Source organism: Actinoplanes sp. ATCC 53533 (assembly GCF_003947245.1).
Genome location: NZ_QHHV01000006.1, coordinates 1 through 57671, shown reverse-complemented (window position 1 = coordinate 57671; position 57671 = coordinate 1). Strand labels below are relative to the sequence as shown.

The following is a 57671-nucleotide window of genomic DNA, read 5'->3' as shown; positions in this document are numbered from 1 at the left end:
CCACCCGGACCGCGTTCGTGGTGGCCGGCGACGTGGCCGACACCGCCGGGGCGGTAGCCGTGCCGGCCGGGACCGACACCGGGCTACCGGCGTCGGACCAGGCACCCTGTGCGTCGCGGGCCTGGATCTGCACGGTCTGTGCCCAGCTGCTGTCCGGGCCGTCCTTGTAGAAGTACGTGACGACTCGGGTGACAGCCTGCTGCTCGCCGAGCTCCACTGTGAGCGTGTCGCCGGTGTTCTTGGTGCCGGGCACCCAGTTCGACCAGGCCTTGTCGATCAGGATGCCGTTGCGCAGACCGGCGGCGGAGTAGCCGGACTCGGTGAAGGTCGCGGTGACCTCGGTGGTCGGCGCCTTCTGCTCGCCCCGCGGGGTCACCTGCACCCGGACGGTCGCCGGGAGGGTGCGACCGTCGCCGGCGTCGGCGCGCCCGGCGACGGTGACGACACCGAGCTTGTCGAACGCTCCGGCGGCGGGCACGTTCCACGTGACCGGACGCTGGGTGGTCACGCCGCGCTTGCCCACCGCGGTGACGGTGGCCGGCAGCTTCGCCTGACCGCCCACGAAGGTCTTGGCGCGGCCCGGCTTGGTGTAGACCAGGGTGTCCACCTCGACCGTGGCCTTGGCGGGGTGGGTGACGCCGAGCGTGTCGGTGGCGGTGCCGAGCACGGGCACGCTGCCCGGCCGCTTCCAGGCCGACGCGGCCGGGAGCTTCCAGACGACCGGCAGGGCTCCCCGCGCACCGTCGCGGCGGGTCGGTACGACGGTCGTCGGCATCGTCGGTACGACACCGGGCACGGTGAACACCGCGGTGGGCTGGATGCCCAGCACCGACTCGTCGATGATCTCCCAGCGCTGGTTGAAGCCCGAGTTCGGCAGCCAGGTGGAGACGCTCGAACCGTCCTGGGTGGCCTGGCCGCCGACCTCCACGACGCGCTTGGTGGCGACGTTGAGCAGCGTGTACGTCCCGTCACCGGTGGTCGACATGATCCACTGAGCGTTGCTGGCTGGGGTCTTGACGGTGGGCACCAGGGTCAGCGCTCCGTCGACGACGGCGAGCTGGCTGGTGCCCGTGGCGGTGCTGACGGCGTACCGGGACTGGTTGCTGGTGGCGGTGGTCAGCGGGGTGAAGCTCCACAGCTGCGCGGCGGCGCTGGGGTCCTCGGTACGGAGCACGGTGCCGGTGCCGGCGGCGTTCGGGGTGAGCGACTTGCCGCTCTGCACGCCCTTCAACCGGTAGACGTGGCCGCTCTGCACGAGGGCGGCGCCGGGCGCGACCCCCGAGACGCCGGTGACCAGCAACGACGTCACGGACTCGGCCGGGACCAGCACCGACGCGGCGCCGTTGCGGACGGCGATCGGGGCGCCCTTCTTCAGCGCTCCGCTCACGTCGGTGAAGACCGGCGTCACGGTGGCGTTCTTGGCGATCGTGCCGAAGGCCGAGAGGTCGAGCCGCACCGTGCGCGCCAGCTTGGTGTCGTTGATGTGCACGACGGTGGCCCGCTTGCCGGCGGAGACGGCGGCGGTGCTGGAGGTGTCGCCGACCTTGATGAGCCGGTCGCCGGGGCGGATGTAGTGGGTGAAGTTACGCACCGTGTTGAACTTGGTGTTGGTGTAGATCGGGCAGGTCTTCAGCGTGTCCGTGGCCTTGCAGTCGAACGGGAGCTGGATGCTGCCCCAGTTGCCACCCGTGGGGAACTCGCCGCCGGGCTTCATGTTGTTGTAGTCCTCGACCGGCTGCCAGAAGGCCCAGGCCGTCGGCTCCAGCTCGCGCAGGTCGTCGACCATCTGCCGGGCCATGCCCAGGCCGGGCGTCATGCTGGTGAAGCTCTGCCCGCCGCCCGGCCCGCCGCCCCAGCCGCCCTCGACCTCGCTCTGCCAGAGCGGCTTCTGCTCGCCCTTGGCGATGTCGCGGACGGTGGTGCGCTGGCCGGTGCCGTACGTGTGCACGTTGAGCTGAGAGACCAGGGCGCGGACACTCTCGGGGTAGGCGTTCCAGTTCTTCTCGAACGTGCCGGGGTTGGTCTCGTCCATGGCCGAGACCTTGGTGTGGCTGCCCAGCGCGGTCAGCTTCGCCGCGAGCGCCTGGATCACCTGCTGCTGCAGGGCGGGGCCGGCGTGCGCGCCCTCCTGCCCACCGCCGACCGGGTTGCCGTCGGCGCCCAGCCGGGTGCCCCAGTAGTTCGTGTTCGGCTCGTTGAGCGGGTCGGTCGTCTTGATCTTGATGCCGTGTGCCTTCTCCAGCTCCTGGTTGACCCGGGTCAGGTAGGCGGCGAAGTCGTTCACCGTGCTGCTGCGGATCTGGTCCTGGCTGGAGTCGAGGCCGCCGGAGACGTAGCCGCTGTTGGTCTGGAAGTACGGCGGCGAGTTGCTGAACGTCTCCCAGTGGGTGATGTCCTTCTTGATCCGGTCGACCCACCAGCGCTGGGTCTTGTCGGCGTCGAGGTTCCAGTGCGCCGGGTCGGCCGGGTTCCACCAGTCGACGTTCGTCCGGGTGGTGCCCGCGGGGGCCTTCCACCAGCCCTGGACGGCGCCGCCGGGACGCAGGTAGTCGGGCACGTCGGGGGCGTTGCCGCCGCCGATGTTGTAGCGGGCGATGTTGAGGTTCAGCCCCTGCTTGCCGAAGACCAGGTCGGCGAGCTTGTTGCGGACCTCGGCGGGGTAGCCGCCGGTGGCGTTGGCGAACCAGACCAGGCTGGTGCCCCAGCCCTCGAACTCCTGGCCCTGGTACGACGGGTCGGGGCGCACGGTCACCGTCGGGACGGCTCCGGGAGCGGCCGCGATGGGTACGGCCGAGCTGGGCGCGGCCGCCTGGGGTGCCGCGGTCCGGGCGCTGCCCGGTGCCGGCAGGCCCAGCGTGAGCGCGGTCGCGGTGAAAGTGGCCGCCAGACTCCGGGCGGTGAGTCGTCTTCTCATCGTGGAGGGTTCTCCTTGGCTACGCGGGCCTGTTTCGGGACTGTGACATGCGACCCGGAGCGGCAATGTTTACGCAAACATGCGGGATGGTGTGGTGATGCTCTCAGTCGTCCCAGGAGGCGTCAAGACGTTGATCTGGTAACGGTGGCCCCAGCGGTTGCGAGGTGGACGGCTCCTTGGTGTGATGCGTCGGTAACCAAATGACATCGATACGTCACCGAGAGGACATCTCGTGAAAATCGATCATGGACGTTCCTGGCGCCTCCCGGCGGCCGGCCTGCTCGCCGCCGCCCTGGCCGGCTCAGCCCTCACCGGTTGCGGTGACGACGGCGGCGACAGCGGCGGCGGCACCCTCACCGTGTGGAGCCTGGAGAATCAGACCGACCGGGTGCGGGCGACCCAGGCCGTCGCCGATCGGTTCGGCGCCGCGAACGGCGTCAAAGTCAAGATCGTCGCGACCGACGAGAACCAGTTCAGCAGCCTGATCACCTCGGCGGCGGCGGCCGGGACGCTGCCCGACGTGGTCGGTGCGCTCCCGCTGGGCGCGGTCGCCCAGATGGCCACCAACGACCTGCTCGACACCGACGCCGCCAAGGCCGTCGTCGAGGGCCTCGGCCCGGGCACGTTCTCGCCGCGCGCGCTGGAGCTGACCGGCCAGGACGGCAAGCAGCTCGCCGTGCCGTCCGACGGCTGGGCGCAGCTGCTCTTCTACCGCAAGGACCTCTTCGACAAGGCCGGGCTGACGGCGCCCGACACGTACGACAAGATCCGTCAGGCGGCGCAGCGGCTCAACTCCCCGGCGGTCGCCGGCATCAGCCTCGCCACGATCCCGAACGACGCCTTCACCGAGCAGACCTTCGAGAACCTGGCGCTCGGCAACGGCTGCGAACTGGTCGACGCGAACAAGACCGTCACCCTGGACTCGCCGCAGTGCGTGCAGACCTTCCAGCTCTACGGCGACCTGGTCAAGAGCTACTCCGTACCCGGGGCCCAGGACGTGGACACCACGCGCGCGACCTACTTCGCGGGCAAGGCCGCGATGGTGGTCTGGTCCTCGTTCCTGCTCGACGAGATGGCCGGCCTGCGCAAGGACGCGCTGCCGACTTGTGCGCAGTGCCGGTCCGACCCGGCATACCTGGCCGAGAACAGCGGGGTCGTCACCGCGATCGCCGGGCCCGGCGGCAAGCCCGCCCAGTTCGGCGAGATCACCAGCTGGGCCATCGCCAAGGACGGCGAGCGCACCGAGACCGCCAAGAAGTTCGTCTCGTACCTGATGAACGAGGGCTACACCGACTGGCTCGGCATCGCGCCGGAGGGCAAGTTCCCGGTCCGCAAGGGCACCCAGCAGGAGCCGGCGAAGTTCACCGACGCCTGGAACGACCTGCCCGCCGGGGTCGACACCAAGAAGCCGCTCGGTGAGGTCTACCCGAAGGACGTCATCGCGGCGCTGCAGCGCAGCCCCGACACGTTCCAGCGCTGGGGGTTCCCGCAGAAACAGGGCGCGCTGGTCGGCGCGACGCTGGGGGAGCTGCCCGTGCCCAAGGCGGTCAACGCCCTCACCAGCGGTGAGCTGGACGCGGCGGGGGCGGCCAAGCGCGCCGCCGACGACGTGAAGAGCATCCAGAAGTCGCTCGAATAGTGGCGGCCAAACGGCCGCTGACCCGGCGGCAGCAGGAGAACCGGGCCGGGTTGATCTACCTGTCGCCGACCTTCGTCGTGGTGCTGGTCGTCGTGGTCCTGCCGATCCTGTGGACGGTCATGCTGGCCTTCCAGCGGATCCGGCTGATCAACCTGCGCCGGGCCGGCGTCTTCGGCGAGTACACCCTCGCCAACCTCGAACTCGTGCTGACCTCGCCGGGCTTCTGGTCGTCGTTGTGGACCACCCTGGCGTACACGGTCGGTGCGACGTTCTTCTCGATCCTGTTCGGCCTGGTCGCCGCGCTGGCCCTGCGCGGCGGCTTTCGCGGCCGCAACCTGGTCCGTGCCTCGGTGCTGCTGCCCTACGTGGCGCCGGTCGTGGCGGTGACCTTCGTCTGGGAGATCATGCTCAGCCCGCAGTTCGGCATCGCCAACAACTGGGGTACGCGTTTCCTGGGCTGGGACCGCCCGATCGCCTTCCTGAGCCAGCGCGAGTACGAGGTGTCGCTGGCCGGCTGGCACTTCGACGTCCCGCTGGCCCTGCTGACGGTCATCGCCTTCGAGGCCTGGCGGTACTTCCCCTTCGCCTTCCTGTTCCTGCTGGCCCGGCTGCAGGCGGTCCCGCGCGACCTGGAGGAGGCGGCGCTGGTCGACGGCGCCGCGCCGACGCAGAGCTTCCGGCACATCCTGCTGCCCCAACTGGGCCCGGTCATCGCGCTGCTGACGGTGCTGCGCTTCATCATGACGTTCAACAAGTTCGACGACGTGTACCTGCTGACCGGCGGCGGAGCCGGCACGGAAGTGGTCAGCGTCCGCGTCTACCAGTTCCTCACCGCGCGCTTCGACATCGGTGCCGCCTCGGCCCAGGCGCTGGTGCTGGCCGCGGGGCTGGTCGTGCTGCTCGCCGTCTATCTGAGGTTCATGGCGCCGCGAGTGGAAGGCGGGGAGGAGAACTGATGGACCGTGCTGCCGTCGAGACCCGGGTGTTGCGCGTCCTGCGCCGGGTCGTCATCGCCGTGCTCGTCGTGGTGACGCTGTTCCCGTTCCTCTACATGCTGATGCTGTCCCTGCGCCCGATCGAGGAGGTGCTGCAGAACCCCGGCAAGCTGTGGGTCGGTCCGGCGGAGTGGACCGTGTCGACGTACCGGGAGGTGCTGACCCCCGCCGGCCGGGGCGGCCAGGGATTCCTGCGCTTCCTCGCCAACTCGGCGATCGTCTCCCTCGCCGCGACCGCGCTGACCCTGCTGGTCTCCATCCCGGGCGCGTACGCGGTCAGCCGCCTGCGCTTCACCGGCCGGCGCCAGGTGCACTTCCTGTTCCTGGCGGTCTACCTGTTCCCGTCGATCCTGCTGGCGATCCCGCTGTTCGTGCTCTTCACCCGGCTGGGCCTGCGCGGCTCGCTGGCCGGGCTGACCATCGTGTACATCGCGCAGACCGTGCCGGTGTCGATCTACATGCTGCGCAACTACCTGTCGACGATCCCGGTGAGCCTGGAGGAGGCCGCCGCGCTCGACGGCTACACCCGGCTGCAGACGATCCGCAAGGTGATCCTGCCGCTGGCGGCGCCGGCGGTGACGGCCAACGCCCTGTACGTCTTCATGATCGCCTGGAACGAGTTCCTGTTCGCGCTGTTGTTCCTGGTCGAGGACCGCGCCGACTGGACGGTGTCGCTGGGCCTGGCGCAGCTCTCCGGCGGCATCGAGGTGAGCAAGACGGTGCTGATGGCCGGCTCGGTGGTGCTCACCCTGCCCATCGTGATCCTGTTCTTCGCCGCCGAGCGCCTGCTGACCGAGGGCCTGACCGCCGGCGCCGACAAGGGCTGACCGGGAGTTCGGTGTGCGGGCGCCGCGGGGGGATCTTTAGGGTGGTGCCATGCCAGCATCGTTGAGCTCCACCAAGGCCCGGGCCGCGCTGAGCACGTCGGCGCGCATATCCCTGCAGATGCTGGTGATCCTGGTGATGACCGGGGTGGCGCTGTGGCTGCTGGGCAAGATGTGGTCGGTGATCTGGCCGCTGGTGGTGGCCCTGCTGCTGACCACCCTGACCTGGCCGCTGACCCGCTTCCTGCGCCGGCACCGCTGGCATCCCGCGCTGGCCGCGTCGACCGTGACCGTGGTGTCGCTGCTGGTCGCCGTGGGCATCGTGGTGCTGATCGTGGTGCCGGTGGCGGCGCAGGGCGGCGAGCTGGCCGACGGCGTGGTCGACGGCATCCAGAAGGTCCGCGAGTGGGCCGCCGGGCCGCCGCTGAACATCGGCGACGCCCAGGTCAACACCGCGTTCGACGCGGCCATCAACCGCATCCAGGACAGCATCGGCAGCATCCTCACCGCCACGGTCACCGGGGTGGGCACCGTGGTCAACGGCGTCGTCACCACCATCCTGGCGATCTTCCTGATGTTCTTCTTCCTCAAGGACGGCCCGCGCTTCCTGCCCTGGCTGACCCGGCAGCTGCCCGGCCGGCTCGCCGTCGACGTGCCGGTGGTGGCCGAGCGCAGCTGGGAGACCCTCGGCGCGTTCGTGCGGTCCCAGGCCTTCGTCGGCCTGCTGGACGCCGTCTTCATCGGCATCGGCCTGTGGATCGTGGGCGTGCCGCTGGTGCTGCCGCTGGCGGTGCTGACCTTCGTGACGGCCTTCGTGCCCATCGTGGGCGCCCTGTTCGCCGGGCTCGTCGCCGTGCTGATCGCGCTGGTGTTCAACGGGCCGACCGACGCCCTGATCGTGCTGGCCATCATCGTGGCGGTGCAGCAGCTCGAGGGCAACGTGTTCCAGCCGATGGTGCAGAGCCGCGGGCTGGGCCTGCACGCGGCGGTGGTCCTGCTGGCGGTGACGCTCGGCGGCAGCCTCGCCGGGATCGTGGGCAGCCTGCTGGCGGTGCCGATCGCGGCGCTGATCGCGGTGCTGTGGAACTACCTGCGCGAGCAGCTCAGCGACCCCGACCCGGAACCGGACGTCGTCGAGGACGACACCGGTGCCGCCGTGCCCGCCGGTGAGCCGGCCTGACCTTCGGCACAGTGACCGCGGTCACACTAGGGCTCCGCTGGCAACCTCCCGGCCGTCCACGGCCACCCGTTGTTGTTCAACACGGACCTGGAGGAACAGACGGATGGAACCCGAGATGGCCACCCGACCGCGCGGCCGGCGGCGCACCGCTCTGATCGGCGGGTTCGCCGCCGTCGTGGTCGCGGCGGTGGGGGTCGCCGCGACCGCCTTCGCCGGCAGCACTTCGCTGACCGACGATTTCTCCGACGGCGACACGGCGGGCTGGTCGAAGTCCGGCGGTTCCTGGTCGGTGGTCAGCGACGGCGGCAAGGTGCTGAACCAGGCCAACGCCGGCAGCGAACTGGCCCGGATGTTCGCCGGCGACAAGGGCTGGACCGACTACACCCTGCAGGCGCGGGTGCGCCCGGGCGCCCTGACCGCCGGCGGTGCCGCGGTCGGGGTGGCCGCCCGGGCCACCGGATCGAGCCAGTTCCAGCGCCTCGTGCTGGTCCCCGGGGCGGCCCGGATCGAGGAGGTCCGCGGCTCGAACGTGACCACCCTGAGCACCGTGGCGCTGGCCTCCGCCGCGACCGGGTGGCACCAGTTGCGGCTCGACGTGATCGGCACCCGGGTCCGCGGCTATGTCGACAACGTCGCGGTGGGTGACGTCAGCGGGCGTGCGCTCAAGGCCGGCCGGGTCGGGCTGCTGACGGTCCACGCGTCCGCCTCCTTCGACGATGTGTCGGTCAGCGCGCCGGCGCCGACCCCGGCGCCGACCGCGACCCCCACCACCCGGCCGCCGACGGCCACCGTCGCGCCGGCGACCACCGCGCCTACCACCGCGCCGGCGTCCAAACCGCCCACCACCGCGCCGACGTCGAAGCCGGCCGCCACGCCCACGGTGAAGCCCACGACGAACCCGGCCGCCACCACCTGGCCGACGCCGGTGCGCACCGAGACGCTGACCGAGACGAAGAAGGTGACCGGGCCGTTCGACGGCGGCAACGTGCGCTTCATCGGCGGCGCGGCGCTGGGCGACGGCGGCCAGGGCGAGGGCCAGGCCCCGATGTTCCAGCTCGCCGACGGCGCGACCCTGTCGAACGTGATCATCGGTACGCCGGCCGCCGACGGGGTGCACTGCCTCGGCACCTGCACGCTGCGCAACGTGTGGTGGCAGGACGTGGGCGAGGACGCCGCCACCTTCAAGGGCACCGCGGCGGGCCAGACCATGACCATCGACGGCGGCGGCGCGATGCACGCCTCGGACAAGACCTTCCAGCACAACGGCCCCGGCACCATGATCATCAAGAACTTCCAGGCCGCGGACATCGGCAAGCTGTACCGCTCGTGCGGCAACTGCAGCAAGCAGTTCGCCCGCCACGTCCAGGTGTCGAACGTGACCGTGACGGTCCCGCTCAAGACGCTGGTCGGCATCAACCCGAACTTCGGCGACACCGCGAAGATCAGCGACGTCACGGTGGTCGGTGGCACCGCCAAGACGGTGATCTGCGCCAGCTTCAAGGGCGTCACCAGCGGCGAGCCCACCGAGGTCAGCAAGGTCCCGGACGGCGTCAACTGCGTCGCCACCGGCATCGTGCTGAAATGACCCTGAACTGACCTGAACGAGGGGGCGCGACCGGTCGACGGTCGCGCCCCCGCTCAGTAGAAGTCGCCCCGCAGCTCCAGCTCGGCGCCCCGGTCCGCGGTCGTGGCGCGCACCCGGTAGGTGTCGTCACCCGCGTCCCGGCCGCCGTCCTCGTAGGCGTACTTGGCGGCGAAGACGTAGGTGCCCTCGGCGAGCGTGCCGCCGGCCAGCTCGAAGCGGTAGACCAGCGCGTCCCGCTCCCGGACCACCGTGGTGTCGATCCGCGCGCCGGTGACGTCGTGCACCGCGCCCTGGTCGGTGAGGCCCGGGGTCAGCGCCACCCGGACGGTCAGCTCCAGCGCGCGGACCGGCTCGCGGACCTTGACGGTGATGTCGCTGCGCCCGGCGGTGTCGCCGCTGTCCGGATCGATCGACCCGTCGGACCAGAGCGCCCGCTGACCCTTCCCGGCGCTCTCCGGCGCGGCCTGCGCCGGAGACGTTCTCGGCGCCGGGGCCACGCTGCGGGCGGCGGGTGGGGTGGGTGCCGCCGTGGTGCGGGCGGGCGTGGGCGCCGTCCGGGTCGCGGCGGGTGGCGCGACGGGCCCGACGGTGGGCCCCGGGCCGTCGGCCAGCGCCCAGCGGGCGACGCCGCCGACACCGAGGATGGTGGCCACCGCCAGCGCGGAACCGGCCAGGCGCCACGCCTGGCCCGCCCGCCGGCGGTCGGCGACCGGCGCGTCGGCCCGGTGCTGCGCGATCCGGTTCAGCATGGCGGTGCGGTCGGGCTGGTGCCCGGCGGCGATGCTGCCCAACCGGGTACGCAGCTCGTGCTCGGACAGCTCGAGGTAGCTCCTCACCGGGCCGCCTCCCAGCCGCGGAGGCGCGAGACCCCGGGTGCGTCGCCGAGCAGTTCCGAGAGCTGCCGTGCGCCGCGCGAGGTCCTGGTCCGCGCGGCGCCGGCGGAGATACCCAGCGCCCGCGCCACCTCGTCCTCGGTGAGCCCGAACGCGTACCGCAGCACGACGCAGACCCGGCGCCGGTGCGGCAGCCGGCGCAGCGCACCGCGCACCTCGGTCGCCTGCGCGCCCGGCTGGGTCCCGGTCGCGGCCTCGCGCCGGTTCGCAGGCCGGGGCCTGGTGGCGGCCTCGCGCCGGTTCGCCGGCTGGGGCCTGTTCGCGGCCTCGCGCCCGGGCGCCGGCGTGCGCCGGATCGTGCCGAACAGGCCGCGCCGCTCGCGGCCGCGGGTCAGCGTGGCCACCAGCCCCCGGGCGTACGCCGCCGGATCGTCGCCACCCACCCGGGGCCAGTCGCGTCGTACCCGGCCGAGCGCGTCGGCGGCCAGGTCGTCGGCGGCCGCCGGGTCGCCGGTCAGCAGGTATGCCAGCCGGGACAGGTCGGCGTGCTGCCGCTCGAAGAACGCGGCGAACGTAGGGCCGTCGCCGACCATCGACACCGCCTCCTCCACGCCCCGGGGTCCCGCGCAGTTCGGGTCCGCCGCGATGACCGTAGAGGCCAGGCCGGGTCCGGGCAATGCGACCGGCGTCTCCATGTCAGCTCAGCGGCAGGACCCGGGCGACCTTGATCGAGGTGCTCGTGCCGCCGGCGGCCGGATAGGCGGCGCTGCCGTCGGCGTACGACTTGAACGCCTGGTAGCTGTGATCCCGCGCCGCGATCTTGAATTGTTTTCCCACCGCCTTGCCGCTGCCCGCGTCGTACACCTGCGCCAGCATCGCCGCGCCCGACTCCCAGCTCAGCAACATCCGGCCGGAGGAGTACCGCACGAGGTGCGGATGGGCGGCGCGCGCCGCGGTCTTGATCGTCTGGTCGGCCTTGCCGCTGGTGAAGTGCGACAGGCGCACCTGCCCGCCCTGGCTCCACGCGGTCCAGTAGCCCTTGGTCTTGGCCAGCACGAGGTCGCCGCCGAACAGGCTGCCGTCGCACGTGCCGGCGGCCACGGTGCGGTAGGGATTCGGCTGGGCGATCCGGCACGCGTTGTCGGTGGCGCACACCATCGCGAAGCGTTTGGCGCGCGGATCCCAGACGATGCGCGAGGTCCAGGAGTGGCTGCAGCCCACCTCGAAGCTGCCGTGCCCGCCGACCAGCGCTCCCTTGGCGTTGACCACCTGCATCCGGTCGCCCTCGTGGATGTCGACGCACTTGCCGTTCTTGACGGTGATGGCGACGCCGAAGTAGGCCGCGTAGTTGGTGCCGTCGGTGGCCAGCCGGCCGTGGTGTTGATACCACCAGATGAACCGGGCGCCGTCGTCGAAGCCGCCGCGCTTCGCGGTCAGGTTGGTGACCTGGCGTTCCCAGACCTGCTTGCCCGAGGTGTTGAAACGGATCATGTGCATCGTGTTGCACGGACTCGCGGCGCCGCCGCAGAGCGGGCCGGTGTGACAGGCGCCCCGGCGGGTGAGCAGCAGGACGCCGCCCTTGCTGTCGGCTTGGACATCCTGCAGGTCGATCCCGGCGAAACTGGTCGGCGTGCCGATCAGGCGGTCGTCGCAGCCGAGCTTGCCGAGGTAGACCCGGCTGTCGGTGCCCCGCCAGGCCAGCCAGGACCCGCCGGCCGGGGTGGCCGCGATGGCCATCGGCAACGGGTCGGTGTCGCCCTCCGGGCCGTACCCGGTGACCCGCTTGCCGAGCTTGACCTCGGTGACCTTCGTCGCCGGCGCGGCGGAGGCCTTTCTCCCGCAGGCGCCCACGGCCTTCGGCGCGGCCTTCGCCGCGGGCGTCGGCGTGGCTTTCGGTGCGGCTTTCGCCCCGGCCAGGGCCGCCGTGGTGCTGGATGCGGCGGGCGGTGCGGCGGAGGCCGTACCCGGGGCGGAGGAACCGCTCGACGAGCCGGCAGCGGACCAGGGGAGCGCGAACCGCTTGCCGGCGTCCGCCGGCAGCACGAGCGCGGCGAGGGCCGCGGCGGCTACAGTGCCCAGGACGATCCCGAACACGGCGAGGCGGAACGCGGTCGAGCGGCGCTTACGGTGCCCGGCCGGCGCCGGCGCGGGGGTATCGGGATCCATGTGCCTCACCTGTCCACGGGGTCGCCCGGCAAGGCAGGGCGGTGGGGGCGGCCTGCCGGAGATGCCGTGACAGTTTGCCGGACCGGCGGCCGGGTGGCCCGGATCGGCCGCGAACAGCGACATTCCCCACTGGCTGGCAACCTTTCCGGTCCGGCGGCCCACTACATGGCCACCACCAGCACCGATGATCCGTCCGATCACGACTGCCGCGGCGGTGTCGTAGCGTCCATCCATGGCGGCGACGGCGATCGGTGCCGACGTGGCCGACTCCATCAGCGGGACCGCCAGCGGAGTGCTCAACACCGGCGCGCAGCTGGGCACCGCGATCGGCGTCGCTGCTCTGCTCCTGCTCGCGGCCGGTGTGGCCGGTACTGCGGTGGCCTGGGCTGTCGCTGCCGGCCTCGCCGGTCTGACGGCGCTGGCGCTGCTGCCCCGGGCCGGTGCGGCCCGCGTCGCCGAGAGCCCCTGACATCCGCCCGGCCGTGCTGTCCTTGATCTGCTGGTGTCCGGGTCCGAGCGCCAATACGGTACCCGGCACCGGCATACGAGCGTGTCGAGAGACCCGGGGGTGCTCGATGGACAGGTTCGGACGGCGACAACTCCTGCTCGGCGGGGCGCTGGGCGCAGCCGCGGTGGTGATTCCCGGCCGCGCCGCCGCCGTGGCCGGTCCGGCGGCGGCCGTCTGGGACTATCCGGAGCACCGGAGCGCCGCCCAGCTCGAGGCGGACAGCGCCGGCGTCGGGCGCCAGGTCGAGGCGCTGTCGTCGGCGCGGGGCCGGGACCGGGCCGGGCAGATCATCGACCGGATCCGGGCCCGTCAGGACGCCGCGCCGGGGCCGGACGGGCTGCCGTTCGACCGGTACCGGTCTCCGGGGTCCGGCACGGAAGTGCTCATCGCCCGGGGACAGCTCACCGTACGGCTGGACGAGCCGGCGGCCGACGCGGCCGCACGGCTGGCGTCATTCGGCTACACGCCAGCCGGGCACCCGACGCCGCAGCGAGCCTCCCGGCCGCGGACCGGCGTCTTCCATGCGGGCAAGGGGCCGGCGCAACTGGCCCAGGACGCCGTACGGCTGCGGAAGCAGGGGATCGACGCGGCGATGAACCTCGTGGTTCCGTTGGGCCACACCATCAAGGCCGACGACTACCCGCTTGCCACGCAGGGATGGGGCCCGGCACCGGCGGTCACCCCCGCAGCGGTCCGGGTCGCCCTCGTCGACACCGGGATCGCCGCTGGGGCGCGCGGCGACGGCTGGCTCAGCGACGCGGTGGTCGGTCCCGGGCACGCCGATCCGCTCGACGTGCTGCCGGCCGCCGGGCGGCTGGACTGGGGAGCCGGTCACGGGACGTTCACCGCCGGGATCGTGCGCCGGGTCGCTCCCCGATGCGAGATCGTCGCCTACCGTTTCACCCGCGGCGACGGCCTGGGCACCGACGCGGACGTCGCCGAGATGCTGCTCCGGGCCGCGGCGGACGCCCACCAGGCCGGGGTCCCGACCGTCATCAACGCCTCGCTGGGCACACCGGCGGTCGACGGCGTGCCGCCGCCGGCCATGCGCGCGGCGGTCGAGTTCATCGGCGCCAACCACCCCGAGGTGCTGATCGTCGCCAGCGCCGGCAACATGGGCAGCGCCGAGCCGATGTTCCCGGCGGCGTTCGGCGGGGTGGTGGCGGTCGGCGCGCTGACGCACGACCTGCGGGCGGCGCCGTTCTCCAGTCACGGACCCTGGCTGCGGTGCTCCACGGTCGGCGTCGGCGTGGTGTCCACGTTCGTGCCGGGGGTCTCGCCCCCGGAGCCCGACCCGCATCATCCGGACCGGGTCTTCGGCGCGGACGGGTGGGCGCTGTGGAGCGGCACGTCCTTCTCGGCGCCGCAGATCAGCGGCGCCGTCGCCCGGCTGTGCTGCGACCGGCCCGGACTGAGCCCGCACGCGGCACTCGACATGCTGCTCGCGGACCGGCCGCGACTGCCCGGGTACGGCCGGGTCCTGCGCCTGCTGCCGGGCACTCCCGCGGCGTAGCCCGGGCTGTCGCGGCTCAGCGCGCCCAGGGTTGCCCCGGACGGCCCCGGCGTCGTATCTTGCGGCCCGGTATCGATCGAGGGAGAGACCAAGCGTGTACGAACAGCAACCGCCGGGTGCGCAGCAGCCCGCATTCCCGCCGCCTCCCGACCGCGCCGCCGGTTCCGCGATCGCCGTCACGCTCAAATATCACCCGCTCGCGTTCATGCTCGGCTTGTTCAAGCCGCAGACGCAGCTGAACGGGCACGTGGCCGCGAACGCGTGGGGTCGGCAGGTGCTGCCTGTCCCGCCCGGGCAGTACCACGTGCACGTCCACGTGCCGTACTTGCTGCCGCCCCAGCTCGGCCCGGCCGACCTGACCGTCGACGTCTATCCGGGGCAGACGGTCGAGCTGGAATACCGGGCGCCCATGGTCGCCTTCACGAAGGGGGCGCTGGGCGCACCGCCGCAGAAATATCCCGGCATGCCGGTGATGATCGTGCTGATGGTGATCATGCTGATCTTCCTGATCTGCATCTGCGGCGGCGTGATCGCCGGGGCGCTCTCCGACAGCTCGTCGTCGAGTCTGCCCGCCTTCGACGCTGTCCGTCAGGTGGCCGGGGCACTGCTGCGCTGAGCTCGTGGGATGACGACGGGGGCAGGACCTTCATCCTGCCGCCCGTCGTCGCCCGTCGCCGCTCGTCAGGAGAGGAAGCTGCCGTACGGGCCGTTGAGGATGCCGTTCTTCTGGGTCTGGTTGAACGTGCAGTTCGGGTAGCCGTAGAAGGACGCGGACATGCACGTGCCGTCGGTGGAGGTGGCGTCCGGCAGTCCGAACGCGTGGCCGAGCTCGTGGACCATCCCGCCGTACCAGCGGGGCATCGGCTCGGTCTTGCCGGCCGCGCCGTCGGCGTCGTGACCGCTGAGCAGGACCCAGCCGGGCTGGGCGCCCCCGCCGGACTTGCCGACCTCCTCGGCGCTGACCTCGGCGACGAACAGCCATCGGCTGTCGGGGTTTCGCAGGCCGAACCGCTGCTGCAGTTCGCTCTGCATGTTGAAGATCACGCAGGCGTACCGGTCGCCGTTGGGGTCGCAGTTGTTGTTGATGTACCAGTTCGTGTCGTGCTGGCCGTTGACCACTTCCACGACCGGGCCGTTGAGCGTGAAGGTCTTGCCCAGCTGCTGCCGGAAGAAGCTCTGCGCCTCGCGCATGACGCCGGCTATCCCGTCGGGGTAGCGCTGGTCGTATGCCACGTCGGTGGGCTTGAGCCAGAAGACGCGCACGGTCCGGGTCGGCGGAGCCTGCGGTGCGGGCGTCGACGGTGTCGCCGTCGGGGGTGTGGTGGCGGGGACGGTCGGCGACGGGGTGCCCGGCGTGGTGCTGCCGGTGCAGGTCACGCCGTTGAGCGAGAAGCTCGCCGGCACGGGGTTGCTCGCGTTGTTCCAGGAGCCGTTGAATCCGAATGACGTGCTGCCGTTGGTGGCCAACTGCCCGTTCCAGCCGGCGTTGACCGCGGTGACCGCGGCACCGCTCTGCGTCGCGGTGGCGCTCCACGCCTGTGTCACCACCTGCCCGGCGGTGAACGACCACCGTAGGGTCCAGCCGGTTACGGCGTCGCCGAGATTGGTCACCGTGACGTTGGCCGAGAAGCCGCCGGTCCACTGCGAACCGACCGCGTAATCCACGCGGCAACCCGACGCGGCGGCGTGTGCGGTGGTCGTGACGGTGGCCGCCGCCCCGCAGACAACGGCGGCCAGGCCGGCCGCGATGAGCCGTACCCGGCGTGGTCGGTGGAACATCATCGCCTCCTCGCGAAACGCAGTGGGACGCCGTGGTGGGCAGGCGTCAGCGAGCCGAGCACCGACCCCACCAGCTACATTGATGTGTATCGATTACATGCCCACCATCGCCCACGAAAACGTTTTCGGCAAGGACCCGGGCGCCCGTACTCCACCGCTGCGCGGGAGCGATACTTCCGGCGGCCCGGGCCGCCGGAAGTGGCGCGCCGGTGGCCGAACGGCGGTGTTCCGGTGCAAGTCACCCACCGACACTGGGGCGGTGACGTATCAGGCACCGCATTATCCCCGGCCGCCGCAGTCGAATCTCTGGTCACGCATGAAACCGTGGCAGCGCATCGGGTCCGTGCTCGGCGTGCTGTCACTTTCCTGCTGCGGCGGGCTTCTCGGAATCGGCCTGCTCGCCGGCGACCCCAAAACCGAAACGGTGAGTGGCACGCCCGAGACGCTCGCCGCCGCGACGGCCGTGGCCAGCGAGGCGACCGCGGAGCCGGTGCTCGGCGACGTGGTCGCGTCCCCCTCGAATACGGAGTCGGCCACCAATGCGCCCGTCGTCACGAAAAAGACCATCAAACAAACAAAATCCCTTCGGTACGGCACGCGCGAAGTGGACGACGACGAGCTGGTCGAGGGTAAGACCAAGGTGCGGGTCAAGGGCGTGAACGGCGTCCAGACCATCACGTACGAAATAACGCTCACCGACGGCAAGGAGACCGCCCGCAAGAAAGTGTCGTCAGTCGTCACCAGGAAGCCGGTCACCAAGGTGATCGCTGTCGGCACGAAGCAGGCGGACGACGGCTGCGACCCCAACTACACCCCGTGCGTCCCGATCGCCAGCGACGTGGACTGCGCGGGCGGCAGCGGCAACGGGCCCGCCTACGTCGAAGGTCCGATTCGCGTCATCGGCGGTGACCCCTACGACCTCGACCGCGACGGGGACGGGGTCGCGTGCGACTGAGGCACCACGCCGTCCGCACGCTCCTCGCCCCCGATCCGGCCTGTCTGTCACGGCACCACGACGAGCCTGCGGCCGCGTAGGTCGGTGCGTTGCCAGGCGGTCTCGATGTCGCTCGAGGGGGACCTGCACCACGTCGAAGGTCAGCTCGCCGGACTGCGCCCACCTCACGACCTGGCCGTACGCCTCGTGCATGGTCTGCGGGCCGAGCCCTTTGGCCGCCCCGTAGATCTCGACCCCGGAGGTGCGCAGGCTCTCCGCGGCGAGCATGAGCCCGGCGCCGGCGGACTCGCCGATCTGGATCAGCCGGGTCGGCCTCGGGAAGGCGAATGACCGCGGGACCAGCGATCGCAGCAGGATCTCGGTGGGCCGGCCCCAGAGGTAGTCCAGCACCACGTCGTAGCCGTCCCCCTTGGCATCGAGGTACGCCTGCGCCAGCGCTTCGTCCGACACGGCTGTGTTGATCACCTCGTCGGCGCCGAGGGTCTGCACCTCACGCAGTTGGTCGTCGTCGCGGCCGGTCGCGACGATCCGTCCGGCGCCGAGCAGTCGGGCCACCTGCACCGCGAGTCGCCCCGCGACCCCGGTCGCGCCCTGCACGAGCACGGTCTCGCCCGGCACGAAGCCGGCGGCGGTCCTGATGGACATGCCGGTGATCGCCGTGCCCAGCACGGTCGCGATCGCCGGATCGACACCCTCCGCGATCGGCAGATAGGCGCCCTCGGGCACCACGGTCTTCTCGGCGAGCGCGCCGTAGGGCCGGCGCGGGTTGCCGAACCCGACCAGGGTGCCGTCCGGCAGCGCGCCTATGCCGTCGAAGGCGGGAATCGCCGGCAACTGTGCGGTGTATTGCCGGCTCGCGTAGTGCGTGCCGGCCGCGATGCGCTTGTCGACGTTTTCGACCGCGACCGCCTTCACGTCGATGACCACCTCATCGTCGCCGGCCACGGGATCCGGGAAGTCCTCGTAGCGAGGGATGCCACCGATCTCGTGCAACACCGCCGCCTTCATCACGGCTCCCGGCCGAAGAACGCCGCGATCCGGCGCTGCCAGGCCGGCATGAGCCGGGGAGGGCGGGCGGCCGAGTGGTTCCACCTGTGGTTCAGCGGAGGCTGAGGGGCGACGTCGCGGCCGTGGGCCGCCGTGCCCTGGTGTCCAACCGGCCGCTCGGCATGCGCGGTCACTCCGGGGATGCGATGGGTCGCCCGGTGCAGCAGGCCGCGGAACGTGTGCTCGTTCGTCATCTTGGCGCCCGGGTCGGCTCCGCTTCTCAGCTCTCCGTCACCATGGCGGCGATCTCCGAACTGGCGATGAGCACCCTGGTGGCGCGCGGCATCCCGTTGCTAGAGGCCCGCGTGATCGTCTTGACCGTCGAGCGCTTCACGGTCGGCCACGTCCTGGAGGAGCAGGCCCCCCGCCCGGACGCGGAGGCGCTGAAAGACTTCGACATGGCCGCGTTCGCCGAGCGGCACCCGACCGCGGTGGCCGCGATCGCCGAATACTTCGGCCCCGGCCGCACCGTGGACGACCTGTTCCGCGACTGTCTGGAGGTGGTCATCGCGGGCGCCGCGGTCAAAGCCGGTGCCGCCTCGTGACCGATCATCCGCGCTACGGCAGTGGATCCGGAGCGGCGCCTGGTCGCCGGGTCAGAGCAGTGCTTCGATGACCTGGTCGGCTCGTTCTTCGTGTTTGTCGTAGGCGTCCGGTAGGGCCGATCGTTGGACGGCTTGTGCGGCGGCGCCGAGGCTTTTGGTTTCCCAGTCGGTTACCGTGAGTAGTCGTTCGTAGAAGGCGTCCGCGGCGTAGCGTGGTTTCATCAGTTGTGTCACGGTGCCCCAGCCCTGGCTCGGGCGTTGTTGGAAGACGCCGAGTGAGTCGAAGTTGTCGCCGCTTCCCTCGTTGGGTCGGTTGAGGGAGGCCGGGACGGTCGGGTTGGCCAGGTTGCGCAGGCTGGATTCCTGCATTCCGGTCATCATGGCGACCAGCATCGCTCGGCGGGGAAGGCCGCGGTCCTGGGCGGCTTGGACGATCACCGCGGCGTTGTTCATCTGGGTTTGGTTGAGGCCTGTCACCGGTCGTGGTGGGCGGGTTGTCTTCGGTGTCGGGGTGGCAGTCGCGGCCGGTCTGGACGGTTTGACTGGTTTGGTTGGTGTGGGGGAGGTGCGGATGCCGCCGCGGGTGGCGGAGTGGGGGGTGCTGGATCGTTGCGGGGGTGCGGCGTCGATCGCGGCCGGTACCGGGGTTGGTTGCTCGGTGCCGTTGACGGTGACGGCGGTGCTGATGGCGGCGGCGGTGACGGCGCTGATCGCGATCAGGATGATCGTGGTGCGGGCTGGTTGGCGGGCTCGGCGTCGGCCTTTGCGGTGGGGGTGGGGCGACCAGTCCGGGTCGTACATGTTCGGTCGGGATCCGGGCCATGGGTAGGTCGCGGGGTGGCGGTTCGGGTTCTCGCCGGGTGTCCTGGTGTTCGGTGGTGGTTGGTCGTGGCTGGGTTGGAGGTAGGCGACGCGTTGACGTGGCAGCGGGGGTCGGGTCGCGGCTGGCTGTCGATACTGTGCGGGGTTGGTTCGGTACTCTGCGTCAGGTGTTCGATCGTGTGCTGCCGGATGTCCCGGGAACGCCGCTGCCACGAACGTGACCATCCTTCCGCAACCGTCTGGTTTTCTACCGGGAAGTACGGTCGCCCTGCGGTCTGCGGATCAATGCCTGGACGATCCGGAGCCAACCCGGGGCCCGCTCATACCGCATCATCGCGTAGCGGTCCCGGGTGGCCGGCGGGTTCGTCACCGGCAGCGACTTCTTGATGGACGGCGGAGTGACCGCCAGCTGCTCAGGGTGTCGCGGTCAGATATTCCAGCACGACGTCGCCGAGCATGGTGCGGTAGTGCTCGCGGCGCGCGGGTTCGAGCATGTCCCGCTTGAAGATCGCGTTGAAGGTGTACCGGTTGGCGGTCCGGAAGACGCAGAACGCGCTGATCAGCATGTGGACGTCGATGGGGTCGACGTCGGCGCGGAAGCAGCCGGCCGCGCGGCCGCGCTCGAGGATGCGGGTCAGCGTCTCCAGCGCCGGGTCGGCCAGGCCCGACAGGATCTCCGAACGGGCGATGTGCCGGGCGCGGTGGATGTTCTCGATGCTGACCAGCCGGATGAAGTCGGGATGCGACTCGTGGTGGTCGAAGGTGAGCGCCGCGAGATGGCGGATCGCGTCGACCGGATCGAGATGCTCCACGTCGACCTGCTGCTCCAGGGCCCGGATCCCGCCGTACGCCTGCTCGAGAACGGCCAGGTACAGCTGTTCCTTGCCGCCGAAGTAGTAGTAGATCATCCGCTTGGTCGTGCGGGTCTTCGCGGCGATCTCGTCGACCCGGGCGCCGGCGTATCCCTTGTCGGCGAACTCGTGGGTGGCGACAGCGAGGATCTCTGATCGAGTTCGCTCGGGATCCCGCGTGGCGGGCGCCGCGACTTCCGAGTCCGGCGTCTGCGTTGCCAAGGGCCCTCCCATCGGAACAGTGGGTTCACCTTAGTCCCGGGTCCACGACCCTTTCCCCGGAGGCGAACGCCGAGTATAACTAACTAACCAGTTCAAACATTGTGAGAGCCTATGCTCATCGCCGACCAGGATGGTGCGAGCGGCCCGGCCCGCGGGCTGACCGGCGGCCCGCGGCTGACCATCGCCACCGCGTGCCTGTCCGGGACCCTCGAGGACAAGCTGGCGGCCGCCGCGGCGGCCGGGTTTCACGGTGTCGAGCTCTTCGAGAGCGATCTCATCGCGTCGGCGTGGTCGCCGTCGCGGGTGCGGCAGGAGTGCGCCCGCCGCGGCTTGACGATCGACCTCTATCAGCCGTTCCGCGATTTCGAGGCGGTCCCGCCGGACACCTTCCGGGTCAACCTCCGCCGGGCGGAACGCAAGTTCGACCTGCTGGAGCAGCTCGGCGCCGGCATGATGCTGGTCTGCTCGGCGGAGTCCGCGGAGTCCGTCGACGACGACGACCTGGCCGTCGATCAGCTGCGCGAGCTGGCCGAGCGCGCCGGGCGGCGGGGCCTCCGGATCGCGTACGAGGCCCTGGCGTGGGGCCGGCACGTGAACACGTACGCCCACGCGTGGCGGATCGTGCGGCGGGCGAACCATGCCGCCCTCGGTCTCTGCCTGGACAGCTTCCACGTGCTGTCCCGGGGCGACGACCCGGCCGGGATCCGGATCGTCCCCGGCGCGAAGGTGTTTCACCTGCAGCTGGCCGACGCGCCACGCCTGAAGATGGACGTGGTGGAGTGGAGCCGGCACCATCGGCTGTTCCCCGGGCTGGGCTCGTTCGACCTGACCGGCTTCGTCGGCCAGGTCCTGGCCACCGGCTACGAGGGCCCGCTCTCGCTCGAGGTGTTCAACGACGTCTACCGGCAGGCCGATCCGCGCAATGCCGCCATCGACGGGATGCGCTCGCTGCTCGCCCTGCGGGAATCCGTCGCGACCGGGGGACCGGCCGCCGCGCGGAGCCGGCTCGGCGCGCCCGGCCTGCCGCCGGCCCCGCGGCTGGGTGGTCACGTGTTCACCGAGCTGGCCGTCGACGACGTCTCCGGCCCGGCCGTCGCGCGCACCCTGAGCGCGCTCGGCTTCGCCCGCACCGGACAGCACCGGTCCAAGCCGGTGCAGCTCTGGCAGCAGGGCGACGCCAGGATCCTGCTGAATTTCGCGCCGCAACGGACGGTCACGCCCGGCTCGGCGGTGATCTGCGCCCTGGGGGTGGAGAGCAACGATCCGGCGGGGTCGGCGCAGCGCGCGGGCCGGCTGCTCGCGCCGGTGCTGCCCCGCGTCCGCCAGCCGGAGGAGGCCGATCTGAGTTCGGTGGCCGCTCCCGACGGCACGGCCGTCTTCTTCTGCCGCACAGGCGCCGACGCGAACAGCTGGCTGGCGGATTTCGACGCCACCGGGGCCTCGTCCCGGACCGACGGGCTGGTGACCGGCACCGACCACATCTCGCTCACCGAGTCCGTCGACGACTTCGACCAGGTCGCGATCTTCTACCGTTCGGTGCTGGGCCTCGAGTCCGGTCCCACCACCGAGCTGACCGCGCCGTTCGGCCTGATTCGCAGCCGATCGGCCACCGACTCGGGACACACCTTCCGGATCACCCTCAACACCGCGCCGCTGCGCCGCGGCAGCTGGGCGCCCGCGACTCCGAGCCCGCAGCACGTCGCCTTCGCCAGCGACGACGTGATCGCGAGCGCGCTGGCCATGCGCGAACTCGGCGCACCCGTGCTGAAGATCGCGTCGAACTACTACGACGACCTGGACGCCCGGCTCGCCCCGCCGCCGGAGCTGCTCGCGGCGTTGCGCGAGCACTCCATCCTCTACGACCACGACGAGGACGGCGAATACCTGCACTTCTACACCGAGATGCTGGGTTCCCGGCTCTTCTTCGAGGTGGTCCAGCGCGTCGACGGATATGCCGGCTACGGCGCCGCGGGCAGCGCACCGGTGCGCATGGCCGCGCACCGGCAACGCCGGCTGGGCCGGCTCCGGGACGCCCACGAGCGGCCGGGCGCCCGGGACCACGACTACTCGCTCGCCCATCTGACGGCGCTGAGCCTGTCACCGCCGGAGCTGGTCGAGGCCGCCGCCGACGCGGGATACCGGTACGTCGGCCTGCGCCTCACCCGGGTCACGCCGCAGGAGCCGCACTACCCGCTGGCCACCGATCCCGGGCTGATGCGTACGACGAAGGTCCGGCTGGCCGCCACCGGGGTCGAGGTGCTGGACATCGAACTGGCCCGGATCGGCCCGCGCGAGGATCCGCGGGACTTCCAGCGCGTCCTGGAGGCCGGCGCCGAGCTCGGTGCCCGGCACGTCATCGCCCAACTGCCCGATCCGGACCGCGGCCGCAAGGTGGACCGCTTCGCCCAGCTGTGCGAGCTGGCCCGGCCGCTCGGCCTGACCGTCGATCTGGAGTTTCCGTCGTGGACCGAGACGCCGGATCTCGCCGAGGCCGGCCGGATCCTGCGGGCGGCCGGCCAGCCCAACGCCGGCATCCTCGTCGACCTGCTGCATTTCGCCCGCTCCGGATCCAGCGTGGCGGACCTGCGGGAGATGCCGGCGGAGTGGTTCCACTTCGCGCACGTCTGCGACGCGCCCGCGGGCGTCCCGGTGACCAATGAGGAGCTCATCCACACCGCGCGGTTCGAGCGGCTCTATCCGGGAGACGGGGGCATCGACGTCGGCGGCATCCTGGCCGCCCTGCCGTCCGGCATTCCCTACGCCCTGGAGATCCCGCGAGCGCAACTGTCGGCCCAGATCGGGGCGAAGGAGCACGCCCGCCAGGCCATCGCCGCCGCCCGCCGCTGCCTCGACGGCGTGCCGGCGGACCGGCAGCGCGCCGATGCGGCGTAGGAACGCGGCACCTCGCGATGCCGCATTCACCCACCCGCTAACGGCAGAACGGGCCGCGGCCCATGGCCGACTCGATGCCGCCGCGAACATGCTCGAGGAAGTACCGGTCGCCGGTGGTGGGCGCGTCCGTCCAGGCCTCGACGGTGTGCCCCAGGGTGGTGACCCAGGACCGGCCGCCGTCGTAGTACTGGCACCACGACACGGGGTGGTTGCGGCCGTGGCCGGGGTGGCCGCTGCCGCCGGCCGCGCCGTCCGGCAGGGTGGCCTCGTCGACCTTGGCGAGGATCCGGACGGCGCTGGGGAACGGAACCAGGTTGTACCACTCGTCGGTGAAGTCCCATCGGGCCGGCAGGCCGGCGGTCGACGCGTCGCGGCGGCTCGTCGTCACCACCGTTCCGGGCTGGTTGCGCCCGTGGTCGTAGTAGTTGGCGCCGCCGAGGAGCCCCTCGTACCACTGGAAGTTGTATTCCGTGCCGAAGGCGTTGTGGATGCCCACGAAACCGCCGCCGCCGCGGACGTACTGCCGGAGGGCGGTCTGTGCCGGGTCGTCGAGCGCGTCGCGGGTGGTGCTCATGAAGATGACCGCGTTGTAGCGGAACAGGCGCGCCGGGGACGAGAGCTGCGCGACGTCCTCGGTCCAGTCGACGGCGAAGCCGTGCTCCGCGCCGAGCTTGACCAGGGCGCTCTGCGCGGCGTGCGCCGGGGTCAGCGGCGGGTTGAGCCCGGCCGGCAGGACGGGACCGAGGTGGGCGTGCCGGGGCCCGGCGGTACGGCTGTAGACGAGCACCCGGTAGCCGTCCGTGGCCGGGTCGAAGTTGCCCCAGCCGTGGTAGCAGCCGGGGTCGGTGCCGCGGCAGACGCCGTAGTCGACGCGGCCGAGGTTCTCCGCCGCGGTGTCGCGGCCACTCGGTGGAGCCTGCCCGGCCTGCGGGAGGGCGCTGCCGGCCAGCATGACGGTCGCGGTGAGCGCGGCGGCGAGACCCGCGCTGACCAGGGAATTGCGCGTGATGGGCATGCCTGCTCCTGGCGAGGGGAAGGGGGTGGGGTGTCAGGGGTTTCCGGTGTAGGTGGGCAGGATGGACGGCGGCATCGGGCCCTTGTTGCGCCGGCCCTGGCCGGTCTCCTCCCAGGCGTGGGCGAGGATGCCGACACTGCGGCTCAGGACGAAGAGCCCGCGCGCCAGGGGCGGCGGAAAGCCCAGTTCGGCGTAGACGACGGCGGTGCAGCCGTCGATGTTGATCGGCACACCCCGGGTGCGGTCCGCGGCGAGCACCCGCTCGACCGCCTGGGCGGCGCGCAGGTGGTCCCCGCGGACGACGCCGTCGGACACCGCCCGTTCGACCAGCCCGAGCAGCGGGTCACGCCGGGGGTCGATCGTGTGGAACCGGTGCCCGAAGCCCGGCAGATACTTCGAGCGCGCGCGCCAGGCGGCGACCACGGTCTCGGCGTCGCCGGCGTGCACCTCGGCCAGCAACGCCATGCACTGTTCGCCGGCGCCGCCGTGCACGTCGCCCAGCAGGTTCACGCCGGTGGCCACGGCGTTGTTCAGGCCGATCCCGCAGGTGGCCGCCATCCGCGCCACCGCGATGGACGGCGCGTGCGGCCCGTGATCCACCGAGGACACCAGGGCCGCCTCGAGCAACCGCTCCTGACCCGGCGTCGGGGCCTCGCCGCGCAGCATGAGCCAGATGACGCCGGCGAAGGTGGCCGAGCCGATGAGGTCCTGGACCGGCCGGCCCCGCAGCTCGATGACGTTGGGCTCGATCCGGGAGACGGACGTCGACCACCAGTCGGACACGTCGCGCACGGTCGGCTCCCGCTCGTCCTCGCTCATGGTGCCGGCACCTCCGCCGCGGTGTCCCGGTCGGCCGCGGCACCGCCCTTGACCTCGTCGTTGTGCTCACCCAGCAACGGCGGCGGCGTCGAGGGGCGCAGCGGCGCGCCGTTGACCAGGACGCCGTTGCCGCTCACCCGCAACGTCCGCCGCGGCTGGCCGGGAAAGCCGAGGTCGGTGAAGAACCCGCGGTCCTTCAGCTGGTCGAGCTCCACGGCCTGGGCGACGGTGAGTACGCGCGCCGCCGGCACGCCCGCGTCGGACAGCAGCCGTTCCCATTCGATCGCCGGCCGGCGGCTGAGGGCGGTGTTGATCTCGTGGCTGAGCGCGGCCCGATGCTGCTTGCGGGCCTCCCGGTCGGCGAAGCGCTCGTCGGTGACGAGGTCCGTCCGCCCGACCAGCCGGCACAGCGTCTCGAACTGTTCCTGCCGGTTGGCGGCGATGTTGAGCGGTCCGTCGCCGGCCTGGAAGGTGCCCGACGGCGCGGCGGTCGCGTTCTGATCGCCCATCGGCTCCGGCGGGACGCCGCTGACGAGATAGTTCGACGCCGCCCAGCCCATCGCGGACAGGGACGTCTCCAGCATGGACACGTCCAGGCTGACGCCCCGACCTGTTCTCGCCCGGCCGGCCAGCGCCGCGGCGATCGCCATCGCGGCGACCAGGCCGCCGATCGTGTCGGAGACCGGGAACCCGACCCGCAGCGGCGCGGTCTCCGGCGTACCGGTGATGCTCATCATGCCGGACAGGCCCTGGATGATCTGGTCGTAGGCCGGCGCCTGGCTCATCGGGCCGGTCTGCCCGAACCCGGAGATGGCGCAGTAGATCAGGCGGGGATTGAGCCGGTGCAACACGTCCCAGTCGTAGCCCAGCCGGCTCAGCACCCCGGCCCGGAAGTTCTCCAGGAGGACGTCCGAGCCGCGGGCGAGGTCGGCGAAGGTCTCCCGGTCGGCCGGGTCCTTCAGGTCGAGCTCGACGGACTTCTTGCCCGCGTTCTGGGCGAGGAACGAGGCGCCGACCGCCGCCCGGTTCAGCTCGGGCTCCGGTCCGAGGGCGCGGGCCAGGTCGCCGGTGCCGGGTTTCTCGATCTTGACGACCTCCGCGCCGAGAAGCATCAGGTGGTAGCTGCAGTACGGCCCGGCCAGGACGTTGGTCAAGTCCAGGACCCGGACGCCGTGCAACGGTCGGTCGTCATCCATGCGGCGTGCCCCTCTTCCCTTTTGCCCAGCCATTGCCAGGGGACCTCGCGGCCCGTACGTTACACCTAGTCCACAGGACGGTCTAGAAGGACCACCAAGCGGTCCTGGTTGGGAGCGATGATGCCCGCGGACGAGATATCCAGGGTCGGCTGCCTGGTCGCGGGTGAGTGGGTGCACACCGGCACCTGGGACGATCGGGAGGGCCCCTGGACCCGTACGGTCGTCAGCAGCACCCGCCAGGCGGATGAGCACGATGTCGGGGCCGCGCTCGCCTGGGCCCGCCGGGGGGCGAAGGCCGTCGGCCGGATGTCGCCCGCGGCGCGGGCCGCGGTGCTCGAACGCGCGGCGGCCGAGACGATCCGGCAGCGCGACCGCCTGGCCCGCCTGCTGGCGCTGGAGCTCGGCAAGCCGGTCAAGGACGGGCGCGGCGAGATCGACCGGGTGGCCGACACCTTCACCGTCTCGGCCGCCGAGGCCCGGCGGATCGGCGGCGAGGTCCTGCCCGTCGCCGGCTGGGCCCGCGGGGTGGGCACCACCGCCTTCACCCACCGCGCGCCGGTAGGCATCGCCCTGGCGATCACGCCCTTCAACGCTCCGGCCAACCTGCTGGCGCACAAGCTGGCCGCCGCCTTCGCCGCCGGGAACACCACGATCGTCAAGCCGCCGCCGCAGGCACCCGCGGCCTCGGCCGCGGTGGTGGAGATCCTGCTGGAGAGCGGGATGCCCGCCGAGGCTGTCCAGGTGCTGCACGGCGACGGCCGGCTCGGCGGCGCGTTGTGCGCCGCGCCGGACGTCGGCGTCATCAGCTTCACCGGCAGCGTCGCGACGGGTGCGGCGGTGGCCCGCGCCGCCGGCGCCAAGCGCCTGGTGCTGGAGCTGGGTGGCAACGCCGCGACCATCGTCTGCGACGACGCGGACATCGCCGCGGCCGCCCGGATCTGTGCCGCCACCGGCTACAGCAACTCGGGCCAGAGCTGCATCTCGGTCCAGCGCGTCTACGTGGACCGGGGCCGGTTCGACGAGTTCCTGGACCTGTTCACCCGCGAGGTGGAGAAGCTCTCGGTCGGCGATCCGCTCGACCCTCGCACCGACGTCGGCTCGATGGTCGACGACGACGCGGCCGAACGGGTGGTCGCGTGGGCGCGGCAGGCGGCCGAGGCCGGTGCGACCATCACGACCGGTGGCCGCCGGGACGGCGCCACCGTGGCGCCGACGGTCGTGGCGTCGCCGCCCGCCGACGCCCGGCTGATCCGCGACGAGGTCTTCGGCGCCGTGGTCAGCGTGTCGCCGTTCGACGACTTCGACGAGGTGCTCGCCACCTGCAACGACAGCCGCTACGGCCTGCAGGCGGGGCTGTTCACCAACGACATCCGCCGCATCGTCACCGCCTGGCGCGAACTCGAGGTCGGTGGCCTGGTCGTGAACGGGTCGTCGAACTTCCGGCTCGACCACGTTCCGTTCGGCGGGGTCAAGGATTCCGGGTTCGGGCGCGAGTCGCCGCGCTGGATGATCGACGATTACACGGTCGTCAAGACGCTCCTGCTGCGCGGCATGTCCCTGTTCGGCGACCAGGAAGGCGCACGATGAGCGTCGATGAGGCCCGCGAGACCGGCACGGACCGCGAGACGGTCTCCGCGGCGGAGGCGATGGTGGCCCAGCTCGAGTCGTACGGCGTCGAGTACGTCTTCGGCACCTGCGGGCACACCAACATCGCGCTGCTGGACGCGATCGGGCGCAGCGGCATCCGCTTCGTCATCGCCCGCCACGAGCAGGCGGCGGCGCACGCGGCGGACGGCTACGCCCGCGCCAGTGGCAAGACCGGCGTCGTCCTGCTGCACGTCGGTCCCGGGATGACGAACGCGGTCACCGGCGTGCTCACCGCCGCGCTGGACTCGGTGCCGCTGGTGGCGATCGCCGGCGACATCCCGTCCTACTACTTCGGGCGGCATCCCCATCAGGAGGTGAACCTGCACGCCGACGCCGATCAGACCGCGATCTACCGGCCGTTCGTCAAGCGGGCCTGGCAGGTGCAGCGGGTGGCGGATCTGGCGCGGTTCACCGAGCGCGCCTTCTGGACCGCGACCTCCGGACGCCCGGGCGCGGTCCTGCTCAGCGTGCCGATGGACCACTTCTCCCGCCCGGTGCCGCGGGAGGTCGCCGGCGCGTACCCGCTCGCGGTCCTGCGGCGGCCCGGCCTGCCGGCCGAGGTCGCCGGGCACATCGCCGAGCTCCTGCTGACCGCCGAACGTCCGCTCGTCTATCTGGGTGGCGGTCTGCGCCGCGGTCCGGGGCTCGACGCCCTGCGCTCGCTGATCGAGCATCTCGACATCCCGGTCGTGCACTCGCTGATGGCCAAGGGAACGCTGCCCGACAGCCATCCGCTCCTGCTCGGCATGCCGGGCTTCTGGGGACTGGAGATGACCAACCGGTACACCCGCGAGGCCGACGTGGTGCTGGCGCTGGCGACCCGCTTCGCCGAGACCGACGCCAGTTCGTGGGACCGCCGCTACACCTGGCAGTTCCCGCCGGGCCGGCTCATCCAGATCGACATCGACCCGGCCGAGATCGGCCGCAACTTCCCGGTCGCCGTCGGCGCGGTCGCCGACGTCACCCACGCCGTGCAGGCGATCGACGGCGCGGTCCGCGACCGGCAGCCCACCCCGCGACGGCGGGACGGGCTGCGGGAGACCATCACGGCGAGCCGCCGCGAGTTGTTCGCCGGCAGCCGGGAGCGCGGCACCAGCGACCGGTTCCCGCTGCGGCCCGAGCGCATCCTCGCCGACCTGCGGGCGATCCTGCCGGCCGACGCCGTCCTGGTCACCGACGTGGGATGGAACAAGAACGGGGTCGCGCAATGCTACGAGCTGCCGGCCGAGGGGCGTTTCATCACGCCGGGCGGCGCCTCGACGATGGGCTTCGGCCCGGCGGCGGCGGTCGGGGTCCAGCTCGCCCAGCCCGATCGCACCGTCGTCGCCCTGATCGGCGACGGCGGCATGGGCGCCCAGCTGCCGGCCCTGCCGATGGCCGTCGAACAGGGTGCCCCGGTCATCTTCGTCGTCATGAACAACCGGTCCCACGGGACCATCTCCGACCTGCAGAGCGCGCACTTCGGGCAGAGCTTCGGCTGCGACTTCACCGGCCCGGACGGCGCGGCCTACAGTCCCGACTTCGCCGCCCTCGGGCGTGCCTGCGGCGCGGACGGCTACACCGTCGCCGGCGCCGACGAATTCGGCGACGCGCTGCGTGCCGCCGTCGCCGCGCGCCGGCCGGCGGTGCTCGACGTGCCGATGGTCAACGAGCCGGTGCCGACCCCCGGGCACTGGAACATCAAGGACATCTACCACGGCGTCTTCGACTGAACCGCGAAAACAGGACGAGGTGACCCCGCATGGCCCCCATCGACCGAAGAAGCCTTCTCAAGGGCGCCGTGGCGTCGGCCGCAGCCGCCACCGCCGGCCCCATCATGGCCGGCGCGGCCGGCCGGCCACCCGCCGCGGCGGATCTCGCGGTGTTCGACACCCCGGGCGACAGGGACTTTCCCAAGGTCGGCGGCAACCTGGGCAACCAGAACTACACCGCGCTGCGGCGCATCGACCACGACACCGTACGGCGGCTGCGCGGCGCCTGGGTCAACTCCGTCGAGGGCGGCCTCCGCCAGGGCAACAGCCAGAGCACGGCGGTCGCCGTGGACGGCGTGCTCTACATCGAGTCGGCCCTGGGCAACGTCATCGCGGTCGACGGGGTCACCGGGCGGACCAAGTGGCGGTACGAGCAGACCCGCGGTGCCCTGACCCGCCGCGGCGTCGCGGTCGGCGGGGGCCACGTCTTCACGAAGTCGAACGAGAACTACGTCATCGCGCTCGATCAGGAGACCGGCCGGGTCGTCTGGGAGCGTCAGGTCAACGGCTTCGGCAACATCGAGAAGGTCGCCGTCGTCTACCACGACGGATTGCTGTTCTGCGGCACCAACGACGGCCCCCGGGGCGCCGCCCTGGGCCTCGACGCCCGCAACGGCGATCTGCTCTGGCACTTCTGGGGAACGCCCGAGCCGGGCGAGTTCGGCCACGACACGTGGGAGGGCGACTCCTGGATGGAAGGCGGTGCGACGCCGTGGATCCACCCGGCCGTCGACCCGGAGCTCGGCCTGACCTACTGGACGTTCGGCAACGCGCGGGGCAACAACTCCTCGCAGGACGGCTCGGCCCGGGGTGGGCAGAACCTCTTCGCCAACTCGCTCGTCGCCCTGGACCTGCGCACCGGCGCGTACCGCTGGCACTTCCAGTCGATCCACCACGACATCTGGGACATGGACAACGTGATGTCGCCCGTCCTGGCCGACGTGCGCATCCGCGGGAAGAACCGCAAGGTGATCGTCTACGGCAGCAAGTCCGGCATGTACTTCATCCTGGACCGGACCGACGGCTCCGCCCCGCTGGGCGTCGTCGAACGGCCGGTGCCGCAGGAGCCGCGCCAGAAGACCTGGCCCACGCAGCCGTTCCCGGTGCAGGGCGGGTGGACCGAGCAGCGCGTCGTCGATCAGCCGCTGGGCACCTCCGTCCCGGGTGACCCCAACCGGGCCGTGCCCAACTACGTGCGGGGCGCCCTGTACGACCCGCACTGGGACACCCCCGTCCTGACCATCCCCGGGCACGGCGGCGGCGCCGACTGGTCGCACCTGTCGTTCAGCCACCGCACCGGCCTGGTCTACACCGGCTTCGGGTACGTCGCCGCGGCGCACTCGCTGACCGAGAGCGCCAACGGGCTCCGGCCGCCCGGCGAGTACCAGACCGGCGGCATCGTCGCGGTGGACGTGAGCACCAACCGGGTCAGGTGGAAGCGGCGCATGCCGTACTCGCTGGGCCACGGCAACGGCATCCTGACCACCGCCGGCGATCTGCTGGTCATCGGTCAGCCCGACGGCAATCTGCTCGCCATGGACGCCCGCACCGGCCGCGAGCTGTGGCGCTTCCAGACCGGCGCGGCGATCAGCTCCAGCCCGATCATGTACCGCGCGGGCGGCAAGGAGTACCTCGCGGTGTACGCGGGCGGGACCAGCATCCCGTACGGCAACTCGGCACCGCGCGGTGACTTCCTGTGGGCGTTCGAGATCGGCGGAGCCCTCGGCCCGGCCCCGACGCCGCCCCCGCCCGTCGTGCGCCGGCCGGTCTCCGGCGGCCCGGTGGAAGGCGCGGCGGTCGCCGACACCGTGGTGATCGGCCGGACCTACAACGCCGCCACCGGCACCATCGGCGCGACCGAGTCGTTCGCGGTCGCCGGCATGGCCCCGACCCATCTGCGGGTCCCGGCCGGCACCACGGTCACCTTCACCAATCACCCGGGCAACGCCGGGCCCCGCGGCGTGACCCAGTTCTTCGAGGGGCTCTTCGACGTCCGCCTCGCCCCGGGCGAGTCCTTCCGGTTCACCTTCACCCGGGCCGGCGAATACTTCTTCAACGACCCGGGCAGCCCTCGGTCCACCGGGAAGATCGAGGTCTACTAGGTGGCCGGGCGGCTGTTCATCCTCAACGGCCCGAACCTCGACATGCTGGGCCGGCGCGAGCCGGACCTGTACGGCCGGGTGACCCTGGCGGAGATCCGCGAGCGCTGCCAGGCGGTGGCCGAGGAGCTCGACTTCGACCTGTTCTTCGAGCAGACCAACGCCGAGGGTCAGCTCATCGACTGGGTGCATCAGGCGTACGACGAGTCGGCCTCGGTCATCATCAACCCGGCCGGGCTGTCCACCCGGTCGGTCGCCCTGCTCGACGCGCTCAAGATGCTCGAGCGGCCGATCGTCGAGGTGCACCTGACGAACATCTTCGCGCGCGAGCCGCTCTACGCCGCACCGCTGACCGCGGCCGCGGCCGGGGGATTCCTGGCGGGCTTCGGCGCGGAGGTCTACGAGCTGGCCATGCACGGACTGGCCGGGCGTGTGCGGCGGTAGCCCCTCGGAGGTGGTCGTGCGGTTCGGCATCATCGGTTGCGGCGGGATCGCGAGGAACCACGTGAGCGCCCTGCGGGCCGTCCCCGGAGTCCGGGTGGACGCGGTCGCCGACGTCGACCCGGCGCGGGCCCGCGCCTTCGCCGCGGAGCACGGCGTCCGGCAGGCCTTCGGCGACGTGGACGAGATGCTCGCGGCCGGCCTCGACGCGGTCACCATCTGCACCCCGCACGCGGCGCACGAGAGTGGTGTGCTGGCCGCGGCCCGCCACGGTCTGCACGTGCTCTGCGAGAAGCCGATCGCCCTCAGCGTCGCGCAGGCCGATCGGATGGTCGCGGCCACCGAGGCCGCCGGAGTGCGCTTCGGTGTGCTCTTCCAGCGCCGGTTCTGGCCGGCGGCGGCGCGCATCCGGGCGGCGATCGACGACGGGCGGCTCGGCCCGCCGGTCAGCGGCGGCGTCGTGGCCCGCCTCAACCGGGACGCGGACTACTACGCCGAGCCGTGGCGCGGGCGCCGGGCGACCGAGGGCGGCGGCGTCCTGATCACCCAGGCGATCCACCACATCGACCTGCTGCAGTGGTTCATGGGCCCGGCGCGGCGGGTGACGGGACGCTGCGCCACCCTCGTCCACCGGGGGATCATCGAGGTGGAGGACACCGCCGGCGCGCTCGTCGAGTTCGCCTCCGGCGCCATCGCGACGATCCAGGCCGGCACCACCTTCCGGCCCGGGCTCGGCGCGCAGGTCTGGGTCAGCGACGCGCGCGGCCGCACGGCGAGCGTGCTGGAGTTTCCCGAGGGCGTCGGCCGCACCGACGTCTGGACCCTGCCCGGCGAGGAGGAGTTCGCCACCGCGTACGGCGCCGGCCGGACCTTCGACCTGCCGCTGGCCGACATCCACGACCACCTCGCGCCCTACCACGCCGCCCAGATCGAGGACTTCGCCGCCGCGGTGCGGGACGACCGGGAGCCGGCCGTGACCGGCCGCGAGGCGGTCCGGTCCCTGGAGATCATCGAGGCGATATACGACTCCTCGCGCACCGGCGCGAGCGTGGAGCTGAGGTCGCCGTAGTGGGCGCTGATCGGGTCGGTTCAGCCGGGCTTTCCGAACGGGCTGGCGAATCCGCGTTCCGACATCTGCTGCGCCATCCGCACCAGGTCGGCGGCGAACTCGGCGACCCGGCTCTCGGTGAAGCGGATCGTCGGCCCGCTGAGCGCCAGGGCGGCGACGACGCCTCCGGTGTTGCCGAGAATCGGCACGGCCACGGCGGACAGGCCTTCCTCGCGCTCGCCGTGGCTCTCGCCGTATCCCTTCGCCGCGGCCTCGTCGATCCACTTCCGCATCACCGTCGCGTGCTCCGGGCCGTTCGGCGAGCTCCGGGCGATGCGCTCCAGGATGCCCGGGGCGGCGTCGCGCAGGAGGACCTTCGAGGAGGCACCGGCCCACATCGGCAGTTCGTCGCCGACGTGGACCACGTGCCGCAGGGGTTGCGGGCTCTCCTGCTGTGCCACACAGACGCGGTAGACGTCGCGGGCGACGTACAGGTTGACGGTTTCGCGCTGGCGCGCGGCGAGCTCGCGCATGCCGCGCTGGGTCTCCGGCGGCAGCTCCCAGCTCCGCCGGGCCAGGTGTGCCCACCGCCAGAGCCCCGGCCCGGCCATGTATCCGTTGCTGGTGGCCCAGAGCAGGCCGCTCTGCTCCAGAGTGGAGACGAGCCGGAGCACGGTCGTCTTGGCCAGTCCGGTCGCCTCCACGATGTCGCGGACCGACACGGTCGGCCGATCGTCGGTCAGCAGGCCGAGAATCCCCAGCGCGCGCTGGACGCTGCGGACGCCCTGCTGATCGGCGGACTCGGCCGGCGTCGCCGGCTGGGAATTCCCGGTGGTAGGCGCCTCCACGGTTCTCCACTCTCCTCGTGTCCCGGCGGATGGCCCCTGGGCCATCGGATGCTGTCTCGCCCCGATTCTCCTGCTCCGGGCGCGCATTCACACATCCGTAACGGTCCGGACTCAAAGACTTGCCAGAACCGGCGGTCGCCCGTACGTTACACGCAGTCCATAAGACGGTCCAACTGGTCCGGCTAGTGGTCCACCTCGACGGAAGCGCAGGGCGCGGGCTCACCCGGCGCTCGCCGCTCCCACCAGCACATTCATCCCGCGACGACCTGGCGGGCGGTGCCGCCACCCCAGAGAGCGAGGTCCTCGTTGACTGCATCCGTCGCCCCGTCCGATGAGCCCGGCCCGGCGCCGGGCCGGCGCGATCCGGCGATCCTGCGCGCCTGGGCCTCGGCCGAGCTGTGGATCGCCTGCGCGGCGCTGACGGTCATCTTCCTCAGCGTGCTCTGGCAGGTGATCAGCCGGTACGCGCCGGCGCTCAACTGGCCGGGCGTCGGGGAGCTCGCCAACTATTCGCTGATCGTGTTGACCTTCATCATGGTCGGCTACCTGATCGGCAACAACGGCCACATCACCATCCAGATCATCGACTACCTGGCCAAAGGTAAGGCCTTCGTCGTCGTCAAGGCCGTGTCCGCGGCCTGCACGGCACTGATCTGCGCGGTGCTGGTGTGGGAGGCGTACGAGTTGATCCGGGCCTACCCGACGCGGACGACGGCCGCCCTGGGGATACCCATCTGGACCCTGTACGCCATCCCGCTGATCGGCTTCGCCTCGGGCGCCGTGCGGGCAGTCATCCGGGTGTTCACCGCCGACCGCGAGGACTTCCCCTTCGACGCGGCGGAGGCGAAGTGATCCTCGAACTGTGGATGGTCGGCGTCGTCATCGCCGTGCTCCTGTTCCTCCGGGTGCCGGTCGGGCTCGCCTTCATCGGGCCCAGCCTGTGGTACGCGCTGGCCGACGGCCGCTCGGCCGGGTTCTCGCTGAAGACGACCTTCGACGGCCTCAACAGCTTCCCGCTGCTGGCGGTCCCGCTGTTCATCCTCGTGGGGGTGCTGGCCAACCGGCTCGGCATCGCCGACCGGCTCTACGAGTTCTGCCTGGCCGCCCTGGGCCGGCTGCGGGGCAACCTCGCGTACGTCAACGTCGGCTCCGCGGTCGGCTTCTCCTGGATGAGCGGTTCCGCGCTCGCGGACGTGGCCGGGCTGGGCAAGATGCAGATCCCGCAGATGATCAAGGCCGGCTACCCGCCCGGGTTCGCCGCGGGACTCACCGCGTCGTCCTCGCTGATCAGCCCGGTCATGCCGCCGAGCATCCCGGCCGTCATCTACGCCGCGACGGCGACGGTCTCCACCGGCGCCCTCTTCGCCGCGTCCGTCATCCCGGCGTTCGCGATGGCGTTCGGGCTCTGCGTCTACATCCTCATCTGGACGTTGCGCCGCCCGGAGTTCACCTCGGTGCCGTTCAACCGCGGCCGGTTCGTCCAGGCCTCGCTGGGCGCGGTCGGTCCGCTCCTGACCCCGGTCCTGCTGCTCGGTGGCATCCTCTCCGGCACGTTCACGCCGACCGAGGCGGCCTCGGTCGCCGTCCTCTACATGCTCGTCCTCGGCCTGATCTACCGCACGGCCAAGCCGAGGGTGCTCCTGCAGGCACTGCGCGAAACGGCCGTCATCACGGCCGGCATCACGCTGATCCTCGGCGCCGCGGCGCTGCTGGGCCTGATCCTCACCCGTGCGCACGTCTCCCGGGACGTCGCCGAGTTCCTCACCTCGGTGTCGGACAGCCCCTGGGTGTTCATGCTCCTGGTCAACATCATCCTGCTGATCCTCGGCTGCCTGATCGACGCCACCGCCATCATCCTCGTGACGGTGCCGGTCCTGCTGCCGATCGCGGTCGGCCTCGGCATCGATCCCATCTACTTCGGGGTCGTCATGATCATCAACCTGATGATCGGCCTGTTGACGCCGCCCGTCGGCAGCGTGCTCTACATCACCAGCTCGGTGACCGGTAAGCCGGTCGACGTCGTGTTCCGCGGGGTCGCCCCGTTCCTGATCCCCCTCGTCGCCGTGCTGATCGTCGTCACGGCACTGCCCGATGTCGTGCTGTGGCTTCCCGGCGTTCTCGGATTCTGACCCCCATCTGGGAGGAGAGACCATGTACCAACGGCCAGCTGGGTGGCGCCGAATCACTGCGGCGCTCGCCCTGCCCCTGTCACTCGTTCTCGCCGCAGGTTGTTCCACGTCGAGCAACGCCCCCGCCGCCGAGGGCGAGAATCCCGCATTGACCCTCAAGATCGGTAGCTCCCAGCCCGAGTCGCAACCCAACTACCGCTGCGGCATGAAGCTGCTCAAGGAACGGGTGGAGGCGCAGAACCTCGGCCTCACGATCGACATGTTCCCGAACAGCCAGCTCGGGCCGGACGCGGAACGATTCGCCGGCGTGCAGAGCGGCGACATCGACATCGACCTGCAGGGCGGCTCGGCGATGTCGACCGCTTTCCCGAAGATCGGCGTGCTCGACGCGGCGTACGTCTTCAACGACGTCGACCACTTCTTCAAGTGGGTCGACCAGAACGGGACGGCCTTCTTCGCCGAGTTCAACACCGCCACCGACACGACCATCGTGGACGCCTGGTACTTCGGCATGCGGACCTTCACCGCGACCAAGCCGATCCGCAAGCCCGCGGACCTGGCCGGCCTGAAGATCCGGTTTCCCAACACCCCGCAGTTCCTGGCCAATGCCAAGGCGCTCGGTGCCAACGCCGTAGCGATCGCCGTCGAAGAGCTCTACCTGGCTCTGCAACAGGGCGTGGCCCAGGGGCAGGAGAACCCGGTCGCGGCGACGCACGCCCAGAAGTTCGACGAGATCCTCAAGGTCGCCAGCCTGACCAACCACCAGGTCGGCGCCCACTACGTGGTGGTGGCCGACAAGACGCTGGACAAGATGAGCCAGCCGCAGAAGGACGCGCTGTTCAAGGCGATCCACGACATCCGGGCCGAGAACCGCAAGTGCGTCGACGACGAGACCGAGAAGGTTCTCGGCGACTGGCGCAAGGACTCGACCCGCACCGTGGTCGAGATCGACCAGGTCGATCGCCAGGCGTTCATCAGCAAGGCCGAGGGGTACTTCAACACCCACTACACCGGCGACAACCTGGCGCTCTACAAGAGCATCCGAGCCTCCGCCTGACGGTGGTCCGCACGGGCCAGGAGGCCGGCCCACCACCGGCCTCCTGGCCGTACCCCCGAAAGAGGTTCGGTGACAAGCTCTGAGAACCGCCGCGTCCTGGTCGGGCTGGTCGGAGCCGGCATCGGGCGATCGCACTCGCCGCTGCTGCACGAGCGCGAGGCGGACCGGCAGGGCATCCGGCTGATCTACACGACCATCGACTCGAGTGTGCTCGGCCTCGGCGCCGGCGACCTTCCCGGCCTGCTGCGCTGGGCGCGCACCCTCGGATACCGGGGACTCAACGTCACCCACCCGTTCAAGCAGCAGATCGTCGGGCACCTCGACGAGCTCTCCGCCGAGGCGCGGGTGCTCGGCGCGGTCAACGCCATCGTCTTCGACGACGGCGTGGCCCGGGGGTACAACACCGACGCGTTCGGATTCCGCCGGAGCTTCGACCAGAACTTCGCCGACGCCCCGAGAAAGCGGGTGGTGCAACTCGGCGCGGGTGGTGCCGGATCGGCCGTCGCGCACGCGATGCTGACCCTCGGCGCGGGCCACCTCACGGTCGTCGACCTCGACAGCGCCAGGGCGGCCGGGCTGGCCGGGGCGCTCGCCGCCGAGTTCGGCGCGGAGCGCGTCTCGATCGGCGTGCCCGGCGACCTGACCGCCCTGCTGGCGAACGCCGAGGGCGTCATCAACGCCACGCCGGTAGGGATGGCGCACGACCCGGGATCGCCCGTCGCGGCAGCCGACCTGCGCGGGGACCTGTGGGTGGCGGACATCGTCTACCGGCCGGCCGACACCGCGCTGCTGCGGGCCGCCCGCGCGGTCGGGGCCGCGACGCTGCCCGGCGGCGCGATGAGCGCCTACCAGGCCGTCGCCGCGTTCGAGCACTTCACCGGGGTCCCGGCGGACGCGGACGCGATGCTCGCCGACTCGGCCGAGCTGTTGCGGACCGGTCGCTGACGCGCCGGCCATGGTCTCCGGTGCCCGGTCGCTGGGCGAGCTGCTGCCACTGTGGAGCGTCGCGCCGTTCGTCCTGCTGCTCGTCGCGGTCGCCCTGCTGGAGGTCGTCGCGGGCCGGTGGTGGAGCAGCCTGCGGAACAAGGCGCTCGTCGCGATCGCGCTGGCCGTCCCCGCCGCCGCGCAGATCCTCGTGGGCCACGGGTCGCGGGGTGGTGTCGAAGCACTGATCCATTCCATGACGGAATACGTCTCGTTCATCTCGCTGCTCGCCGCGCTGTTCGTGATATCCGGCGGCATCGAGTTGCGCGGCTCGCTGACCGGCACGCCGCTCGCCAACGCCGGGCTGCTCGCGATCGGTGCGGTCCTCGCCAACCTCATCGGCACCACCGGCGCCGCGATGCTGCTGATCCGCCCGCTGCTCCGGGCCAACGCCAAGCGACGGAACAGGGCGCACCTGGTCGTCTTCTTCATCCTGGTGGTCGCGAACGCGGGCGGGCTGCTCACCCCGATCGGCGACCCGCCGCTGTATCTCGGATTTCTCAAGGGCGTGCCGTTCGAGTGGACCTTCCGGCTCTGGGCGCCGTGGCTGTTCGTCAACGGTGTCACCATCCTGATCTTCAATCTCGTCGACCAGTTCATCGTGAACCGCGAGGAGCGGGTGAACCGCACCGAGGGCCTGCTGGACGAACTGCTCGCCCACGAGCCCCTGCGCCTGGCCGGATGGCGGAACGTGCTCCTTTTGTGCGGGGTCGTCCTCGTGCTGCTCGGCAGGGGAGCCGGCGTCGGAAACGGGGGTGATCCCTGGCCCGTCGGCCTGCCGGAGGTGGCGCTGTGGGCCATAGCGATACTGTCGTTCCGCGTCACGCCGCACGGCATCCACGAGGCCAACCACTTCGGTTTCCGGCCGATCGCCTCGGTCGCGATCGTCTTCGGGGCCGTCTTCGTCACCATGACGCAGCCGCTTCTCATCCTCAACGCGCGGGCCGAGCAGATCGGCCTCGAGCGGCCTTGGCAGTATTTCTGGGCGTCCGGCGCGCTGTCGTCAACACTCGACAACGCGCCGACCTATCTCGCCTTCACCTCCATCGCGGCCGGGCAACTGGGAATCGGCGTCGACGACCCCCGATATCTCGCATCCCTGGCCGGCACCGCGGGCGGCAGCGAACTGCTCTTCGCGATCGCTTGCGGCGCGGTGATGATGGGCTCCCTGACCTACCTCGGAAACGGCCCGAACCTCATGGTCAAGGAGATCGCGGAGGATCGGGGAGTCCGCATGCCGCACTTCTTCGGCTACGCCCTGATCGCGATGGTGATCATGGTTCCGGTGCTCGTCGCGACCACGTTCGTCTTCTTCGGACCGGGGTGAGCGGGCGCCGGGCCCGCCGGGTTGTGACTCCGGATTCAGTCACTTGATTTAATATGGACAACTCGGTTAGCTGTGTCCAAACAGAACCGAGAGGTGAGTCCATGGCGACCGAGGAACTGGGCTTCGACCCGAACGCCTTGCGGGCGAAGTACCGGGCCGAGCGCGACCGCCGGATCCGGCCCGACGGCAGCGGCCAGTACCGGCGCGCGGCGGGGGAGTTCGGGTACTACGCCACCGATCCGTACACCGAGCGCACCGCGCGGGCGCCGCTGTCCGACCGGGTCGAGGCGGCGGTGATCGGCGGCGGCCTCGGCGGCCTGCTGGCCGGCGCGCGGCTGCGCCAGGCCGGTGTCGAGGACGTGCGGGTGATCGAGGAGGCCGGCGACGTCGGCGGCACCTGGTACTGGAACCGTTACCCCGGCATCCACTGCGATATCGAGTCCTACGAGTACATGCCGCTGCTGGAGGAGGTCGGCTACGTCCCGAAGTGGCGGTACGCGCCCGGCGAGGAGATCCGGCAGCACGCCGTCGCGATCGCCCGGCACTTCGGCCTCTACCGCGACGCGCTGTTCCACACCCGGGTCACCGAGCTGCGCTGGGACGACGACGCCGGCGAGTGGCAGGTGCGCACCGACCGCGGCGACGACTTCCGGGCCCGCTACGTCGTGGTCTCCTCCGGCACGCTGACCCAGCCGAAGCTGCCCGGCATCCCCGGGATCGAGACGTTCCAGGGGCACACGTTCCACACCAGCCGGTGGGACTACGGCTACACCGGCGGCGACCAGAACGGCGGCCTGCACGGGCTGGCCGGCAAGCGGGTCGGCGTGGTGGGCACCGGGGCGACCGGCGTCCAGGTCATCCCGCACCTGGGCCGCGACGCCCAGCACCTGTACGTCTTCCAGCGCACGCCGTCCTCGGTCGACGTCCGCGACAACCGGCCCACCGACCCGCAGTGGGCGGCGTCGCTGCGGCCGGGCTGGCAGCAGGAGCGGATGGACAACTTCCTGACCGTCGTCACCGGCGGTAAGGCCGACACCGACCTCGTCCAGGACGGTTGGACGAGCACCGCCGGGCTGCAGCGCACGTTCCTCACCGGCACCGACACCGGGCTGAGCGACGAGGAACTGGAACTGGCCGACTTCGCCAAGATGAACCAGATCCGCGCCCGCGTCGACGAGACTCTCGAGGACCCGGCGACGGCGGAGTTGCTGAAGCCGTGGTACCGGTACATGTGCAAGCGGCCCACGTTCAGCGACCTCTATCTGCGGACGTTCAACCGGCCGAACGTCACGCTCGTCGACACCGCCGACCACGGCGGCATCACGGCGATGACCGAGAACGCCGTGGTGGTCGGCGACCGCTCCTATGCGGTCGATTGCGTCATCTTCGCCACCGGCTTCGAAGTCGGCGTCTCCGGCGTCGTCTCGGGCACCCTGCCGGTCTACGGCCGCGACGGGGTGCCGTTGCTGGGCGCGTGGGCGCGGGGTCCGCGGACGCTGCACGGCTTCTACAGCCACGGCTTCCCGAACCTGTTCCACCTCGGCTCGCTGCAGAACGCCGCGTCGGTGAACTTCATGCATGTGCTGCAGGAGCAGGCCGGGCACATCGGTGCGGTCGTCGCCGAGGCCCGCCGCCGCGGCGCTCGCTGGATCGAGCCCAGCGCGCAGGCCGAGGAGCAGTGGGTCGCCACCATCGCGGCCACCAGCCCGGACAACTACGCGTTCCAGGCCGAGTGCACGCCCGGCTACTACAACAACGAGGGCAAGCCCCGGCCGCGCGGCTCCTCCTACGGCCCCGGCCCGGTCGCCTTCCACGACCTGCTGCGCCGCTGGCGCGCCGACGGCGGCATGGCCGACGTCCTGGTATCCCCGACGAAGGCACCGGCATGACCGCGCCCAGCCGGTTCGACGCCACCGGACGCCGGCACGTCATCAGTCCTCGTTGGACGGTCGACCGGCTGGTGCCGCCGAACCGGTTGTGGGGCGCGAACGGCATCGCCTTCGGCCCGGACGGGCGACTGTACGTGGCGCAGTTCCTCGCCGGTCAGATCAGCGCCGTCGACCCGGGCTCCGGCGACATCGAGACCGTGGTGCCGATCGGCGGCCCGGTGCAGTCACCGGACGACCTCGCGTTCGGAGCGGACGGGTCGATGTACATCGCGGACCTCGTTCCCGGCCGGGTGTGGCGCCGCGGCCCGGACGGCGGGTACACAGTGGTCGCCGACCAGCTGAGAAATCCCAACGGCATCACGTGCGTCGGCGACCGGCTGTTCGTCAACGAGATGGCGCTCGACGGCCGCCTCCTGGAGCTGTTCCCCGGCGGTGGCGACCCGGTCGTGCTCACCGGCGGCCTGGCGCTGGGCAACGCGATGCAGCGCGGCCCGGACGGCCACCTGTACTACCCGCACATGCTCACCGGTCAGGTCTTCCGGATCTCGCCGGACGGCGGCACGCCCGAGCTGGTGGCCGACGCGGTGCACGAGCCGGTGGCGGTGCGCTTCGACCGCGGTGGTGTGCTGCAGGTGCTGTCGCGGGGGGCGGCCGGCATCGTGACGCGCATCGAGCTGTTCGGCTCCGGGACGCGGCGGCTCGTCACCAGCGGGGTGGCCGGCCTGGACAACGCCGCCTTCGACGACGACAACCGGATGTTCGTCTCGAGCTTCGCCAGCGGGGGAGTCACGGAGCTGCACCCCGACGGGCGTACGCGGGAAGTCGTGCCCCGGGGCCTGGACGGCCCGTTCGGGGTGACCGTCGACCTGGGCGGCACGGTGCACGCCGCCGACCACTACCGGGTGACGACCCCGGCGGACGGCGGCGAGGAGCTGCTGACGTTCGTGCACGGCATCGTCGCGGCGGACGGCGTGCTGCACGTGACGTCGCAGTACGGCGACGTGCGCACGTACGACCCGGTGAGCAGGACCGTGCGGGTGCGGGCGCGGGGCCTGAACCGGCCCGCGGGCATCGCCGTCCGCGCGGACGGCGCGCTGCTGGTCGCCGAGGCCGGCGCCGGGCGCCTCCTTGCCATCGCCGTCGACGACACCGTCACCGTGCTCGCCGACGACCTGGGGGAGCCCATGGACGTCGCCGTCGGCGCCGACCAGCGGTGCTACGTCAGCGACGCGCGGGCCGGCGCGGTCGTGCGCGTCGACGACCGTACGCCGGTGGCCGAAGGGATCGGAACGCCACAGGGATTGACCGTACGCGGTGATGAACTGTTCGTTGTGGACAGTCTGCACCGCAGACTGGTGGCCGTTCACCTCGTCACCGGGGAGACCCGGATCGACGCCGAGGACCTGCCGGTGGGCGCGCCGCCCGGTGTGAGCCGTCCCGATCCCGGGTTGTTCTGTCACGGCCTGCCGGGCGTACCCCGGATGTTCGCCGGGCTCGCGCTGGACCCGGACGGCTCGCTCTGGCTGTCCGCCGACGGCGAGGGCAGCGTGCTGCACCTGACGGAGACCGGCCGGTGAGTCACCGCACCGTTCTGCAGGCGCTCAGCGGCCTGCTGCTCAGCCTGTTCATCGCGACGCTGAGCAGCACGGTCGTCGCGACCGCGCTGCCGAAGATGCTGCGCGAGCTGCACGGCTCGCAGGCGCAGTACACCTGGGTGGTCACCGCGACCCTGCTGACCGCGACCGCGTCGACCCCGATCTGGGGCAAGCTGGCCGACCTGTTCAGCAAGAAGATGCTCGTGCAGAGCGCCATCGTGGTCTTCGTGGCCGGCTCGATCGCCGCGGGTCTGAGCCAGGACGCCGGGCAGCTCATCGCCTCCCGGGCGTTGCAGGGCATCGGCGTGGGCGGCCTGCAGGCGCTGGTGCAGATCGCGATCGCGGCGATGATCAGCCCCCGCGAGCGCGGCCGGTACAGCGGCTATCTCAGCAGCGTCACCGCGCTGTCCACGATCGGCGGGCCGCTGCTGGGCGGGGTCATCGTGGACACGTCGTGGCTGGGCTGGCGGTGGTGCTTCTTCATCGGCGTACCCATCGCCGCCGTCGCCCTGGTGCTGCTGCAGAAGACGCTGCACCTGCCGGTCGTGCACCGCGCCGGCGTGAAGATCGACTATCCGGGCGCGGCGCTGATCACCGCGGGGGTCAGCGTCCTGCTGATCTGGATCGCGTTCGTCGGCGACGCGTTCGCGTGGATCTCCTGGCAGAGCGGCGCCATGGCCGGTGGGGCACTGCTGCTGCTGTGCGCCGCCGTGTGGTGGGAGGGCCGGGCCGCGGAGCCGCTCGTGCCGCTGGGCATCGTGCGGCAGCGCACCACCGCCCTGGCGATCCTCGGCAGCCTCGCCGCCGGCACCGCGATGTACGGCGCCGCGGTGTTCCTCAGCCAGTACTTTCAGGTCAGCCGCGGCCACAGCCCCACCGAGGCCGGGCTGCTCACGATCCCGATGATGGCCGGCATCCTGGTGGCCTCCATCGTGGCCGGGCGGCTGATCTCGCGGACCGGGCGGCTCAAGCCGTTCGTAGTTACCGGCGCCGTGCTGCTGACCGTGGGCTTCGCGATCCTCGGGTTCACCGACCACCGCACGCCGCTGCTCCTCATGAGCGTGGCCATGCTGGCCGTCTGCGCGGGCGTGGGCATGACCATGCAGAACTTCGTGCTGGCCGTGCAGAACGCCGTGCCGCTCAAGGACATCGGGGCCGCCAGCTCCGCCGTCGCGTTCTTCCGGTCGCTGGGCGGCACGATCGGCGTCACCGTGCTGGGCGCCGTCCTCGCCCGCCAGGTCGGCGAGCAACTGCGGAACGGGGTGTCGCCGCAGGTCGCCTACGGCGACGCCACGGGCCACATCTTCTGGATCTCCGCGGCGGTCGCGCTGCTCGGTGTCGTCGCGGCCGTCCTGCTCAAGGCCGTCCCGTTGCGGACGAGCCTGGACCTGCCCGCCGCCGCCGAGGCGACCCCTGAGGCTGTTCGGCGCTGACCTCAGTTTCGGGTGACCGGGGCGAGCAGCAGACCGACGATCGCGTCGATCAGGCTGGTCGCTGTCTCGTCCCAGCCCGCCCCGGCGCCGTCGGCCAGTTCCCGTTCGTGCTCGGCGCACACGTGCACGACCATGATGCGCACCATGTCGTTGCGGTCGACGCGCACCTGGGCGGGCAGACCGGGCAGGCAGCGGTTCAGGCCGTCGATGGCCTGCCGGATGGTCGGCGAGTCCAGCACGTCGTCGATGACGACCGCGCGCAGCGTGGGATCGGCCATCAGCTGGGCGGCGAAGCGGGCATACCAGCTCGGCGCTGCCAGGGTGGCGAGATGCTCGGTGATCGGGCTCACGGTGCACGCGACCCAGTCGCGCACCCGCCGGCTGCCGTCGTGCTCGGCGAGCATCCGCCGGCGGATCTCGTCCATCGCACCGGAATGCTCCCGCACGATGGCGCGGATCAGGTCGGTCTTGGTGCCGAAGTGGTAGCCGACCGCGGCGTTGTTGCCCTGGCCGGCGGCCTCGCTGAGCTGGCGGTTGGAGACCGCGAAGATGCCCCGCTCGGCGAACAGGCGCTCGGCCACCGCCATGATCATGCCGCGAGTGTGCTCGGCCCGCATCGAGTGGTAACTCATAGCCTCCCCGTTCGCATCCGGTAGCGGCCCGGGGTCGTTCCGATGATGGTGGTGAACGCTGCGATGAAGCTGCTGGGGTTGGCCCACCCGCAGGCGTGGGCGGTCCGGGTGGTGTCGTGGCCGTCGGCGAGGAGCACGAGCGCGTGGTAGACGCGTAGCTGCGTGCGCCACTCGTAGAAGGTCACGCCCAGCTCGTCGCGGAACAGCCGGCTGAGGGTGCGGGTGCTGGCTCCGACCGTCTTCCCGAGTTCGGCCAGCGAGGCGTTGGCTGCCGGCTTCTCGGACAGCAGCCTGGCAATGGCGCGCAGTCGGTCGTCCCGTGGCTCCGGCAGATGCAGTGGCTGTTCGTGTGTCTCGCGGAGCTCATCGACGAGCACTCGAAGGAGGCGAGAGCGCGCGGAGAGGCTGTGGCTGGGCGCTGCGTCGTCGTCGCGGGGGCCGGTCAGGGCGAGCAAGACCTCGCGGGCGAGGCCGGAGGCCAGGAACACGGCGGGATGGTCCGGCATGAGCCGGGCGAGGGACGGGGCGAGAAAGGCTATGCGCATATCGGTGTCGCCGTGGGCGCGGTGGTAGTGCGTGAGCCCGGCCGGGGTCCAGGCGACCCGGTTGGCGGGGACGACGGACGTGCCGCGTTCGGTGTGAGCTGCCAGGACGCCGCTGGCTGCGTAAACCAGGTGTCCCCGGGTGTGCGACTGCACCGCGCTTGTCTCGCCGGATGGCCAGAGGTGGCGCCCGCCGGACGGCCACAGGTGTGACGTCACGCCGGTGCTCCGACGAGGTTGGCGGTCAACAGGCATCAATTGGCATCCTATCGGTAGCAAGCCAGCCGGCGACCTGGCGACACTGCCTCCATCGAGGCGGCGTGCCTCGATGCCGCGGCTTGCGAAGGAGAGACCCATGGCGACGTTCGTTCTCGTGCCCGGCGGTTGGCACGGCTCCTGGTCGTTCGAGGCGGTGGTTCCGCTGCTGGAGCGTGCCGGTCATGCCGTGCACGCCCTGACCCTGACCGGTCTGCGGCCCGGCGACGACAACGCGACGGTCGCGACCGCCAATCTCGACACCCACGCCGACGACGTACTGCGGCTCCTGGACCGGGCCCACCTCACCGACGCGACCCTGGTCGGCCACAGCTACGGCGGAATGGTGATCGCTGCCGCTGCCGCTGCCGACCGCGCCGGCGGCCGGGTCTCCCGGCTCGTGCATCTTGACGCCTACGTCCCGCGCGACGGCGAGTCGTGCTGGTCCTCAACGACCGAGCGGTACCGGCAGGCGTTCGTCGCCGGTGCCGCGGCCAGCGGCTACGCCGTCCGCCCGCCGGACGGCGGCGATCCCCGCCGCCGTCCCCATCCCCTCGCCTCGTTCCTGCAGACGATCCGGCTCACAGGCGCTCTCGCCCAGGTCCCGCGCCGTGAGTTCGTCTACTGCTCCGGATGGGACCGCACGCCCTTCGCTGAACTCCGGGCCCGGCTCGGGGCCGATCCCGACTGGCAGGTCCACGACCTTCCCACCGGCCACGACGCGATGCACGAGGCCCCGGAGGCCGTCGCCGCGCTGTTGCTCGACGAGCGCCTCGCGGATGCGTCGGCGCACAGCCGGCAGGCTTGCGATTAGGCCGAGCCGGCCCGGTGCCTCGCCCGGGCACTCCGGAAACCCGCCCACATCCCGGATGGTGCGGAGCCGCCATTCTCCGGGGTGGAGTTTCACCTGCGAGCGGGATGTCTCGCCGATCAAACATTCATTTGTTGGTTGAAGTTCGCACCATATGAAGCCGTGGAACGGCCGGCAAATCGATCACTGTTTACTTGTCCCGCTCGCGGGGAGTACGGTCCGGTCACGGATCATCGCCGTTTATCGATATGGCGATCATATTCATTTTCAGGCCGAACACTGGATGCTTAGGAAGCATTCCAGTCGATAACTCCCGCCCGGCGGATTACTCCGTTTCCTGGCTGGAGTGCTACCCCCTGTCCACGAACGACCCAGCATTTCTCGCACAGGAGGTAAACAGGTGGAAGGTAATGTCAGGAGCTGGCGGGGTGCGCTCGGCGTGCTCCTCGCGATCCTGCTCACCGGCGCGGCAGTCGCCGTGCCGACGGTGGCCTCGGCCGCGCCCGCCGGGTCGGACGATGCGCGCATCGCCGCCCGGGCCAGCTACAAGCCCCGGGACAGCTTCACCGCGACCTGGAAGCGCGCCGATGCCTTGAAGGTGCGGTCGGACAGCACCAACACGAGCCCGCTGATTCCGGCGGACTTCCCGGTCATGACCGACGACGTATGGATCTGGGACACCTGGCCGATGACGAATGTGTCGACCAACGTGGTGACCTACAACGGCTGGCACGTGATCTTCTCGCTCACCGCGCCCCGGAACATCTTCTTCGGCGATCGGCACTGGCAGGCGCGGATCGGCTTCTTCTATTCGCGCGACGCGAAATCCTGGAAATACGGTGGTGACCTGTTCCCGGCGGGCTACTCGCTGGGGTCCCGGGAATGGGCCGGATCCACGATTGTGCGCGGCAATGAGGTGCAGGCTTTCTACACCGCCTCCGGCCGGGACAACGGGGGAGTCGACCCCACCGACGCCCTGCAGCGACTCGCCACGGCCAGCGGCAAAATCCACGCCGACAAACGCCATGTCTGGTTCACCGGATTCCGCAACCACAAGATAATCGCCGAACCCGACGGGCAGAAATACCAGACGATCGAACAGTCGCAGGCCGGCCCCATCATCTACGCCTTCCGGGACCCGTTCGTCTTCCGCAACCCCGATGACGGCCGCACCTACATCCTCTTCGAGGGCAACACCGGCGGTGTGGCGGGTTCGTACCAGTGCAAGGCACGCGACCTCGGGCAGCTCCCCCCGGGTCACACGGTGCCGGCTGATGCGCGCTATTACACCGGCAACATCGGACTGCTGGAGGCGACCAGCAGCAACCTGCGCAACTGGCGGCTCCTGCCACCGATTCTCTCGGCCAACTGCGTCAACCAGCAGACCGAGCGACCACACCTGGTCTTCCGCAACGGCAAGGTGTACCTGTTCACCATCAGCCACACCTTCACCTTCGCCCCCGGCCTGACCGGGCCGGACGGCGTGTACGGCTTCGTCGGCCCGTCGCTGCGCAGCGACTACCGGCCGCTCAACGCCAGCGCCCTGGTGCTGGGAAATCCGCCGGAACAGCGCCTGCAGCAGTATTCGCACTACGTGATGCCGAACCTGCTGGTGGAGAGCTTCATCGACACGATCTTCACGCAGCCCGGTGAGCAGGGTCCCGTCTACGGTGGCACGCTCGCGCCGACGCTGCGCCTCGACATCCGTGGTCAGCGGTCCTACGTCGTCGAGGAACTCGACTACGGCTACATTCCCGCTACGCGGCAGACCTCGCGACAGCAGATGGTCGGCACTAGCTGATGAACCCGGCGGGCGGGGCGGGGTCCGTGACAGCTGCGGCCCTTGCCCCGCCCCGTCGGCTCATTCGGGCGGCGGCCGCAGCTCGCCCGATCCGCGTCGGATGAGGTCGGCCGGGACGACCGCGCGTACCGCCGCGGACCGATCGCCCTGGATGCGCGACAGCACCAGGTCGGCAGCAGTGCGGCCGATCAGCGGTACGTCCTGGCGCACCACGGTGATCGCCGGATCGACCATGTCGGCCAGCGGAAAGTCGTCGAAGCCGATCAGGGCGACGCGGTGCTTCCAGCCTCGAGCCTGCAGCACGCGCATGGCGCCGACCGTGATGAGGTTCTGCGCGGTGAACAGCGCCGTGGGTGGGTGGGCGGCATCGAGCACGGCGGCGACGGCCCGCTCCGCCGCGTCGACACCCTTGAGATCCATGTGGATCAGGTCATCGCGCGTCCGCAGCCCGGCCTCGGCCAGGCCGTCGAGATAGCCGGTGCGGCGCTCCTGGCTGGTCCAGACGGTCTGCCGGCCGCCGAGACAGGCGATGTGCCGGTGCCCGTAGGAAGCGAGCTGCAGGACCGCCTCTCGGGAACTCTCGCGGTTCGTGGTGGTGACACTGTCGGTGTAGTCGAACGTGGGCGGGCGGTCCACCAGGACCATCGGGGTGCCGTGCGAGCGTTCCTGCTGGAGATCGTCCTGCGGGCCGCTGGCGGCCATGACGACCATGCCGTCCACCCGCCGGGCGGCGAGCGAGCCGAGCCGTTCCCGTTGCAGGTCGAGATTGTCTTCCGCGCTGCCGGCGAGCACGAGCACGCTGTCGCGCTGGGCTCGTTCCTCCACCGCGCGCAGGAGTGTGGAGTCGAAGGGATTGGACAGGTCCTCGACGAGGACGCCGAGCGTCGCGCTCAGCCGGTCGGCGCGGCGAAGGCTGCTCGCCGTCAGGTTCGGTCGGTACCCCAGTGCCTGGACGGCGTCGCGGACGCGCTGGACCACGTCGGCGCCGGCACCGCCTTGATCGTTGATCACCCGGGAGACCGTCTTGATGCTCACTCCGGCCAGGGTGGCGATGTCGCGCATCGTGGGCTCGGTGCGCCGCGCGGGTACCTGCGTCATGTGGCCATCATTTCCCTGAGGTTACGGTCTTGCTACAAGGGACTTGTCGCGATCGATTTCCCGCTGGTAACGTCAACGTTGACGTAGCGCCGGGACGCCGGAACCGCACCCCACTATCGGGAGGTCCGCATGCGCCGCCGACTCGCCACGCCGTACGCTGCCGCGGCACTGACCGCCGCGATCATGGTCGGGGTCTCCTCGGCGTCCTCCCGGACAGCGCCCGAGCAGGGGCCGAGTGCCGCTCCGGCCTTCGCCGAGCCCCACCGCCCGCAATTCCACTTCACGCCCGAGCGTAACTGGATGAACGATCCGAACGGGCTCGTCTACCACGAGGGCGAATACCACCTGTTCTTCCAGTACAACCCCGACAGCGACCAGTGGGGCAACATGTCCTGGGGTCACGCGGTCAGCACGGATCTCGTGCACTGGCAGGAGCTGCCGCTGGCCATCAGCCACGACGACGCGGAGATGGTCTTCTCCGGCAGCGCCGTCGTCGACCACGGGAACACCACCGGCTTCGGCACGGCGGACGAGCCGGCGATGGTGGCCGTGTACACCCGCGCGCCCAAGGCCGGTGGCAGCCAGGCGCAGTCGCTGGCCTACAGCACCGACCGCGGCCGGACCTGGACGAAGTACGCGGGCAACCCGGTCCTCGACATCGGCTCCGGTGAGTTCCGCGACCCGAAGGTGCAGTGGCACGCCCCCACCAAGCGCTGGCTCATGGCCGTCGTCCTGTCCACCGAACACAAGGTGCGGTTCTACTCCTCGAAGGACCTGAAGTCCTGGACCCACCTCAGCGACTTCGGCCCGGCCGGCGCGGTCGGCGGCGTCTGGGAGTGCCCCGATCTGTTCGAACTGCCGGTGGACGGCGAGACCGGCGAACGTAAGTGGGTGCTGGTCGTGAGCCTCAACCCCGGCGGCATCCAGGGTGGCTCGGCGACCCAGTATTTCGTGGGCGACTTCGACGGTACGACGTTCACCCCCGACGACGACGGCTCCTACTCGCCACCCGCCGGCTCCGTGGTGCAGGACTTCGAGGCCGCGGACTTCGCCGACTGGACGGCGACCGGGACGGCGTTCGGCCCCGGGCCGTCGGCGGGCGGCGTGGCGGGCCAGCACGGGGTCACCGGATTCGTCGGCGAGCGCCTGGCCAACAGCTATCACGGCGGTGACGCCCCTACCGGCACCCTCACCTCGCCGGAGTTCACGGCCAGCGAGCCCTACCTCAACTTCCTCGTCGGCGGGGGAAAACACCCGCACGATCCGGACGCCGTCCCGCGGCCGGCGCCGGCACCGGCCGGCACCGTTCTCGCCGACTTCGAGGGCGGTTCCTACGGCCAGTGGACGCCGACCGGCCGGGCGTTCGGCGCCGCGCCCGCCACCGGTGCCCTGCCCGGCCAGCAGCCGGTGTCGGGCTGGCTGGGCGACGGCCTCGTCAACACCTTCGTCGAGGGTGACTCGACCGTCGGCACGCTGACGTCGCCGACGTTCACCATCGACAAGGCATACCTCAACTTCCTCATCGGCGGCGGCTACCATCCGACCAGCGTCGGCGATCCGACCGCGGTCAATCTTCTCGTCGACGGGGAGATCGTCCGCACGGCCACCGCAGCCGACTCGGAGGCGCTGAACTGGGCCGGCTGGGATGTGAGCGACCTGGTCGGCAACACCGCCCGGATCCAGGTCGTCGACGCCAACACCGGCGGCTGGGGTCACCTCAACCTCGACCACGTCGTGCTCTCCGACACCCGCGCCAGGCCCGCCTCCACCGAGACCTCGGTCAACCTTCTCGTCGGCGGCAAGGTGGTGCAGAGCGTCACCGGACCCGACAGCGGGGTCCTCGACTGGGCCCACTTCGACCTGCGCGCCTACCAGGGCGGGAAGGTCCAAGTTCAGGTGGTGGACAACAACACCGGTGGTTGGGGCCACATCATGGCCGACCGCTTCGTCGCCGCCGGCGCGCCGGCCCGCTCGGCCGCCGAGCGCGTGAGCTGGGTGGACTACGGCAAGGACTACTACGCGGCCATCTCCTTCGACAACGCGCCCGGCGGCAGGCGATACATGATCGGCTGGACGAACAACTGGCAGTACGCCGGCGACGTCCCCACCGTGGGTTGGCGTGGTGCGATGAGCGTGCCCCGTGAGATGGGGCTGCGCAGGATCGACGGGAAGCTCCGCCTGATCCAGCGGCCGGTGTCCAACCTGGCCGAGCTGCGGCAGGGCCCGGCGGTCACCGCCCAGAGCATGACCATCACCGCGGATTCCCCGCCGCAGATCCCCGGCGCCCGCGGCCGGGCGGTGGAGATCGAGGCGACGTTCTCGCTGCGCGACGCCGAGCGGTTCGGGATCAAGGTCCACACCGGCGCCGGGCAGGAGACGGTCATCGGCTACGACGTGCCGGCCCGGCAGGTGTACGTCGACCGGTCCCGGTCCGGTGCCGTCGACTTCAGCCGGGACTTCGCCGGCGTGCATCGCGCGCCGCTGGAGCCCCGGAACGGCACGGTGACGCTCCGGATCCTGGTCGACTGGTCGTCGGTGGAGGTCTTCGGCGGCCAGGGCCAGGTCGTGCTCACCGATCAGGTCTTCCCCGGCCCGGGCGGCGACGGGGTGCGCGTCTTCGCCGAGCGGGGCTCTGTGCGGCTCGACGATTTCCAGCTCTGGCAGCTCGGGTCGTACCGGAGCTGACCAGAAGCTCAGCAGGTGGTGACCGGCCGGCCGAGGTCGTCGTCCGGGTGGCCCCGCCGAGCGTCGCCACCGCGGTCCCGGCGCTCACGGTGGCGTGCTCTCCAGGCGGTTCTCCGGGGCGGCGTCGGCAACGCCGAGGGGCCCGGATGCCCGCGAGCGCGGCCGGATCCTCCGGCTCCGGAAGAGCGCGCCCAGGACGGCGCCGACCCGACGGCGGCGGTCGCCGGCGCTCAGCCGCAGCTCCGCCAGCTGGGACGCGTGCCGCGAGGTGTGGGCGATCTCGGCCTCGGTGACGCGTATGAGGTCCTGGTGCAGCTGCCACGGTGTCGTCATGGGTGATCTCCGTTCGACGGTGGTGAGACGTCGTCCGGACATCACGGTATGGACGTCGGCGGATCCGCACGCCGGTGAATCCGCCCGGATTGCCGGGCCCCGATGCCCATCTTGGCGGGGTCTACGCGGACGCTGCCCCGTCGGGCGTGAGCCCGAGGCGGGCGGCCTCGGAGACCGCCTTGCCGCGGCTGTCCACGCCGAGCTTGCGGAGGATCGCCGAGACATGATGGTGGACCGTCCGTTCGGAGACGTACAACCGGGCGGCGATCTCGGCGTTCGACGACCCCTGCTGGACGAGGGCCAGCACCTCGGCCTCCCGCCGGGTCAGGCGCGCGGGATTGTTCCGCGTCGTGCTGCGCGGGCCGCGCGGAACGTCGCGTACGCCGTGCTCGCGCAGCCGCCGCGACACGATCGCCGCGGCCGGGCGGGCCCCGAGCCGTTGGAACTCCGCGAGCGCGACCCGCAGGCTGCTCTCGTCCTCCGACTCGACGAGCGCGAGCGCGGCGTCGTACGGACAGCCGAGCCGGGTCCAGCCGGCGGCGGCCGCCGCGCCGTCGCCGGCGAGCTGCGCCGCGTACGGCTCGACGACGCCGGGCACCACCTCGCGCACGCCCGCGAGGCGCCGCAACCAGGCCAGCTCGCCGGTGACCCACGATGCGCCGCGGTCGACGGCGAGGGCGAGGACGTCGCCGGTGGCCGCCTCGACCGCGGCGCATCGACCGTTCAGCCAGGCGACCTCCGCCCGGGCCAGGGCCACGGGCGCGCTGTACTGAAGCTCGTCCTGTCCGGAAAGCAGCGCGAGCGCCTCCTCCAACGGCGGCCACTGCCGCTCCTCGCCCCGCCGGGCCCGGACGAGCGCGAGGACGACCAGCGCGAGGATCCGCAGCAGCGGCACCGACTGGGCCGAGCGCAGCACGAATTCCGCGTCGGCGGCGGCCGCGTCCCAGCGGCCGGCGTCGAGGTGGAAACGCGCGCGGTAGGCCATGAGGTAGAGCTTCCAGGCCTCGAGGCCGAGGTCCTCGCAGGCCTCGAGGCCGCGGTCGAGCCACGGCGCGAGGTCGTAGGCGCGGGTGCGGGTCATCGCCCAGCCGAGGTGGATGAAGACCCGGCCGACGTGATCCTCCAGGCCCGCCTCCTCGGCCAGCGCCAGACTGCGCGCCAGCCTGGCGAGCCCGGCCGGCCTGCCCGCGAGCAGCTCCATCGTGCCGAGGTTGTTGAGGCAGTAGGCGATCACCGGCCGGTCGCCCAGGTCCTCGGCGAGTTCGAGGGCACGGCTTCCCCACGACAGCGTCTCGTCGAACCGCTCCTCGTTGAGGCACGTCGCCGCGGCGATGCCGTACGCGAGAGCCAGCTCCGGGCCCGGCGGTAGGCGTTCGAGCAGGCTCAGTGCCTCGCTGCCGGCCGCCGCGGACTCGGCGCTGTGCCCGCCGCACCAGAGCCGGCGCGCCAGCTGCGACAGCGCCGCCCCCAGGCGGCGCTCGTCCCCGGCCGTACGCCAGTGGTCGATGGCCTGTTCGAGCGCGGCGACGGACGCCCGCATCTGATCGGTGAGATAGCACTCGTGCGAAAGCCGTTCGAGCAGCGTCGCCCGGGCCGCCGCCGGCTGGCCGGCGGCGAACCGCAGCGCCCGCTCATACTGGGCAGCCGCTTCGCGGTGGGCGCCGATCGAGGCCGCATGCCCGGCCGCCGCGGGCGCGAAACGCAGGACGGCCGCGGTGTCGCCGGCCGCCTCGGCGTGGTACGCGAGCCTGGTCGGGTCCACCGCGCCGGGCGGAGCCGCCGCGAGCGCCTCGGTCGCGCCGCGATGCAGGGCCAGGCGACGATGCGGCGACAGCGACTCCTCGATCGCGATCCGGGCCAGCTCGTGCCGGAACGCGACGCCACCCGGCACGACCTCGACGATTCCGGAGCTCAGGCACTCCGCCAGGCCACCGGCCGGCGTCGGCTCAAGCGCGTCGAGGAGCCACAGTTCACAGTGCGGGAGCGCCACGGACAGCGCCTCGACAACCGCCGCCGCGGGGTCGCTCAGCCGGGCAGCGCGGGCCAGCACGGCCTCGCGGACGGTCGCGGGAATCTCGCCCCGGCCGTCTCCCCGGCCGTCTCCCTGGCCATCTCCCCGGCTCCCTTCGCGGGCCGCGATCACCTCGGTGACGAAGAACGGGTTTCCGCCCGTGGCCCGGTGCAGGGCACCGGCGTCGAGGCCGTGCGGCTCGGCGAGCGACCGGACCGCCCCCGGCGTCAGCGGTTCCGTCGTGAGCCGGCGGATCGAGTTCGGGCCGCGCAGCTCGCCGAGCAGCCGGCGCAGCGGATGAACGCGATCGAGCTCGTCGTCCCGATAGGTCGCTATCACCAGCGCCGGGATCGACTCGATCCGGCGGCCGAGCAGGCTCAGCACGTCGAGCGTGGCCTCGTCGGCCCAGTGCAGATCCTCACATACGACGATCGTCCCCGGCGTCGCCCGGGTGTCACGCGTCATCGCCGCGGCGACCTGATGCGGTCTGGCACCGGATTGCACAAGCTCGAGCAGGTCGCCGCCGAGCTCCTGGGCGATGTCGACGAACGGCCCCAGCGGGCGCGGCGTGAACAGCGGATCGCAGGCGCCCCACAGCACGCGACCGACCCCGGGCTCGGCGCAGAAGCGGCGGACCAGGGCGGTCTTGCCGCCGCCCGCCTCGCCGCCGAGCATGACCAGCACGCCGCCGTGCGGGCCGGAGGCCCAGGTCTTCGCCGCACGCAGCGCGGTCAGGTGATGGGAGCGTTCGAGCAGCTGGGAGCGCGCACCGGTCTGGCCTGGCCGGAGCGGGACAGGACGCTCGACACCCACGGCCCTACGGTGACAGGGCGCTCAGATCAAGTCCAGAGCACTGTCCACGCCCCGACCGACCCGCGGGCAATATGGGTAACTCTGCCGATAACCGGCCGCCGCGCTCACCAGAGATCAAGGTGGTTCTGGTCGCGGTCGCCACCGTCAGGGGCCTCGGTCCGCCACCGGCACCGGATGCCGGGCGAAGAAGCGGGCGAGGCGGTCAGCCATGCCGGCCGGGTTCAGCACGTGGAGCAGATGGTTCGCGCCGGGCAGCACGAACGGCTCGGCGTTCGGCAGCCAGGTCAGCAGCAGCTCGTGGCGCTGTCCGAAGGCCGGGGCGACCTCATCGCTGCGAGCCCCGAGCACGACGAGCGCCGGCGGCCGGAGCCTCGCGGCCGCCGCGGGGCCGAAAGACCAGTCGCGGAGTGCGGGCAGTTCCTGTGCGAAGAAAGCGTCCGAGTCGGCCACCGCACGCTCGACGGCGCCGGGCAGGACGCGGTCGAGCGCGGCGCGGTAGTCCGGTCCGCACACGCCGCGCAGCCAGATGTCGACGGCGGCGTGCCGGTCGCCGGCCCGGTACGCCTGGACCGCCCGCGCCGCGAACGGCCCGCTCGGCACCGTGAGCAGTGCCGTCTCCAGCAGCGAGAGGGTCTGCACGGTGCCGGGGTGGTCGAGCGCCAACTGCAGGGCGATGGCGGCGCTCGAGGAATGACCGACGATGTGCGCCCGCGGCACCCGCAAGCGGCGCAGCAGCAGGTGGCAGTGCGTGGCCTGCTCGGCGATGCTCAACGGCCCGTCGACGCGGGCGCTGCCCGCATAACCGGCGCGGTGGTAGCGGATCAGCCGGTACGCGCCGGCCAGCGCCGGCTGCCGGCAGAGGTCCCGGAACCAGTACGCGCACAGACCCGCGTGGATGAACACCACGGGCTCGCCGTCGCCGTGGACTTCGACCTCGAGGTCGACCGCACCGGCCCTCATCGGGGCACCCGGATCCGGGTGGGCAGCCACGGAGATCGCCGCCGGGACCGTGGCGTCGCCCGTTCCGGCGGGCCGGCGGTCAACGCGCCGATCCGGTGGTGGTCTCCGAGCGTCCGCAATCGCATACGGGCGATGCTCCACCGCGGTCGGGTCCGGCGGAAGTTCGAAGAACGGACCTCCGTGCGCAGGCCGATCGGTTGATGCGCACACCGCGGGAGCGTCGGTCATCCGGTGGTCACGGAAGCCGACACGTGGAGGTTGTGACGTCAGCTGGGATGGTCCGGATCACCGCCATCCCCGCCGATGGTGTCGGCATCGAGGTGCTGGAGGCCGGCATCATCTCCGACCTCGGCAGCGCCCTGGCCGGCAGCCTGGGACTGGCCGCCAGCGCCAACCTGAACCCCGAACGCACCCGCGACGTCGGCGGCACCGCCACCACCCGCGAGGTCACCGAGGCGATCATCGGCGATCTCGCGCCCTGATCGGCAGCCGCCCGGGAGAGCACGGCGGCGGGTTCAGCCATCGCTCCGGCGGTCGGCCGCCCAGACTTTCTGTGTCTGAGGCGGCCGACCGGAAGGCCGCGGCGGAGCCGGTCCCAATCGCGGACGACTACGGTGCTGGCAGTCGGCTGTGCACCGGGGCACAGCCTGCCGCGGTCAGCGAGGCGGCAGCCGGGGGATCAGGCGGTGGCGGCGGTGCGCAGCCGGCGCAACCACCCCTGGGCGGTGTGGCTCGGCACCTGGTAGTGCTCGGCGATGGCCGATGCGCTGTTGAGCCGGGTCGCGACGGCGGAGAAGTCGTCGGGCATGCGGCGGTAGACACGTTCCTTACCCGCGGCCGGGGGAGCCGCCGAGGCCTTGCGCTTCGGGGCGGCTGCGGCGGCGTCCGGGTTGTCGGAACCGGCGCGGCGGCGACCGCGTGACTTGGTGGCCGGCGCCTCGGCGACGGTCTCCTCGGCGGCCGGCGTCGGGACGGCGGTCTCCTTGGCCGCCGGCGCCTCGGCGACGGCCTTCTTGGCGGCCGGCGTGGGTGCGGCAGTCTTCTTCGCGGCCGGCGTGGGGGCGGTGGTCTTCTTGGCTGCGGGTGCCTCGGCGGTGGCCTTCTTGGCGGCCGGCGTGGCGGTGGTGGTCTTCTTGGCTGCGGGTGCCTCGGCGGTGGCCTTCTTGGCGGCCGGCGTGGCGG

The 57671-nt window shown here is 71.4% G+C and carries 46 protein-coding genes and 2 pseudogenes (1 of these 48 running past the window's edge); 28 read left to right on the top strand and 20 right to left on the bottom strand.

The window, feature by feature from the left end; genetic code table 11:
* Positions 1–2914, bottom strand: the 5' portion of a protein-coding gene (locus DMB66_RS01475) for a glycoside hydrolase (RefSeq protein ID WP_125802153.1). It extends 317 nt beyond the left edge of the window; 2914 of the gene's 3231 nt are visible here — the first part of the coding sequence; it begins with the start codon at positions 2912–2914; its stop codon lies beyond the left edge, outside the window.
* 232 nt (positions 2915–3146) lie between these two features.
* Here DMB66_RS01475 and DMB66_RS01470 point away from each other — a divergent pair, with 232 nt between their 5' ends.
* The 5 genes from DMB66_RS01470 (at position 3147) to DMB66_RS01450 (ending at position 9137) form a co-directional block, all read left to right on the top strand.
* Entirely contained in the window at positions 3147–4553 is a 1407-nt protein-coding gene (locus tag DMB66_RS01470; RefSeq protein WP_233624218.1) for an ABC transporter substrate-binding protein, read from the top strand.
* Complete coding sequence (locus tag DMB66_RS01465; protein ID WP_233624217.1) at positions 4553–5509, top strand: carbohydrate ABC transporter permease; 957 nt, start codon at positions 4553–4555, stop codon at positions 5507–5509. Before DMB66_RS01470 ends, DMB66_RS01465 begins: the two co-directional genes overlap by 1 nt.
* A complete protein-coding gene (locus DMB66_RS01460) occupies positions 5509–6375 on the top strand; it encodes a carbohydrate ABC transporter permease (RefSeq protein ID WP_125802151.1) in 867 nt (288 codons plus the stop codon). Before DMB66_RS01465 ends, DMB66_RS01460 begins: the two co-directional genes overlap by 1 nt.
* A gap of 49 nt (positions 6376–6424) precedes the next feature.
* Positions 6425–7552, top strand: coding sequence for an AI-2E family transporter (locus tag DMB66_RS01455; protein ID WP_125802150.1), 1128 nt, complete (start codon positions 6425–6427; stop codon positions 7550–7552).
* 103 nt (positions 7553–7655) lie between these two features.
* Positions 7656–9137 (top strand): pectate lyase, encoded by a 1482-nt coding sequence (locus DMB66_RS01450; RefSeq protein ID WP_233624216.1) that lies wholly within the window; start codon positions 7656–7658, stop codon positions 9135–9137.
* 53 nt (positions 9138–9190) lie between these two features.
* Here the strand turns inward: DMB66_RS01450 and DMB66_RS01445 are convergent, their stop codons facing one another.
* From DMB66_RS01445 to DMB66_RS01435, 3 genes are read right to left on the bottom strand one after another with little or no spacing between them, the layout of a single operon-like run.
* Complete coding sequence (locus DMB66_RS01445; protein WP_125802149.1) at positions 9191–9973, bottom strand: hypothetical protein; 783 nt, start codon at positions 9971–9973, stop codon at positions 9191–9193.
* Complete coding sequence (locus DMB66_RS01440; RefSeq protein WP_370318324.1) at positions 9970–10665, bottom strand: sigma factor-like helix-turn-helix DNA-binding protein; 696 nt, start codon at positions 10663–10665, stop codon at positions 9970–9972. Before DMB66_RS01440 ends, DMB66_RS01445 begins: the two co-directional genes overlap by 4 nt.
* A gap of 1 nt (position 10666) precedes the next feature.
* Positions 10667–12136: a hypothetical protein gene (locus tag DMB66_RS01435; RefSeq protein WP_199751724.1), complete on the bottom strand. Its 1470-nt coding sequence runs from the start codon at positions 12134–12136 to the stop codon at positions 10667–10669.
* Between the two features lie 232 nt (positions 12137–12368).
* Here DMB66_RS01435 and DMB66_RS01430 point away from each other — a divergent pair, with 232 nt between their 5' ends.
* From DMB66_RS01430 to DMB66_RS01420, 3 genes are all read left to right on the top strand, one after another.
* Positions 12369–12605, top strand: a complete 237-nt coding sequence (locus tag DMB66_RS01430; RefSeq protein ID WP_125802148.1) for a hypothetical protein — start codon at positions 12369–12371, stop codon at positions 12603–12605.
* A gap of 106 nt (positions 12606–12711) precedes the next feature.
* Positions 12712–14157, top strand: coding sequence for a S8/S53 family peptidase (locus DMB66_RS01425; protein ID WP_125802147.1), 1446 nt, complete (start codon positions 12712–12714; stop codon positions 14155–14157).
* Positions 14158–14251: 94 nt separating this feature from the next.
* The gene (locus tag DMB66_RS01420; protein WP_233624215.1) at positions 14252–14773 is read left to right on the top strand and encodes a hypothetical protein; all 522 of its coding nucleotides are present in this window, start codon (positions 14252–14254) and stop codon (positions 14771–14773) included.
* 65 nt (positions 14774–14838) lie between these two features.
* Here the strand turns inward: DMB66_RS01420 and DMB66_RS01415 are convergent, their stop codons facing one another.
* A complete protein-coding gene (locus tag DMB66_RS01415; RefSeq protein ID WP_125802146.1) occupies positions 14839–15939 on the bottom strand; it encodes a cellulose binding domain-containing protein in 1101 nt (366 codons plus the stop codon).
* A gap of 94 nt (positions 15940–16033) precedes the next feature.
* Between DMB66_RS01415 and DMB66_RS65735 the strand changes: the two genes are divergently transcribed.
* On the top strand, positions 16034–16891 hold the full coding sequence (locus DMB66_RS65735) for a G5 domain-containing protein (RefSeq protein WP_370318323.1): 858 nt from the start codon (positions 16034–16036) through the stop codon (positions 16889–16891).
* A 438-nt stretch (positions 16892–17329) separates the two neighbouring features.
* Here the strand turns inward: DMB66_RS65735 and DMB66_RS65730 are convergent.
* A pseudogene (locus tag DMB66_RS65730) lies at positions 17330–17536 on the bottom strand (zinc-binding dehydrogenase); the annotation flags it as partial.
* Between the two features lie 362 nt (positions 17537–17898).
* A complete protein-coding gene (locus DMB66_RS62360; protein ID WP_199751816.1) occupies positions 17899–18132 on the bottom strand; it encodes a hypothetical protein in 234 nt (77 codons plus the stop codon).
* Between DMB66_RS62360 and DMB66_RS01400 the strand changes: the two genes are divergently transcribed.
* The gene (locus tag DMB66_RS01400) at positions 18061–18483 is read left to right on the top strand and encodes a TetR/AcrR family transcriptional regulator C-terminal domain-containing protein (protein WP_125802315.1); all 423 of its coding nucleotides are present in this window, start codon (positions 18061–18063) and stop codon (positions 18481–18483) included. The two genes, DMB66_RS62360 and DMB66_RS01400, sit on opposite strands and share 72 nt — an antisense overlap.
* Positions 18484–18534: 51 nt before the next feature.
* On the opposite strand, the gene DMB66_RS01395 is transcribed toward DMB66_RS01400, so the two are convergent.
* Both DMB66_RS01395 and DMB66_RS01390 read right to left on the bottom strand, forming a co-directional pair.
* The gene (locus DMB66_RS01395) at positions 18535–18936 is read right to left on the bottom strand and encodes a hypothetical protein (protein ID WP_125802145.1); all 402 of its coding nucleotides are present in this window, start codon (positions 18934–18936) and stop codon (positions 18535–18537) included.
* 782 nt (positions 18937–19718) lie between these two features.
* Positions 19719–20378: a TetR/AcrR family transcriptional regulator gene (locus DMB66_RS01390; protein ID WP_233624213.1), complete on the bottom strand. Its 660-nt coding sequence runs from the start codon at positions 20376–20378 to the stop codon at positions 19719–19721.
* A 111-nt stretch (positions 20379–20489) separates the two neighbouring features.
* On the opposite strand from DMB66_RS01390, the gene DMB66_RS01385 reads away from it, so the two are divergent.
* Entirely contained in the window at positions 20490–23270 is a 2781-nt protein-coding gene (locus DMB66_RS01385) for a TIM barrel protein (RefSeq protein ID WP_125802143.1), read from the top strand.
* Between the two features lie 37 nt (positions 23271–23307).
* Here DMB66_RS01385 and DMB66_RS01380 read toward each other — a convergent pair whose 3' ends face one another.
* From DMB66_RS01380 to DMB66_RS01370, 3 genes are read right to left on the bottom strand one after another with little or no spacing between them, the layout of a single operon-like run.
* Positions 23308–24285, bottom strand: coding sequence for a ThuA domain-containing protein (locus tag DMB66_RS01380; protein ID WP_125802142.1), 978 nt, complete (start codon positions 24283–24285; stop codon positions 23308–23310).
* Between the two features lie 33 nt (positions 24286–24318).
* Positions 24319–25104 (bottom strand): citryl-CoA lyase, encoded by a 786-nt coding sequence (locus DMB66_RS01375; RefSeq protein ID WP_125802141.1) that lies wholly within the window; start codon positions 25102–25104, stop codon positions 24319–24321.
* Positions 25101–26300: a CaiB/BaiF CoA-transferase family protein gene (locus DMB66_RS01370; RefSeq protein ID WP_125802140.1), complete on the bottom strand. Its 1200-nt coding sequence runs from the start codon at positions 26298–26300 to the stop codon at positions 25101–25103. Before DMB66_RS01370 ends, DMB66_RS01375 begins: the two co-directional genes overlap by 4 nt.
* 117 nt (positions 26301–26417) lie before the next feature.
* On the opposite strand from DMB66_RS01370, the gene DMB66_RS01365 reads away from it, so the two are divergent.
* From DMB66_RS01365 to DMB66_RS01345, 5 genes are read left to right on the top strand one after another with little or no spacing between them, the layout of a single operon-like run.
* On the top strand, positions 26418–27887 hold the full coding sequence (locus DMB66_RS01365; RefSeq protein ID WP_125802139.1) for an aldehyde dehydrogenase family protein: 1470 nt from the start codon (positions 26418–26420) through the stop codon (positions 27885–27887).
* On the top strand, positions 27884–29659 hold the full coding sequence (locus DMB66_RS01360) for a thiamine pyrophosphate-binding protein (RefSeq protein ID WP_125802138.1): 1776 nt from the start codon (positions 27884–27886) through the stop codon (positions 29657–29659). The genes DMB66_RS01365 and DMB66_RS01360 overlap by 4 nt, the downstream gene beginning before the upstream one ends.
* Positions 29660–29688: 29 nt before the next feature.
* Positions 29689–31800, top strand: coding sequence for a PQQ-binding-like beta-propeller repeat protein (locus DMB66_RS01355; protein ID WP_125802137.1), 2112 nt, complete (start codon positions 29689–29691; stop codon positions 31798–31800).
* The gene (locus DMB66_RS01350) at positions 31801–32241 is read left to right on the top strand and encodes a type II 3-dehydroquinate dehydratase (protein ID WP_125802136.1); all 441 of its coding nucleotides are present in this window, start codon (positions 31801–31803) and stop codon (positions 32239–32241) included.
* Positions 32228–33307, top strand: a complete 1080-nt coding sequence (locus DMB66_RS01345) for a Gfo/Idh/MocA family protein (protein WP_370318322.1) — start codon at positions 32228–32230, stop codon at positions 33305–33307. The genes DMB66_RS01350 and DMB66_RS01345 overlap by 14 nt, the downstream gene beginning before the upstream one ends.
* A gap of 20 nt (positions 33308–33327) precedes the next feature.
* Here DMB66_RS01345 and DMB66_RS01340 read toward each other — a convergent pair whose 3' ends face one another.
* The gene (locus DMB66_RS01340) at positions 33328–34134 is read right to left on the bottom strand and encodes an IclR family transcriptional regulator (RefSeq protein WP_233624211.1); all 807 of its coding nucleotides are present in this window, start codon (positions 34132–34134) and stop codon (positions 33328–33330) included.
* A 306-nt stretch (positions 34135–34440) separates the two neighbouring features.
* Between DMB66_RS01340 and DMB66_RS01335 the strand changes: the two genes are divergently transcribed.
* From DMB66_RS01335 to DMB66_RS01300, 8 genes are all read left to right on the top strand, one after another.
* On the top strand, positions 34441–34986 hold the full coding sequence (locus DMB66_RS01335) for a TRAP transporter small permease (protein WP_158647105.1): 546 nt from the start codon (positions 34441–34443) through the stop codon (positions 34984–34986).
* Positions 34983–36263 carry a TRAP transporter large permease gene (locus DMB66_RS01330; RefSeq protein ID WP_199751718.1) on the top strand — a complete coding sequence of 427 codons (1281 nt, stop codon included), beginning with the start codon at positions 34983–34985 and terminating at the stop codon, positions 36261–36263. Before DMB66_RS01335 ends, DMB66_RS01330 begins: the two co-directional genes overlap by 4 nt.
* A gap of 22 nt (positions 36264–36285) precedes the next feature.
* Positions 36286–37320, top strand: a complete 1035-nt coding sequence (gene dctP / locus DMB66_RS01325) for a TRAP transporter substrate-binding protein DctP (protein WP_158647104.1) — start codon at positions 36286–36288, stop codon at positions 37318–37320.
* A 69-nt stretch (positions 37321–37389) separates the two neighbouring features.
* Complete coding sequence (locus tag DMB66_RS01320; RefSeq protein ID WP_125802131.1) at positions 37390–38265, top strand: shikimate dehydrogenase; 876 nt, start codon at positions 37390–37392, stop codon at positions 38263–38265.
* A gap of 10 nt (positions 38266–38275) precedes the next feature.
* Complete coding sequence (locus DMB66_RS01315; protein WP_125802130.1) at positions 38276–39631, top strand: sodium:proton antiporter; 1356 nt, start codon at positions 38276–38278, stop codon at positions 39629–39631.
* Between the two features lie 101 nt (positions 39632–39732).
* Positions 39733–41520, top strand: coding sequence for an NAD(P)/FAD-dependent oxidoreductase (locus DMB66_RS01310; protein ID WP_125802129.1), 1788 nt, complete (start codon positions 39733–39735; stop codon positions 41518–41520).
* Positions 41517–43097 carry an SMP-30/gluconolactonase/LRE family protein gene (locus DMB66_RS01305; RefSeq protein ID WP_125802128.1) on the top strand — a complete coding sequence of 527 codons (1581 nt, stop codon included), beginning with the start codon at positions 41517–41519 and terminating at the stop codon, positions 43095–43097. Before DMB66_RS01310 ends, DMB66_RS01305 begins: the two co-directional genes overlap by 4 nt.
* A complete protein-coding gene (locus DMB66_RS01300) occupies positions 43094–44548 on the top strand; it encodes an MDR family MFS transporter (RefSeq protein WP_125802127.1) in 1455 nt (484 codons plus the stop codon). The genes DMB66_RS01305 and DMB66_RS01300 overlap by 4 nt, the downstream gene beginning before the upstream one ends.
* A gap of 2 nt (positions 44549–44550) precedes the next feature.
* Here DMB66_RS01300 and DMB66_RS01295 read toward each other — a convergent pair whose 3' ends face one another.
* Both DMB66_RS01295 and DMB66_RS01290 read right to left on the bottom strand, forming a co-directional pair.
* Entirely contained in the window at positions 44551–45141 is a 591-nt protein-coding gene (locus tag DMB66_RS01295; RefSeq protein ID WP_233624210.1) for a TetR/AcrR family transcriptional regulator, read from the bottom strand.
* 35 nt (positions 45142–45176) lie between these two features.
* Complete coding sequence (locus DMB66_RS01290; RefSeq protein ID WP_233624209.1) at positions 45177–45941, bottom strand: helix-turn-helix transcriptional regulator; 765 nt, start codon at positions 45939–45941, stop codon at positions 45177–45179.
* A 136-nt stretch (positions 45942–46077) separates the two neighbouring features.
* Here DMB66_RS01290 and DMB66_RS01285 point away from each other — a divergent pair, with 136 nt between their 5' ends.
* Both DMB66_RS01285 and DMB66_RS01280 read left to right on the top strand, forming a co-directional pair.
* Positions 46078–46791, top strand: coding sequence for an alpha/beta fold hydrolase (locus tag DMB66_RS01285; protein WP_125802124.1), 714 nt, complete (start codon positions 46078–46080; stop codon positions 46789–46791).
* A gap of 397 nt (positions 46792–47188) precedes the next feature.
* Positions 47189–48589 (top strand): glycoside hydrolase family 68 protein, encoded by a 1401-nt coding sequence (locus DMB66_RS01280; protein WP_199751715.1) that lies wholly within the window; start codon positions 47189–47191, stop codon positions 48587–48589.
* 60 nt (positions 48590–48649) lie between these two features.
* Here DMB66_RS01280 and DMB66_RS01275 read toward each other — a convergent pair whose 3' ends face one another.
* Positions 48650–49687: a LacI family DNA-binding transcriptional regulator gene (locus DMB66_RS01275; protein ID WP_125802123.1), complete on the bottom strand. Its 1038-nt coding sequence runs from the start codon at positions 49685–49687 to the stop codon at positions 48650–48652.
* Positions 49688–49816: 129 nt separating this feature from the next.
* Here DMB66_RS01275 and DMB66_RS01270 point away from each other — a divergent pair, with 129 nt between their 5' ends.
* Positions 49817–52372 carry a GH32 C-terminal domain-containing protein gene (locus DMB66_RS01270; protein ID WP_125802122.1) on the top strand — a complete coding sequence of 852 codons (2556 nt, stop codon included), beginning with the start codon at positions 49817–49819 and terminating at the stop codon, positions 52370–52372.
* Positions 52373–52456: 84 nt separating this feature from the next.
* Here the strand turns inward: DMB66_RS01270 and DMB66_RS01265 are convergent, their stop codons facing one another.
* The 3 genes from DMB66_RS01265 to DMB66_RS01255 all read right to left on the bottom strand — a co-directional run bounded on the left by DMB66_RS01265 (position 52457) and on the right by DMB66_RS01255 (position 56489).
* Positions 52457–52705: a hypothetical protein gene (locus DMB66_RS01265; RefSeq protein WP_125802121.1), complete on the bottom strand. Its 249-nt coding sequence runs from the start codon at positions 52703–52705 to the stop codon at positions 52457–52459.
* Between the two features lie 121 nt (positions 52706–52826).
* Positions 52827–55529: a LuxR C-terminal-related transcriptional regulator gene (locus DMB66_RS01260; protein WP_233624208.1), complete on the bottom strand. Its 2703-nt coding sequence runs from the start codon at positions 55527–55529 to the stop codon at positions 52827–52829.
* 144 nt (positions 55530–55673) lie between these two features.
* Positions 55674–56489 carry an alpha/beta fold hydrolase gene (locus DMB66_RS01255; protein WP_158647103.1) on the bottom strand — a complete coding sequence of 272 codons (816 nt, stop codon included), beginning with the start codon at positions 56487–56489 and terminating at the stop codon, positions 55674–55676.
* Between the two features lie 251 nt (positions 56490–56740).
* Between DMB66_RS01255 and DMB66_RS01250 the strand changes: the two genes are divergently transcribed.
* A complete protein-coding gene (locus DMB66_RS01250) occupies positions 56741–56971 on the top strand; it encodes a hypothetical protein (RefSeq protein WP_199751713.1) in 231 nt (76 codons plus the stop codon).
* A 197-nt stretch (positions 56972–57168) separates the two neighbouring features.
* On the opposite strand, the pseudogene DMB66_RS62355 reads toward DMB66_RS01250, so the two are convergent.
* A pseudogene (locus DMB66_RS62355) lies at positions 57169–57671 on the bottom strand (hypothetical protein); the annotation flags it as partial.

Coding starts and splice junctions, on each gene's coding strand:
- DMB66_RS01425 (WP_125802147.1), top strand. CDS start 12,712: ATGGACAGGTTCGGACGGCGACAACTCCTGCTCGGCGGGGCGCTGGGC.
- DMB66_RS01375 (WP_125802141.1), bottom strand. CDS start 25,104: ATGAGCGAGGACGAGCGGGAGCCGACCGTGCGCGACGTGTCCGACTGG.
- DMB66_RS01385 (WP_125802143.1), top strand. CDS start 20,490: ATGCTCATCGCCGACCAGGATGGTGCGAGCGGCCCGGCCCGCGGGCTG.
- DMB66_RS01270 (WP_125802122.1), top strand. CDS start 49,817: ATGCGCCGCCGACTCGCCACGCCGTACGCTGCCGCGGCACTGACCGCC.
- DMB66_RS62360 (WP_199751816.1), bottom strand. CDS start 18,132: ATGACGAACGAGCACACGTTCCGCGGCCTGCTGCACCGGGCGACCCAT.
- DMB66_RS01455 (WP_125802150.1), top strand. CDS start 6,425: ATGCCAGCATCGTTGAGCTCCACCAAGGCCCGGGCCGCGCTGAGCACG.
- DMB66_RS01400 (WP_125802315.1), top strand. CDS start 18,061: ATGCGCGGTCACTCCGGGGATGCGATGGGTCGCCCGGTGCAGCAGGCC.
- DMB66_RS01370 (WP_125802140.1), bottom strand. CDS start 26,300: ATGGATGACGACCGACCGTTGCACGGCGTCCGGGTCCTGGACTTGACC.
- DMB66_RS01460 (WP_125802151.1), top strand. CDS start 5,509: ATGGACCGTGCTGCCGTCGAGACCCGGGTGTTGCGCGTCCTGCGCCGG.
- DMB66_RS65735 (WP_370318323.1), top strand. CDS start 16,034: ATGCCCACCATCGCCCACGAAAACGTTTTCGGCAAGGACCCGGGCGCC.
- DMB66_RS01435 (WP_199751724.1), bottom strand. CDS start 12,136: ATGGATCCCGATACCCCCGCGCCGGCGCCGGCCGGGCACCGTAAGCGC.
- DMB66_RS01395 (WP_125802145.1), bottom strand. CDS start 18,936: ATGAACAACGCCGCGGTGATCGTCCAAGCCGCCCAGGACCGCGGCCTT.
- DMB66_RS01295 (WP_233624210.1), bottom strand. CDS start 45,141: ATGATCATGGCGGTGGCCGAGCGCCTGTTCGCCGAGCGGGGCATCTTC.
- DMB66_RS01255 (WP_158647103.1), bottom strand. CDS start 56,489: ATGAGGGCCGGTGCGGTCGACCTCGAGGTCGAAGTCCACGGCGACGGC.
- DMB66_RS01305 (WP_125802128.1), top strand. CDS start 41,517: ATGACCGCGCCCAGCCGGTTCGACGCCACCGGACGCCGGCACGTCATC.
- DMB66_RS01285 (WP_125802124.1), top strand. CDS start 46,078: ATGGCGACGTTCGTTCTCGTGCCCGGCGGTTGGCACGGCTCCTGGTCG.
- DMB66_RS01265 (WP_125802121.1), bottom strand. CDS start 52,705: ATGACGACACCGTGGCAGCTGCACCAGGACCTCATACGCGTCACCGAG.
- DMB66_RS01310 (WP_125802129.1), top strand. CDS start 39,733: ATGGCGACCGAGGAACTGGGCTTCGACCCGAACGCCTTGCGGGCGAAG.
- DMB66_RS01450 (WP_233624216.1), top strand. CDS start 7,656: ATGGAACCCGAGATGGCCACCCGACCGCGCGGCCGGCGGCGCACCGCT.
- DMB66_RS01365 (WP_125802139.1), top strand. CDS start 26,418: ATGATGCCCGCGGACGAGATATCCAGGGTCGGCTGCCTGGTCGCGGGT.
- DMB66_RS01355 (WP_125802137.1), top strand. CDS start 29,689: ATGGCCCCCATCGACCGAAGAAGCCTTCTCAAGGGCGCCGTGGCGTCG.
- DMB66_RS01360 (WP_125802138.1), top strand. CDS start 27,884: ATGAGCGTCGATGAGGCCCGCGAGACCGGCACGGACCGCGAGACGGTC.
- DMB66_RS01380 (WP_125802142.1), bottom strand. CDS start 24,285: ATGCCCATCACGCGCAATTCCCTGGTCAGCGCGGGTCTCGCCGCCGCG.
- DMB66_RS01315 (WP_125802130.1), top strand. CDS start 38,276: ATGGTCTCCGGTGCCCGGTCGCTGGGCGAGCTGCTGCCACTGTGGAGC.
- DMB66_RS01415 (WP_125802146.1), bottom strand. CDS start 15,939: ATGATGTTCCACCGACCACGCCGGGTACGGCTCATCGCGGCCGGCCTG.
- DMB66_RS01275 (WP_125802123.1), bottom strand. CDS start 49,687: ATGACGCAGGTACCCGCGCGGCGCACCGAGCCCACGATGCGCGACATC.
- dctP (WP_158647104.1), top strand. CDS start 36,286: ATGTACCAACGGCCAGCTGGGTGGCGCCGAATCACTGCGGCGCTCGCC.
- DMB66_RS01430 (WP_125802148.1), top strand. CDS start 12,369: ATGGCGGCGACGGCGATCGGTGCCGACGTGGCCGACTCCATCAGCGGG.
- DMB66_RS01440 (WP_370318324.1), bottom strand. CDS start 10,665: ATGGAGACGCCGGTCGCATTGCCCGGACCCGGCCTGGCCTCTACGGTC.